The 54,126-nt window shown below is 67.4% G+C and carries 60 protein-coding genes (1 of these 60 only partly in view); 29 read left to right on the top strand and 31 right to left on the bottom strand.

Annotation, left to right across the window (positions count from 1 at the left end; all coding sequences use genetic code 11):
• The first annotated feature begins 185 nt into the window (after positions 1 to 185).
• From MHZ35_RS10070 to queE, 3 genes are all read left to right on the top strand, one after another.
• A complete protein-coding gene (locus tag MHZ35_RS10070) occupies positions 186 to 731 on the top strand; it encodes a DUF4142 domain-containing protein (RefSeq protein WP_125961064.1) in 546 nt (181 codons plus the stop codon).
• 141 nt (positions 732 to 872) lie between these two features.
• Positions 873 to 1,559: a 7-cyano-7-deazaguanine synthase QueC gene (gene queC, locus MHZ35_RS10075; RefSeq protein ID WP_125961063.1), complete on the top strand. Its 687-nt coding sequence runs from the start codon at positions 873 to 875 to the stop codon at positions 1,557 to 1,559.
• A gap of 16 nt (positions 1,560 to 1,575) precedes the next feature.
• Positions 1,576 to 2,208 (top strand): 7-carboxy-7-deazaguanine synthase, encoded by a 633-nt coding sequence (queE, locus tag MHZ35_RS10080; protein WP_239435480.1) that lies wholly within the window; start codon positions 1,576 to 1,578, stop codon positions 2,206 to 2,208.
• Between the two features lie 19 nt (positions 2,209 to 2,227).
• Here queE and MHZ35_RS10085 read toward each other — a convergent pair whose 3' ends face one another.
• The 3 genes from MHZ35_RS10085 to lipB form a co-directional block, all read right to left on the bottom strand.
• Positions 2,228 to 2,905, bottom strand: a complete 678-nt coding sequence (locus MHZ35_RS10085; protein WP_239435481.1) for a hypothetical protein — start codon at positions 2,903 to 2,905, stop codon at positions 2,228 to 2,230.
• A gap of 260 nt (positions 2,906 to 3,165) precedes the next feature.
• Positions 3,166 to 3,441, bottom strand: a complete 276-nt coding sequence (locus MHZ35_RS10090; RefSeq protein ID WP_132882164.1) for a hypothetical protein — start codon at positions 3,439 to 3,441, stop codon at positions 3,166 to 3,168.
• Positions 3,442 to 3,507: 66 nt separating this feature from the next.
• Entirely contained in the window at positions 3,508 to 4,215 is a 708-nt protein-coding gene (gene lipB / locus MHZ35_RS10095) for a lipoyl(octanoyl) transferase LipB (RefSeq protein ID WP_239435552.1), read from the bottom strand.
• A 72-nt stretch (positions 4,216 to 4,287) separates the two neighbouring features.
• On the opposite strand from lipB, the gene MHZ35_RS10100 reads away from it, so the two are divergent.
• Positions 4,288 to 5,112 carry a hypothetical protein gene (locus MHZ35_RS10100; RefSeq protein ID WP_239435482.1) on the top strand — a complete coding sequence of 275 codons (825 nt, stop codon included), beginning with the start codon at positions 4,288 to 4,290 and terminating at the stop codon, positions 5,110 to 5,112.
• Complete coding sequence (locus MHZ35_RS10105) at positions 5,109 to 5,837, top strand: hypothetical protein (RefSeq protein ID WP_239435483.1); 729 nt, start codon at positions 5,109 to 5,111, stop codon at positions 5,835 to 5,837. Before MHZ35_RS10100 ends, MHZ35_RS10105 begins: the two co-directional genes overlap by 4 nt.
• Here MHZ35_RS10105 and MHZ35_RS10110 read toward each other — a convergent pair.
• From MHZ35_RS10110 to MHZ35_RS10120, 3 genes are read right to left on the bottom strand one after another with little or no spacing between them, the layout of a single operon-like run.
• Positions 5,813 to 6,403, bottom strand: a complete 591-nt coding sequence (locus MHZ35_RS10110) for a GNAT family N-acetyltransferase (protein WP_239435484.1) — start codon at positions 6,401 to 6,403, stop codon at positions 5,813 to 5,815. The genes MHZ35_RS10105 and MHZ35_RS10110 overlap by 25 nt on opposite strands.
• Positions 6,404 to 6,407: 4 nt before the next feature.
• The gene (gene hemF / locus MHZ35_RS10115; RefSeq protein ID WP_239435485.1) at positions 6,408 to 7,250 is read right to left on the bottom strand and encodes an oxygen-dependent coproporphyrinogen oxidase; all 843 of its coding nucleotides are present in this window, start codon (positions 7,248 to 7,250) and stop codon (positions 6,408 to 6,410) included.
• A gap of 41 nt (positions 7,251 to 7,291) precedes the next feature.
• The gene (locus MHZ35_RS10120; RefSeq protein WP_239435486.1) at positions 7,292 to 7,747 is read right to left on the bottom strand and encodes a tRNA (cytidine(34)-2'-O)-methyltransferase; all 456 of its coding nucleotides are present in this window, start codon (positions 7,745 to 7,747) and stop codon (positions 7,292 to 7,294) included.
• A gap of 226 nt (positions 7,748 to 7,973) precedes the next feature.
• On the opposite strand from MHZ35_RS10120, the gene petA reads away from it, so the two are divergent.
• From petA to MHZ35_RS10140, 4 genes are read left to right on the top strand one after another with little or no spacing between them, the layout of a single operon-like run.
• Positions 7,974 to 8,555: a ubiquinol-cytochrome c reductase iron-sulfur subunit gene (gene petA, locus MHZ35_RS10125; protein WP_239435487.1), complete on the top strand. Its 582-nt coding sequence runs from the start codon at positions 7,974 to 7,976 to the stop codon at positions 8,553 to 8,555.
• A 13-nt stretch (positions 8,556 to 8,568) separates the two neighbouring features.
• On the top strand, positions 8,569 to 9,873 hold the full coding sequence (locus MHZ35_RS10130) for a cytochrome b (RefSeq protein WP_239435488.1): 1,305 nt from the start codon (positions 8,569 to 8,571) through the stop codon (positions 9,871 to 9,873).
• Between the two features lie 15 nt (positions 9,874 to 9,888).
• Entirely contained in the window at positions 9,889 to 10,755 is an 867-nt protein-coding gene (locus tag MHZ35_RS10135; protein ID WP_125961051.1) for a cytochrome c1, read from the top strand.
• A complete protein-coding gene (locus MHZ35_RS10140) occupies positions 10,755 to 11,300 on the top strand; it encodes an adenine phosphoribosyltransferase (RefSeq protein WP_239435489.1) in 546 nt (181 codons plus the stop codon). Before MHZ35_RS10135 ends, MHZ35_RS10140 begins: the two co-directional genes overlap by 1 nt.
• Here MHZ35_RS10140 and MHZ35_RS10145 read toward each other — a convergent pair.
• Positions 11,297 to 12,205 (bottom strand): DMT family transporter, encoded by a 909-nt coding sequence (locus MHZ35_RS10145; RefSeq protein ID WP_239435490.1) that lies wholly within the window; start codon positions 12,203 to 12,205, stop codon positions 11,297 to 11,299. The two genes, MHZ35_RS10140 and MHZ35_RS10145, sit on opposite strands and share 4 nt — an antisense overlap.
• 526 nt (positions 12,206 to 12,731) lie before the next feature.
• Here MHZ35_RS10145 and cas5 point away from each other — a divergent pair.
• On the top strand, positions 12,732 to 13,277 hold the full coding sequence (gene cas5 / locus MHZ35_RS10150) for a CRISPR-associated protein Cas5 (protein WP_239435491.1): 546 nt from the start codon (positions 12,732 to 12,734) through the stop codon (positions 13,275 to 13,277).
• Between the two features lie 9 nt (positions 13,278 to 13,286).
• On the opposite strand, the gene MHZ35_RS10155 is transcribed toward cas5, so the two are convergent.
• Positions 13,287 to 14,306: an NAD-dependent epimerase gene (locus MHZ35_RS10155; RefSeq protein WP_239435492.1), complete on the bottom strand. Its 1,020-nt coding sequence runs from the start codon at positions 14,304 to 14,306 to the stop codon at positions 13,287 to 13,289.
• Positions 14,306 to 15,667: a UDP-glucose dehydrogenase family protein gene (locus tag MHZ35_RS10160; protein WP_239435493.1), complete on the bottom strand. Its 1,362-nt coding sequence runs from the start codon at positions 15,665 to 15,667 to the stop codon at positions 14,306 to 14,308. The genes MHZ35_RS10155 and MHZ35_RS10160 overlap by 1 nt, the downstream gene beginning before the upstream one ends.
• Before the next feature lie 697 nt (positions 15,668 to 16,364).
• Here MHZ35_RS10160 and MHZ35_RS10165 point away from each other — a divergent pair.
• From MHZ35_RS10165 to MHZ35_RS10195, 7 genes are all read left to right on the top strand, one after another.
• Entirely contained in the window at positions 16,365 to 17,459 is a 1,095-nt protein-coding gene (locus tag MHZ35_RS10165) for an EAL domain-containing protein (protein WP_239435494.1), read from the top strand.
• 61 nt (positions 17,460 to 17,520) lie between these two features.
• Positions 17,521 to 19,944, top strand: a complete 2,424-nt coding sequence (locus MHZ35_RS10170) for a sensor histidine kinase (RefSeq protein ID WP_239435495.1) — start codon at positions 17,521 to 17,523, stop codon at positions 19,942 to 19,944.
• A 66-nt stretch (positions 19,945 to 20,010) separates the two neighbouring features.
• On the top strand, positions 20,011 to 20,403 hold the full coding sequence (locus MHZ35_RS10175) for a response regulator (RefSeq protein ID WP_129340476.1): 393 nt from the start codon (positions 20,011 to 20,013) through the stop codon (positions 20,401 to 20,403).
• 350 nt (positions 20,404 to 20,753) lie between these two features.
• The gene (gene rpsU / locus MHZ35_RS10180; RefSeq protein ID WP_125961043.1) at positions 20,754 to 20,960 is read left to right on the top strand and encodes a 30S ribosomal protein S21; all 207 of its coding nucleotides are present in this window, start codon (positions 20,754 to 20,756) and stop codon (positions 20,958 to 20,960) included.
• Between the two features lie 120 nt (positions 20,961 to 21,080).
• Entirely contained in the window at positions 21,081 to 21,647 is a 567-nt protein-coding gene (locus tag MHZ35_RS10185) for an FKBP-type peptidyl-prolyl cis-trans isomerase (protein ID WP_125961042.1), read from the top strand.
• Positions 21,648 to 21,966: 319 nt separating this feature from the next.
• On the top strand, positions 21,967 to 23,376 hold the full coding sequence (locus tag MHZ35_RS10190; RefSeq protein WP_239435496.1) for an exopolysaccharide biosynthesis polyprenyl glycosylphosphotransferase: 1,410 nt from the start codon (positions 21,967 to 21,969) through the stop codon (positions 23,374 to 23,376).
• 354 nt (positions 23,377 to 23,730) lie between these two features.
• Complete coding sequence (locus tag MHZ35_RS10195; RefSeq protein WP_239435497.1) at positions 23,731 to 24,651, top strand: M48 family metalloprotease; 921 nt, start codon at positions 23,731 to 23,733, stop codon at positions 24,649 to 24,651.
• Between the two features lie 3 nt (positions 24,652 to 24,654).
• Here the strand turns inward: MHZ35_RS10195 and wecC are convergent, their stop codons facing one another.
• Together wecC and wecB are read right to left on the bottom strand one after the other, a co-directional pair.
• Positions 24,655 to 25,953, bottom strand: a complete 1,299-nt coding sequence (gene wecC, locus MHZ35_RS10200) for a UDP-N-acetyl-D-mannosamine dehydrogenase (RefSeq protein ID WP_342453517.1) — start codon at positions 25,951 to 25,953, stop codon at positions 24,655 to 24,657.
• Positions 25,937 to 27,076, bottom strand: coding sequence for a non-hydrolyzing UDP-N-acetylglucosamine 2-epimerase (wecB, locus tag MHZ35_RS10205; RefSeq protein ID WP_239435498.1), 1,140 nt, complete (start codon positions 27,074 to 27,076; stop codon positions 25,937 to 25,939). Before wecB ends, wecC begins: the two co-directional genes overlap by 17 nt.
• A 114-nt stretch (positions 27,077 to 27,190) precedes the next feature.
• On the opposite strand from wecB, the gene galU reads away from it, so the two are divergent.
• The gene (gene galU, locus MHZ35_RS10210; protein WP_125961022.1) at positions 27,191 to 28,060 is read left to right on the top strand and encodes a UTP--glucose-1-phosphate uridylyltransferase GalU; all 870 of its coding nucleotides are present in this window, start codon (positions 27,191 to 27,193) and stop codon (positions 28,058 to 28,060) included.
• Positions 28,061 to 28,087: 27 nt separating this feature from the next.
• Here galU and MHZ35_RS10215 read toward each other — a convergent pair whose 3' ends face one another.
• Genes MHZ35_RS10215 through MHZ35_RS10255 form a run of 9 tightly spaced genes read right to left on the bottom strand, consistent with a single transcriptional unit; the run spans position 28,088 to position 35,391 of the window.
• Positions 28,088 to 28,447 carry a DsrE family protein gene (locus MHZ35_RS10215; RefSeq protein WP_239435554.1) on the bottom strand — a complete coding sequence of 120 codons (360 nt, stop codon included), beginning with the start codon at positions 28,445 to 28,447 and terminating at the stop codon, positions 28,088 to 28,090.
• The gene (locus MHZ35_RS10220; protein ID WP_239435499.1) at positions 28,435 to 29,187 is read right to left on the bottom strand and encodes a HesA/MoeB/ThiF family protein; all 753 of its coding nucleotides are present in this window, start codon (positions 29,185 to 29,187) and stop codon (positions 28,435 to 28,437) included. The genes MHZ35_RS10215 and MHZ35_RS10220 overlap by 13 nt, the downstream gene beginning before the upstream one ends.
• A complete protein-coding gene (locus tag MHZ35_RS10225; RefSeq protein ID WP_239435500.1) occupies positions 29,184 to 29,603 on the bottom strand; it encodes a hypothetical protein in 420 nt (139 codons plus the stop codon). Before MHZ35_RS10225 ends, MHZ35_RS10220 begins: the two co-directional genes overlap by 4 nt.
• Positions 29,600 to 30,049: a dUTP diphosphatase gene (gene dut, locus MHZ35_RS10230; protein ID WP_239435501.1), complete on the bottom strand. Its 450-nt coding sequence runs from the start codon at positions 30,047 to 30,049 to the stop codon at positions 29,600 to 29,602. Before dut ends, MHZ35_RS10225 begins: the two co-directional genes overlap by 4 nt.
• On the bottom strand, positions 30,046 to 30,834 hold the full coding sequence (locus tag MHZ35_RS10235; RefSeq protein WP_239435502.1) for an alpha/beta hydrolase: 789 nt from the start codon (positions 30,832 to 30,834) through the stop codon (positions 30,046 to 30,048). The genes dut and MHZ35_RS10235 overlap by 4 nt, the downstream gene beginning before the upstream one ends.
• A complete protein-coding gene (gene coaBC, locus MHZ35_RS10240) occupies positions 30,821 to 31,996 on the bottom strand; it encodes a bifunctional phosphopantothenoylcysteine decarboxylase/phosphopantothenate--cysteine ligase CoaBC (RefSeq protein WP_239435503.1) in 1,176 nt (391 codons plus the stop codon). The genes MHZ35_RS10235 and coaBC overlap by 14 nt, the downstream gene beginning before the upstream one ends.
• On the bottom strand, positions 31,993 to 33,096 hold the full coding sequence (locus tag MHZ35_RS10245; RefSeq protein ID WP_239435504.1) for a hypothetical protein: 1,104 nt from the start codon (positions 33,094 to 33,096) through the stop codon (positions 31,993 to 31,995). The genes coaBC and MHZ35_RS10245 overlap by 4 nt, the downstream gene beginning before the upstream one ends.
• A complete protein-coding gene (gene ubiB / locus MHZ35_RS10250; RefSeq protein ID WP_239435505.1) occupies positions 33,096 to 34,628 on the bottom strand; it encodes a 2-polyprenylphenol 6-hydroxylase in 1,533 nt (510 codons plus the stop codon). The genes MHZ35_RS10245 and ubiB overlap by 1 nt, the downstream gene beginning before the upstream one ends.
• Before the next feature lie 31 nt (positions 34,629 to 34,659).
• Positions 34,660 to 35,391: a class I SAM-dependent methyltransferase gene (locus tag MHZ35_RS10255; RefSeq protein WP_125961015.1), complete on the bottom strand. Its 732-nt coding sequence runs from the start codon at positions 35,389 to 35,391 to the stop codon at positions 34,660 to 34,662.
• 58 nt (positions 35,392 to 35,449) lie between these two features.
• Between MHZ35_RS10255 and mutM the strand changes: the two genes are divergently transcribed.
• From mutM to dnaA, 3 genes are all read left to right on the top strand, one after another.
• A complete protein-coding gene (mutM, locus tag MHZ35_RS10260) occupies positions 35,450 to 36,262 on the top strand; it encodes a bifunctional DNA-formamidopyrimidine glycosylase/DNA-(apurinic or apyrimidinic site) lyase (protein WP_239435506.1) in 813 nt (270 codons plus the stop codon).
• A 97-nt stretch (positions 36,263 to 36,359) separates the two neighbouring features.
• Positions 36,360 to 36,623 (top strand): 30S ribosomal protein S20, encoded by a 264-nt coding sequence (rpsT, locus tag MHZ35_RS10265; RefSeq protein ID WP_125961013.1) that lies wholly within the window; start codon positions 36,360 to 36,362, stop codon positions 36,621 to 36,623.
• A gap of 475 nt (positions 36,624 to 37,098) precedes the next feature.
• The gene (dnaA, locus tag MHZ35_RS10270) at positions 37,099 to 38,505 is read left to right on the top strand and encodes a chromosomal replication initiator protein DnaA (protein WP_239435507.1); all 1,407 of its coding nucleotides are present in this window, start codon (positions 37,099 to 37,101) and stop codon (positions 38,503 to 38,505) included.
• 35 nt (positions 38,506 to 38,540) lie between these two features.
• Here dnaA and MHZ35_RS10275 read toward each other — a convergent pair whose 3' ends face one another.
• Positions 38,541 to 38,918 (bottom strand): winged helix-turn-helix transcriptional regulator, encoded by a 378-nt coding sequence (locus MHZ35_RS10275; protein ID WP_125961011.1) that lies wholly within the window; start codon positions 38,916 to 38,918, stop codon positions 38,541 to 38,543.
• Between the two features lie 99 nt (positions 38,919 to 39,017).
• On the opposite strand from MHZ35_RS10275, the gene MHZ35_RS10280 reads away from it, so the two are divergent.
• Positions 39,018 to 40,079: an SDR family oxidoreductase gene (locus tag MHZ35_RS10280; RefSeq protein ID WP_239435508.1), complete on the top strand. Its 1,062-nt coding sequence runs from the start codon at positions 39,018 to 39,020 to the stop codon at positions 40,077 to 40,079.
• Between the two features lie 31 nt (positions 40,080 to 40,110).
• Here the strand turns inward: MHZ35_RS10280 and trpS are convergent, their stop codons facing one another.
• The 3 genes from trpS to secB are packed head-to-tail and all read right to left on the bottom strand — an operon-like array spanning position 40,111 to position 43,274.
• On the bottom strand, positions 40,111 to 41,115 hold the full coding sequence (trpS, locus tag MHZ35_RS10285; protein WP_239435509.1) for a tryptophan--tRNA ligase: 1,005 nt from the start codon (positions 41,113 to 41,115) through the stop codon (positions 40,111 to 40,113).
• Positions 41,116 to 41,154: 39 nt separating this feature from the next.
• Positions 41,155 to 42,717, bottom strand: coding sequence for a murein biosynthesis integral membrane protein MurJ (murJ, locus tag MHZ35_RS10290; RefSeq protein WP_239435510.1), 1,563 nt, complete (start codon positions 42,715 to 42,717; stop codon positions 41,155 to 41,157).
• A 41-nt stretch (positions 42,718 to 42,758) separates the two neighbouring features.
• Complete coding sequence (gene secB / locus MHZ35_RS10295) at positions 42,759 to 43,274, bottom strand: protein-export chaperone SecB (RefSeq protein ID WP_239435511.1); 516 nt, start codon at positions 43,272 to 43,274, stop codon at positions 42,759 to 42,761.
• Positions 43,275 to 43,446: 172 nt separating this feature from the next.
• Here secB and MHZ35_RS10300 point away from each other — a divergent pair, with 172 nt between their 5' ends.
• From MHZ35_RS10300 to MHZ35_RS10315, 4 genes are all read left to right on the top strand, one after another.
• Positions 43,447 to 44,091 (top strand): Tim44/TimA family putative adaptor protein, encoded by a 645-nt coding sequence (locus MHZ35_RS10300; protein ID WP_239435512.1) that lies wholly within the window; start codon positions 43,447 to 43,449, stop codon positions 44,089 to 44,091.
• Between the two features lie 5 nt (positions 44,092 to 44,096).
• Entirely contained in the window at positions 44,097 to 45,368 is a 1,272-nt protein-coding gene (mltA, locus tag MHZ35_RS10305; RefSeq protein WP_239435513.1) for a murein transglycosylase A, read from the top strand.
• On the top strand, positions 45,349 to 45,912 hold the full coding sequence (locus MHZ35_RS10310) for a Smr/MutS family protein (RefSeq protein WP_239435514.1): 564 nt from the start codon (positions 45,349 to 45,351) through the stop codon (positions 45,910 to 45,912). Before mltA ends, MHZ35_RS10310 begins: the two co-directional genes overlap by 20 nt.
• A gap of 61 nt (positions 45,913 to 45,973) precedes the next feature.
• The gene (locus tag MHZ35_RS10315; RefSeq protein ID WP_239435515.1) at positions 45,974 to 47,659 is read left to right on the top strand and encodes a putative bifunctional diguanylate cyclase/phosphodiesterase; all 1,686 of its coding nucleotides are present in this window, start codon (positions 45,974 to 45,976) and stop codon (positions 47,657 to 47,659) included.
• Here MHZ35_RS10315 and dapE read toward each other — a convergent pair.
• Positions 47,656 to 48,810: a succinyl-diaminopimelate desuccinylase gene (dapE, locus tag MHZ35_RS10320; protein ID WP_239435516.1), complete on the bottom strand. Its 1,155-nt coding sequence runs from the start codon at positions 48,808 to 48,810 to the stop codon at positions 47,656 to 47,658. The genes MHZ35_RS10315 and dapE overlap by 4 nt on opposite strands.
• Between dapE and MHZ35_RS10325 the strand changes: the two genes are divergently transcribed.
• Entirely contained in the window at positions 48,810 to 49,253 is a 444-nt protein-coding gene (locus MHZ35_RS10325; RefSeq protein WP_239435517.1) for a cupin domain-containing protein, read from the top strand. The two genes, dapE and MHZ35_RS10325, sit on opposite strands and share 1 nt — an antisense overlap.
• Here the strand turns inward: MHZ35_RS10325 and MHZ35_RS10330 are convergent.
• Complete coding sequence (locus tag MHZ35_RS10330) at positions 49,250 to 49,921, bottom strand: glutathione S-transferase family protein (RefSeq protein WP_239435518.1); 672 nt, start codon at positions 49,919 to 49,921, stop codon at positions 49,250 to 49,252. The genes MHZ35_RS10325 and MHZ35_RS10330 overlap by 4 nt on opposite strands.
• 64 nt (positions 49,922 to 49,985) lie before the next feature.
• Between MHZ35_RS10330 and MHZ35_RS10335 the strand changes: the two genes are divergently transcribed.
• Complete coding sequence (locus tag MHZ35_RS10335) at positions 49,986 to 50,612, top strand: exopolysaccharide biosynthesis protein (RefSeq protein ID WP_239435519.1); 627 nt, start codon at positions 49,986 to 49,988, stop codon at positions 50,610 to 50,612.
• A gap of 13 nt (positions 50,613 to 50,625) precedes the next feature.
• On the opposite strand, the gene yihA is transcribed toward MHZ35_RS10335, so the two are convergent.
• From yihA to rpmH, 5 genes are read right to left on the bottom strand one after another with little or no spacing between them, the layout of a single operon-like run.
• Positions 50,626 to 51,285: a ribosome biogenesis GTP-binding protein YihA/YsxC gene (gene yihA / locus MHZ35_RS10340; protein ID WP_239435520.1), complete on the bottom strand. Its 660-nt coding sequence runs from the start codon at positions 51,283 to 51,285 to the stop codon at positions 50,626 to 50,628.
• Complete coding sequence (gene yidC / locus MHZ35_RS10345; RefSeq protein WP_239435521.1) at positions 51,282 to 52,982, bottom strand: membrane protein insertase YidC; 1,701 nt, start codon at positions 52,980 to 52,982, stop codon at positions 51,282 to 51,284. Before yidC ends, yihA begins: the two co-directional genes overlap by 4 nt.
• A 25-nt stretch (positions 52,983 to 53,007) precedes the next feature.
• A complete protein-coding gene (gene yidD, locus MHZ35_RS10350) occupies positions 53,008 to 53,220 on the bottom strand; it encodes a membrane protein insertion efficiency factor YidD (RefSeq protein ID WP_125960998.1) in 213 nt (70 codons plus the stop codon).
• Between the two features lie 43 nt (positions 53,221 to 53,263).
• Positions 53,264 to 53,590 (bottom strand): ribonuclease P protein component, encoded by a 327-nt coding sequence (gene rnpA / locus MHZ35_RS10355; protein ID WP_274615845.1) that lies wholly within the window; start codon positions 53,588 to 53,590, stop codon positions 53,264 to 53,266.
• Positions 53,587 to 53,721 (bottom strand): 50S ribosomal protein L34, encoded by a 135-nt coding sequence (gene rpmH, locus MHZ35_RS10360; RefSeq protein ID WP_125961091.1) that lies wholly within the window; start codon positions 53,719 to 53,721, stop codon positions 53,587 to 53,589. The genes rnpA and rpmH overlap by 4 nt, the downstream gene beginning before the upstream one ends.
• Before the next feature lie 244 nt (positions 53,722 to 53,965).
• Between rpmH and MHZ35_RS10365 the strand changes: the two genes are divergently transcribed.
• Positions 53,966 to 54,126: the beginning of a YifB family Mg chelatase-like AAA ATPase gene (locus tag MHZ35_RS10365; protein ID WP_239435523.1), read on the top strand. The gene runs 1,345 nt beyond the window's last position; the window shows 161 of its 1,506 coding nt (coding positions 1–161); it begins with the start codon at positions 53,966 to 53,968; its stop codon lies off the right edge, out of view.

Here is a 54,126-nt window from a genome sequence, read left to right on the forward strand (position 1 = left end):
CGCGAACGCGATCTGCTCTTCCGTGTACCTCGACTTCTTCATGTCCCAGCTCCTTGCACACAGGCTTTAAAGGGCCGGAAAACTCTCACTCAGCTTGGATGAAAAAACAGGGAGAACGTCAGTGTCGATCCGCTGGAACACTGTACCGCACCATCCGTTTCGCGCTCACCAATTGGGAGACGAACATGCGGAAGCTGCTGATCACGATGAGTGCACTTGCGCTGGGGGCGATGCCCGCAGCCGGCATCGCGCAGACGATGACCCCGGAACAGGTCGGGGCCGCGCCGATGAGCGGGACTCCGTCCGAGAACTACGCCGCCTGGGCGGCCGACAGCGACAAGTACGAGATCCAGTCCAGCCGGATCGCGCTGACGAAGTCCAAGAGCGACGCGACCAAGGCGTTCGCGCGCGAGATGATCGCGGATCATACCACCACCACCAAGGCGCTGATGGCAGCGCTCCCGAAGACGGAGCCCAAGGTCAAGCGCCCGCCGAGCGCGCTTTCGGAGCCGAATGCGGCCAAGATCGCGGCCCTGAAGGCTGCGGATGCCGACAGCTTCGACGCGCTCTACATGCAGCAGCAGGCCGAGGCGCACCGCGCGGCCTGGTCGCTGCACAAGGGCTATTCGACCGACGGGCAGGACCCGGCGCTGAAGCAGGTGGCGGACTCGGCCGTGCCGATCATCGAGAAGCACCTGGCGCACCTGCAGAGCGCACCGGGCGGCATGTAAGCCGCGCCAGAAGGTGACATGGAGGAGGGCTCGCCGGACCGGCGGGCCCTCTTTTTTTCGACCGGTCTACCCGGCGGAACAATGGGTTGCCGCGTCGCACGGTTGCGGCGCGACGCATCTGGGCCTAGCGGATGCGGCATCATGACCGATCAGCCTTTTGCCGTCGCCCTTGTCTCGGGCGGCCTCGACTCCATGGTTTCCGCCGCGCTCGCTCGCGAGGCGGGATATCGTCTCCTTGCCCTGTCGGTGGATTATAACCAGCGCCACCAGATCGAGCTTGCCGCCGCCGGCCGCGTCGCCGCGGCGCTCGGTGCCGACCGGCACGTGACCCTGTCGCTCGACCTTTCCGCGTTCGGCGGATCGGCGCTGACCGCCGACATCGCCGTCCCGAAGGACGGTGTAGCGCCTGGTATTCCCATCACCTATGTGCCGGCCCGCAACACCATCTTCCTGAGCCTGTCGCTCGGCTGGGCCGAGGCAGCGGGCGCGCGCGACCTGTTCATCGGTGTGAACGCGCTCGACTATTCGGGCTATCCGGACTGCCGTCCCGAGTTCATCGCCGGCTTCGAGCATCTGGCGGCCCTTGCGACCAAGGCCGGCGTGGAGGGCGAGGGGTTCAAGATCCACGCGCCGCTCCAGCATATGACCAAGGCCGATATCGTCCGCGAAGGCACCCGGCTGGGCCTGGACCTGGGCATCAGCTGGTCCTGCTATGACCCGCAGGGCGACCTTCACTGCGGCCTGTGCGACAGCTGCCGGCTGCGCTCGAAGGGCTTCGAGGAAGCAGGCGTGCCGGACCCGACCCGCTACGCCACCGCTGCGGCCTGAGCGGGGCGTTGATATCGTGAGCTATGCCGTCAAGGAGATGTTCCTGACGTTGCAGGGCGAGGGCGTGCACGCCGGTCGCCGGGCGGTGTTCGTGCGCTTTGCGGGGTGCAACCTGTGGAGCGGGCGCGAGGTCGACCGTGCGAGCGCCATCTGCCGCTTCTGCGACACCGACTTCGTCGGAACCGATGGCGAGGGCGGGGGCAAGTTCGCCGATGCGGCGGCACTGGTCGCGGCGGTCGAGGGCTTCTGGGGACCCGGCGCCGAGCGCCGCTTCGTCGTGCTGACGGGCGGGGAGCCCATGCTCCAGATCGACGATGCGCTGGTGGAGGCGCTGCATGCGGCCGGCTTCACCATCGCCATCGAGAGCAACGGCACGATCGCGGCGCACCCGGGGATCGACTGGGTATGTATCAGCCCAAAGGCGGGCAGCACCGTCGTGCAACGCAGCGGCGATGAACTGAAGCTCGTGTGGCCGCAGGCGGGCCTGAGCCTGGAGGAGATCGAAGGCTGGAACTTCGCCAACTTCCTGGCCCAGCCGCTCGACGATCCCCAGGCGGATGCGAACCGGCAAGCGGCGGTCGCGCTCGTGCTCGCCCGGCCGAAATGGCGCCTGTCTCTCCAGACGCACAAGCTGCTCGGGCTGCGGTAATCCGCAGCCCGGATCGGGATCAGCCGAGCAGCGGATAGGCGCCGCAGCGCTTGTCCTGCCAGATGCCCTTCTTCCAGCACTTCGGCCGGGTGAGCGGCTCCATGTTCGTGAGCGAGCGCTGATAGAAGCCGCCGGGGAACTGCTGCTCGCTCGAAGGAACGAGGCTGTTGCGGAGCTTGCGCATGTGCTGTTCCGCAAGTGCACCGAACTGGCCCTTGGGCGTGAACACCGCCTCCTGGCCGATCTCGCCCGCTGCCTGGCAGAAGTTGAGCTGGGCCGAGACGGTCGAGAAGCTCGAGTAGACACGCGTGCCGAACTGGTCGAGCGCGTTCTGCCCTTCCTTTTTGGTCTTGGCGTTGCGCTCGAAGTACTTCGCCAGGATCTCGTAGCTGCGCTTCAGCTCGTCCGCATGGGTGTCGAGCAGGTCGTTGTAGTTGTTGAGCGTCAGCAGCGTGGGCTCGAACTGGCACTGGAGCGCGGCGACGTTGAGGCCCGCGCGCAGGTTCCAGGCCAAGGCGGCGCGCAGTTCGTCACCGGTCGCGCCGGGAAGCGCCTGGACGGTGATGCCGGGCTCGGCACCCGTCACGCGCGCACCCGACAGCTCAGGCGACTTGAAGAAGAACTGCGCGGAGGCGGGGGCGGCGTAGGTTGCCGCCGCAAGGGCCGCGCCGGCGATCAGGGTTCGCACTGACTTCATGGGATCCTCTCACGCGCCGATGCGGCGCCACGAGGAGGGGTTACGGGGTTTTGGCGTGCGTCGCCAAGACCCTTTTTGCGCGTCGCCGACGATATGCAATCCGCAGCCAGCTGCTTGGGATTCAACGGAATCTTCAGGCGGCGGTTTGCTGCGCTGCGGCAGCTGAGCAGGGCGCCTCCCAGGCGGCCCCGATCGACCAAAAAACAAAGGCCGCCCGGTCGCCCGGACGGCCTTTGCTGAACAGACGCCGAAGCGTCTGATTACATCGCGTTGGTGGTCGCGGTGGTGTCGTTGCCCAGCGCGGTGTCGTTCGCGAGCATCGTGTCGTTCGCGAGCATCGCGTCGTTGCCCATGGCGCCATCAACGGCGGTCATGTTGTCGGTCATCGTGCCGTCGAGCGAGGTGTCGGTCGAGTTCAGATCGGTCACGATGGTGTTGTCCGTGGTGGTCTCGGCCGAGTCGCCGCAAGCTGCGACCATCAGCGCCGCACCGGCGACCATCGAGCTGGTAACGATCTTGGAAATGATTGCGCGCATGTAGAGCTCCCTAAACAAGTGGTTTGGCGGCTTATCTGCCGTTTAATACCCAACCGGGGATGGACATTAGTCGGTTCGCGGGCAGCCCTCAAGCGGGTTTTCGCGCGATGCGGTGAGTGACGCCAGCAACGTCGGAAATTCCAGCAAAAGTGCCGCGTCGAAGCTTTCCTGGCGAGCATCCCGCCCGAGCTGTTCGAGACTGGTTACTGGGAATTCGGGAAGGCCGCACGGCACGATCCCGCCGAAGTGGGTGAGGTCCGGAGACAGGTTGACCGAAAAGCCGTGGAAGGTGACCCAGCGCCGCACACGAACGCCGATCGCGCCGATCTTTGCCTCCTGCCCGCCATCGCGGGTCCAGATGCCGATCCGCTCGGGGACGGAAAACGCCTTCACCTCCAGCCGGGCGAGGGCGCGGATGACCCATTGCTCCACCGCATGGACGAAGCAGCGGACGTCGCGCCCGCGCTGAGCGAGGTTCAGCATCAGGTAGCCCACCCGCTGGCCGGGGCCGTGATAGGTGTAGCGGCCGCCACGGCCTGCCGGATAGACCGGGAAGCGCGGGTCGAGCAGCTCGGCCGGATCGGCGCTGGTTCCTGCGGTGTAGAGCGGCGGATGCTCAACCAGCCACACCAGTTCGCCGGCCGTACCATCCGCGATCGCGGCTGCCCGCGCCTCCATCGTGGCGAGAGCCCGCGGATAGTCGGTGAGGCCAGGCTCGATGCGCCATTCCGGCAGTATGGGTTGGGGCGATGGGGGAGTATCGGGCGTAAGCATTGGCAAGCCCCGGTAGCACAGGTACAGCCACGCGTCATGCAACCAGTGGGGAATGGGGCGCCGATGCGGGCCATGGTCGAGATGGAGCAGGTGTGGGATCGCACCGCTGCATTCCTCCGCGCACGTCGCGCCACGCTGGTCGCGTTGGCGCTGCCGGCACTGTTCGTGCCCGCCGTGATCGGCGGTCTGGCCGAAACCGCTGCTGCGCAGGATGTCGGCGCATCGGGCGGGATCTGGATGCCGGTGCGGCTCGTAGTCGGGCTGCTGATGCTATGGGCCGAACTCGCGATCCTTGCCCTGGCCGCGGGGCTCGACAGCCCGCGCGCGGCGCTTCGGCAGGCCGGGTTGCGCCTGCCGGTGGTGATCGGCTTCACCCTGCTTTTGACCGCGCTGCTGCTGCTGCTGGCGATGCCGGCGGTGGCGATCCTCGCGGCCTACGGCTTTGACTTCGTGGCCGCGGCGGCGGGCGAGAGCGTGACGCCGAGTGTCGCGGCGGCGGCATGGATCGCGCTCTATGCGCTGGTGCTGATCCCGTTGCTGCTGTGGGTCGCCGCACGGCTGAGCCTCTTGGCCCCGGTCATCCTGCAGGAGCGGCGCGGGCTGGGCGCGATCGCGCGCACCGTTGCCCTTACGCACGGCCTCGCCGCCAAGATCATCGGCATGTTCCTGCTCTACGGGATCGTCTCGACGGTGCTCACGGCTGCGACCCAGTACGCGGGCGGCACCATTCTCGCGCTGATCTTCGGCAGCGACGACGGCCTGGGCGTGGCGTCCGTGCTGACGCTGCTGCTCACCACCCTGGTGGAAACGGCGCTCGCCGTGATGCTGTGGGTGTTCACCGGCAAGCTCTACCTTGCGGCACGCGAACGACAGGACGGAACGGCGGCACATCGATGAAGCTGAATATGGCCGCCGTGGTCGGCGGCGCGTGGACCCTTTGGCGGCGGGAACGTGCGCTGCTGTTGCCGCTGGCGGGTGTGTTTCTGGTGGTGCCGACGATGGCGGCGACCATCTGGATGGTCGTGCCGGAGGTTCCGGACCCGGCGGCGCCGGCGGACGCCGCCACGTTGCTCCAGTCCATGCAGGCCTATCTCTACGCCAACTTGCACTGGCTGCTGCTGCAGACGCTCCTCGGCCTGTTCGGCACCGGCACGATCCTGGCGCTGTTCCTCGATGCGGGCCGGCCGACGGTTGCAGGCGCGATGGGCGTCGCGCTTCGACGCTTCCCCGCGCTTCTGCTGGCCCAGATCGCATGTCAGTTCGCGGTGGTGCTCGGCCTGATGGCGTTTCTGCTGCCCGGGCTCTACGCCGTGGGGCGAATCTTCCTGATCCCCGCCGCGATTGTTGCCGAGCCGCGGCGCAATGCGCTCGATGCCATGGCGCGCGGGCTCCAGCTTACCGCCGGCAACGGCTTCGCCCTGCTCGGGCTCCAGGCGGTCTTCTACTTCGCCGCGCAGATGGTGGTGGCGCTTGGCAGCGCGTTCACGTCCGCAGGGCAGGGGAACGACGTCGCGGTGGCCCTGGGTGCGCTCGTCGCCGGCATCGCGAACGGCGGGATGACGCTCGCCTATGCCCTGTTGCGCGTCTCCGCCTATGCTCAGGCGAGCGGCAGCCGCGGATAGTGCGACGCCGCGTCGGGCGACAGGATGCCCGATGCGCGCGGATCGGCGAAGGTCTCCACGGTTCGCTTGAACGGCACGAACCCGCTCTTGCGATAGAAGCCCAGCGCGCGCGGGTGGTCGAGCGTGCAGGTGTGGACCCACAGCCGCTCGACGTCCTTGCGCCAGGCGAGGGTCAGCGCCTGGGCCATCAGCCACCCGCCAAGGCCGCGGCCGACCAGTTCCGGGACCAGCGCGAAATAGGACAGCTCGCACTCGCCTGCGCGACGGTGGTCGAGTTCCAGCATCCCGACCTCGATGCCGCGCGGATCGACCGCGGCGTACACCGAGATGCTGGGATCGTGGACAATCGCGCGCAAGCGGTCGTCGTCCATCACCAGCCGCGAGAACCACAGCCACGGCTCCCCGACCCGGCGGAACAGCGCCCGGTATTTGGCAAGGTCCGGTTCGCGCCAGTGGACGAGCCGAAGGGGCGCGTCGGGAAGCGGGCGTAGCGGCGGCCGCGCCCGCATCTCGAGCGAGGTGACGATCGTGGCGACCTCGTCGGGACGGACGGGGATCAGCCCCACGGGATCAGCTCCAGCTCGCCATCGGCGGCAGGCTCATCAGGATCGCGTCGATGTTGCCGCCGGTCTTCAGGCCAAACAGGGTGCCGCGGTCATAGACCAGGTTGAATTCGGCGTAGCGGCCCCGCCATTCGAGCTGCCGGACGCGATCGGCCTCGGTGAAATCCTGGTTCATCCGGCGGCGCACCAGTGCCGGGTAGATCGCGAGGAACGCCTCGCCCACGTCGCGGGTAAAGGCGAAGTTCGCATCGAAGTCACCTTCCAGATGGTCGTAGAAGATGCCGCCCACGCCGCGGTGCACGTTGCGGTGAGGGATGAAGAAATAGTCGTCCGCCCACTTCTTGAACCGCGGATAGTGATCGGGATCGTGCCGGTCGCACGCGGCTGCCAGCGCCTGGTGGAAGTCGGTGGTGTCCTCGTCATAGGGGATCGGCGGGTTGAGGTCCGCCCCGCCCCCGAACCAGCGCTTGGTGGTCACCAGGAAGCGCGTGTTCATGTGCACGGCGGGCACGTGTGGGTTCGCCATGTGCGCGACGAGGCTGATGCCCGTGGCGAAAAAGGCGGGGTTCTCAGCCGCGCCATGGATGGACTGGGCGAAGCCGCCCTCCAGCGTGCCGGCAACCGTGGACACGTTGACGCCCACCTTCTCGAACACGCGCCCCTTCATCAGCCCGCGCACGCCACCACCGCCATGGCCGCCCGCCGAATCGACCCGGTCCCACGGGCTGTAGTCGAAGCATGCGTCCGACCCGGCTTCGCGCTCGATCGCTTCGAATTCGGCGCAGATCCGGTCGCGCAGGTGCTCGAACCAGGTACGCGCGGCAAGCTGTTGAGAATCGAGAGGTTCCATCGCGACGGCTTAGCTTCGTCCCCCGCGCGAAGTCGAGAGCCTCAGCCGAAAGCCGGCCAGCCGCCAGTCTGGCGCAGCGCCTCGCCCACCACCATGGCGCCCGCGACGGCGACGTTCAGCGAGCGCATCTCGGGACGCATCGGAATGGCGACCGCGAGATCGGCGGCCGCGTGCACCGCCTCCGGCACGCCGGAGCCTTCGGAACCCAGCAGCAGCGTGTCGCTTGCGTCGAATCGCGCACTCGGCAGCGGCACCGCGCCGCGGGTGGTGAGCAGCACGAGGCGGCCGGGCAGCTGCGCGCGGAATGCTTCCCAATCGACGTGGCGCACCACCGACGCCTGCGCCGCATAGTCCATGCCGGCGCGTGCCAGCGCACGGTCGCTCCACGGGAATCCCATCGGCTCGATCAGGTCGATGCCCACGCCAAGGCAGGCACCCAGCCGGAGGATGGTGCCGACGTTTCCGGCGATGTCGGGCTGAAACATTGCGATCCGCACCGCACGGCTTTGCCCTGCCTCAAACTCTTGCGCAACGATGCGGTGTAAAGGCGGCGCGCAGGCAGTAGCGCGGGGGCGGTTGGCAAAGTGACGCCCCCACGTCTATCACGTTGCGGAGGCGCCGGAGATCAAGGCTACTTGACGCAGCCGAATAGATGGCAAGGCTGCCTGTAATTCTCTGAGGCGCGTTCGCGCCGAATGGTTTGGGTGCAGGGGCAAATAGCGCATGGCGACAATAGACGAGGTTCCCCCCGGCGGAGCGACCGGCTCGCATGAAGATGTGATCGAGAATCCCCGCCGACGCGATTATCTATCCATTGGCGCGGTGGCATTTGCAGGGGTGGGCGTGGGGGTGATCGCCCTTCCGCTCATCAACCAGATGAGCCCCTCGGCGGACGTGCTGGCGCTTTCGACCACGGAACTCGACCTGTCGGCGATTGAGCCCGGCCAGGCGATCAAGGCCTCGTTCCGCAAGCAGCCGCTGTTCGTGCGCAACCTCACCCCGCAGGAGATCGAGGCCGCCAACAAGGTGCCGCTGTCGGACCTGCGCGATCCCCAGTCGCTCGCCGAACGGACGAAGGAGGGCAAGGCCAACTGGCTCGTGACGCTAGGCGTGTGCACCCACCTGGGCTGCGTTCCGCTGGGCGCGGGCGAGGGCGAGAACAAGGGGCCGTTCGGCGGCTATTTCTGCCCGTGCCATGGCTCCGCCTATGACACGGCCGGGCGAATCCGGCAGGGGCCTGCACCGCTGAACCTGGCGGTCCCCGACTATTCGTTCACGTCCGACACCACGATCCTGGTCGGCTGAGGAGAGACACGCGATGAGCTTTCCCTGGGCCCAGCACTATGCGCCGAAGCACCCGCTGATGCAGTGGGTGGACAGCCGCCTGCCGCTGCCGCGCTTCGTCTACAACGCGATCGGCGGCGGCTATCCCGTCCCGCGCAACCTCAATTACTTCTGGAACTTCGGCATTCTCGCGGGTGCCGCGCTGATGATCCAGATCGTCACCGGCGTCGTGCTGGCGATGCATTATGCCGCCAACGGCGCGGTCGCGTTCGACTCGGTCGAATCGATCATGCGCGACGTGAACGCCGGCTGGTTCCTGCGCTATGCGCACGCCAACGGCGCCTCGATGTTCCTGGCGGTGGTCTACATCCACATCTTCCGCGGGCTCTATTACGGTTCGTACAAGGCGCCGCGCGAGATGGTGTGGCTGCTGGGCGTCGTCATCTTCCTCTTGATGATGGCCACCGCCTTCATGGGCTATGTGCTCCCCTGGGGGCAGATGAGCTTCTGGGGCGCGCAGGTGATCACCGGCTTCTTCTCGGCGATTCCGGGCGTGGGTGAGACCATCCGCATCTGGCTGCTGGGCGGCTATGCGCCGGACAATGCCGCGCTCAATCGTTTCTTCTCGCTCCATTATCTGCTGCCGTTCGTGATCCTGGGGGTCATCATCCTCCACATCTGGGCGCTGCATATCCCCGGCTCGGGCAACCCGACCGGCGTGGAGGTGAAGGCCGAGCAGGATACGGTGCCGTTCCATCCCTATTATACCGCCAAGGACGGCTTCGGCCTGGGCGTGTTCCTGATCATCTTTGCAGCGCTGCTGTTCTTCGCGCCCAATTACCTGGGACACGCGGACAACTACATCCCGGCAAACCCGCTCTCGACGCCTGCGCACATCGTGCCGGAATGGTATTTCTGGCCCTTCTACGCGATCCTGCGCGCGTTCACCGTGGACTTCATCATCCCGGCGAAGCTGTGGGGCGTGCTGGCGATGTTCGGCTCGATCCTGCTGCTGTTCTTCCTGCCGTGGCTCGATCGCTCGCCGGTCCGTTCGGCGAACTTCCGCCCGGTGTATCGCACGCTGTTCTGGGTGCTGGTGCTCGACGTGCTGGTGCTGGGCTTCTGCGGCGGTGCGCCGGCGGAACCGGCCTACATCATCGCGAGCCAGATCGCGGCGGCCTATTACTTCCTCCACTTCCTGGTGCTGGTGCCGATCGTCTCCGCCCTGGAGCGTCCGCGCCCGCTGCCGAACTCGATCACCGAGGCGGTGCTGGAAGGAAAGAGCGGCTCTCGCATGCGCGAAACTGCAGTGACCGGCGCGCCGGCCGCGGCCGAATAAGGGGCATCGACTTTCATGATCTCTTCCCTTTTCCGGTTGGCGTTGCGCAACCTGAACATCCTGATCGGTCTCGCGTTCGCGGGCGTGCTGATGCTCGCGCTCATCACGACCGTCTACGGCCTGGTCACCGAGCCTGCCGCACCGACCGCGGAGCATGAGTTCCACCGGGAGCACAAGCCGCTCAAGCTGGCGTCGGACGGGCCGTTCGGCCGCTTCGACCGCCAGCAGCTCCAGCGCGGCTTCCAGGTCTACAAGGAAGTCTGCGCCGCCTGCCACTCGCTCCGCCTGGTCGCGTTCCGCAACCTGGAGGACCTCGGCTACAACGAGGCCGAGGTGAAGGCGATCGCCACCCAGTGGGCGATCCAGCAGCCGAGCATCAACCCGGAAACCGGCGAGACGGCAACGCGGGCCAACATCCCGTCCGACCGCTTCCCGCTGGCCTTTGCGAACGACGTCGCCGCGCGGGCTGCGAACAACAACGCGATCCCGCCCGATCTTTCGCTGATCACCAAGGCGCGCGAGGGCGGGGCGGCGTACATCTATTCGCTGCTGACCGGCTATCAGAACCAGCCCGCGGAACTGGTGCACGAGTTCCCGGGTGCGAAGACGCCGGAAGGGTTGCACTACAACCCCTACTTCCCGAACCTCAACATCGCGATGCCGCCGCCGATCACCAGCAACGACCAGGTGACCTACCAGGACGGCACGCGCGCGACGATCGATCAGATGGCAAAGGACGTCTCGGCGTTCCTCGTCTGGACCGCGGAGCCGAACCTGGAGACGCGACACCAGGCGGGATTGGCGACGATCCTCTTCCTGCTGATCTTCACGCTGCTGACCTTCGGGGCCTATCGCAACATCTGGCGGGGCGTGAAGCATTGATGACGACTGAGAGCGCCGCCGAAGCGATCCGGCGGCGCATCCGGACGATCCCGGACTTCCCGAAGCCCGGCATCCAGTTCCGCGACATCACGACCCTGCTGCTCGATGCCGAGGGATTGCGCCTTGCCGTCGAGCAGATGGTCACCTCGGTCGAAGGGCCGATCGACCTGGTGGCGGGCATCGAGGCGCGCGGCTTCGTCTTCGCGCCCGCCGTCGCACTCGCGCTGGGCGCGGGCGTGCTGCTGGTGCGCAAGGACGGCAAGCTGCCCGGCGCGACCATCGCCGAGGACTATGCCCTCGAATATGGCACCGACCGCATCACCATCCATGCCGATGCCTGCGCGCCCGGTGCCCGGGTGCTGCTGGTGGACGACCTGATCGCAACGGGTGGCACTGCACGCGCGGCGGTGCGGCTGCTGCGCAAGGCGGGCGCCACCGTCACCCAGGCAGCCTTCGTGATCGACTTGCCGGACTTGGGCGGCGCCGACGCGCTGCGGGGGGAAGGCATCACCGTTCGCAGCCTGGTGGCGTACGAAGGAGACTAGGCGTCCTCGACCGCGCTGGCGGCGGCGACCTTCTGCCGCCCCAGCCGGTGCTCCCGCCAGACGATGAACAGGCCGCTCGCGACGATCACGGGTGCGCCGATCCAGGTTGCCGACCCGGGGAGCAGGCCGAACAAGAGCCAGCCGTAGAGCGTCGCCCAGACTAGGCCCGAATAGTCCATCGGTACGACGACGGCGACCGGCGCGTGGCGCAGTGCGGCGGTGAGGGCGATCTGGCCCATGCCGCCGACCAGCCCGATCGACACCAGGATAGCCCAAGTCGCGGCATCATGCGGCTTCAGGTTGAACGCGTAGAGCAGCGCAAGCGGCGGAAGCGACAGCAGCGAGAACCAGAACACCGTGGTTCCGCTGTTCTCCGTCCGCCCGAGTTGGCGCAGCAGGATGGCGACGATCGCCACGAACAGCGCGGCGAGAAGCCCGACGACCGCGCCGAACGGCGTGACAGGATGCCCTGCACCGGGCTGGGCGACGATCAGCACGCCCGCAAAGCCCACCAGCACCGCGCTCCACCGCTGCCAGCCGGTGGGCTCGCGCAGGATCAGCGCGCCGAGGATGGTGGCAAAGATCGGCACGGTGAACTGAAAGGTGGTCGCCTCCGCCAGCGGCAGCAGCAACACCGAGCCGAAGGTGAACACCATGCCGAGGAGCCCGACTGCCGAGCGGCCTAGATGGGCGCCGAAGCGCCGGGTCCGAAGCGTGGCGAGACCCGGTCCCATCGCCACGAAGGGGACGACCACGGGCAGTGCGCAGAACTGGCGCCAGAACATGGTTTCGAACAGCGTCGCGCCCCGCGTCTCGGCGAGCTTCACCAGCGCCGACATAGTCGAGAGGAAGAAGATCGCGAGCAGCCGCAGGCCCACGCCCTTGAGGATGGTATCGCCCGGCATGCCGCGGCTGTAGGTGGCGGAGGGACGGGGCACAACCGCGGCGGGTGAGCGGCCCGACGGTTCGCCTCTTGTGAGGCTGCGTTTAGTGTGCCGCTCCAGGAACTGGCGAGCGGGGTCGGCGGGCTCGCGGGGGCGCGAGTCCCAAGCGCTGAGGTGACCGGGCGACCCGGCGTCCGCGGCTTGTGCATTCAAGCTGAAGCTTCAGGCTCGGCATGAGCGACAGGGAAATCTCGAGCTTCGCTTTCCAAGACATTGCTTCCCCCCCAAATCTTCAAGGTTACGCATCCATCTCGGAGGAGTGATTTGCACGGCTCATCCGGTACGGAGATAGTGCAGGGTGGAGGCGCGCGTTGCACCTCAAAGAGTGTCCATACTGGAACGAGTACGCTCAAGATCCCAGCGGCATGTGAAAACTCCCGCTGATGTGGAGGTAGATCAAATCGCTGATAGTGGCGCGCCCGTGCACAAAGCGCGAACGATTGACTCACGATAGCTGTTGGGGCGCAGAGCGCAGTTCAGGTTGCTGGTGTCCGGTGCGCTCGCCTGCTTCCCGCGGCCGGAATTCAGCGATGCCCTTGTCAGCTACGACATGATCACGCCCATTGCAGCGCTGGGGCTCATCGAGAGGATTCACTGGAAGCCGGCCATCCGCTGGCGCATCCGGGCGATCCATCTGCTCGCGCCCGTTCGCGCGGTCGACCTGGTGGGACCAAGGGGCGTCATGCGGGCGCTGGAGGCACCGCGTTGGGCCTTGGACTTTGGCTTCGACCTGACCCTGCGCGCCGGACCGCGGGACAGCATCGACGCGCATGAGTCGATGTTTCTTCGCAAAGCCCGTCGTCTGGATCCCGAAAGCGGCTATCTCGGGCTGCTCGAGCTTCCGGCGACCCTGAAGCTCGCTTCCGTCGATACCTCGCTGGACAGCGCCTTCGATGGCCCGGCGCAACTGGATCTGGGTTGGCTGCCGTTCGAGCGGGTCCCGAAGGATCCCCGCCGCTTTCGTTACTTCCGGGCGCGGGCCGTCGACGGGGTAGTGACGCTTCCGCAGGAAGGCGAGGGCGTGTTCAGTTGATGCCGGGGCCTATGCCGCCACCTCTGCCCGCCACTCCCGGTACCACTCGACGAACCTCGCCACGCCGGTTTCGATCGGCGTGTCGGGCGTGTAGCCGGTGAGCGCCTGCAACAGAGTCGGATCTGCATAGGTGCGCGGCACGTCGCCGGCCTGCATGTCCATCATGTTGAGCTTGGCACTGCGGCCGGTCGCATGCTCGACGGTCCGGATGAAGTCCATCAGCGGGGTAGGCTGGCCGCCGCCGATGTTAACCACCCGGAACGGCGCCTCGTGGGAGAGCGTGTCGATCGCTGCCTCGCCGATGACGCGATTCTCTTCTGCGGGAGGGATGTCCGCGAGCCGCACCACCGCCTCGATCAGATCGTCGACATAGGTGAAGTCCCGCGCCATCTGGCCGTGGCCGTATACATCGATCGGTCGGTTGTTCAGGATCGCGTCCGTGAACTTGAACAGCGCCATGTCGGGCCGGCCCCACGGGCCATAGACCGTGAAGAAGCGGAACATGGTGCTCGGCACGCCGAACAGATGGGCATAGCTGTGCGCCATCGCCTCCATGCCCTTCTTGGTCGCGGCGTAGAGGCTCAGCGGTTCGTCCGCGCGATGGGATTCGCTGAACGGCACCGTCGGATTCGCGCCATAGATCGACGAGGTCGACGCCATCAGCAGATGCTGTGGTTGGAGCGCGCGCGCGAGTTCCAGCACATTCCAGGAGCCGGTCAGATTGCTCTCGACATAGGTGCCGGGCGCCTCGATCGAATAGCGCACGCCCGCCTGGGCAGCGAGGTGAATGATCACCTCCGGCTCCGCGATCTCGGCGGCCTGGTAGAGCGCGGACCGGTCCTCCAGCATCCCCTCGACCATGCGGAACCGGTTCGACCGGGCGAGCACGGCGTTGCGGGCCTGCTTCAGGCGCACGTCATAATACCGCGTCATCCCGTCGAAGCCGGTGACGTCGTGCCCGTCGGCCAGCAGGCGGCGCGCCAGATGGAACCCGATGAACCCGGCGGTGCCGGTGATCAGGTACCGCATCAGTCGACGGTCGCTTCCGCGGGGGCCGCCTCGCTGGTGGCCGCAGGCTTCCCATGTCCCGGGCGGCCCACACCGCAGTAGGTGAAGCCGGCCGCCTCGATCGCTTCGGGGCGGTAGATGTTGCGCAGGTCGACCAGCACCGGCTGCGCCATGATGCGGCCCAATCGCTTGAGGTCGAGTGCGCGGAAAGCGTCCCATTCGGTGACGATCACGACCGCGCAGGCACCCTCTGCGGCGGCGTAGGCCGAATCGGTGTAGACGATGTCCGGCATCAGCGTGCGGGCGGCCTCCATCCCCTCCGGATCATAGGCGCGCACGGTGGCGCCGGCATCCTCGAGCACCTGGACGATCGCAAGCGCGGGCGAATCGCGCATGTCGTCGGTGTTGGGCTTGAAGGTGAGGCCGAGCAGCGCGATCGACTTGCCGCGAACGTCTCCGCCCAGTGCGGCGATGACCTTGCGCGCCATCGCGCGCTTGCGCGTGTCGTTCACGGCGACCGTAGTCTCGATGAGCCGAATCGGTGCTTCGTAATCCTGCGCCGTCTTCACCAGCGCCAGCGTGTCCTTGGGGAAGCAGGAGCCGCCATAGCCTGGGCCTGCGTGCAGGAATTTGGAGCCGATCCGGTTGTCGAGGCCGATGCCGCGCGACACGTCCTTCACGTCCGCACCGACCTTTTCGCACAGGTCGGCGATCTCGTTGATGAAGGTGATCTTCATCGCGAGGAAGGCATTGGCGGCGTACTTGATCAGCTCGCTGGTGCGCCGGCCGGTGAACAGCACCGGCGAACGGTTGAGGAACAGGGGTCGGTAGACCTCTTCCATCGGCGCGCGCGCACGCTCGTCCTCGATACCGACGACGATGCGGTCCGGCCGCTTGAAGTCCTCGATCGCCGCGCCCTCGCGTAGGAACTCGGGGTTGGAGGCGACCGCGAACTCGGCGTCCGGGTTCACCTCGGCGATGATGCGCTCGACCTCGTCGCCCGTGCCGACGGGCACCGTCGACTTAGTGACGACGACGGTGAAGCCCTTGAGAGCCGCGCCGATCTCCCGCGCGGCGGCATAGACATAGGAGAGGTCGGCGTGGCCATCGCCGCGACGGGAAGGGGTGCCGACGCCGATGAACACCACGTCGGCCTCCGCCACTGGCGCCGCCAGTTCGGTGGTGAAGGAGAGGCGACCGGCCGCGACATTGCGCGCAACGAGCTGGTCGAGGCCCGGCTCGTAAATGGGAATGCCGCCCGCGCGCAGCTTGGCGATCTTCCCCTCGTCCTTGTCGACGCAGACCACGTCATGACCGAAATCGGCGAAGCAGGCCCCGGATACCAGCCCGACATATCCCGATCCGATCATGACAATGCGCATTGCGTGCTCTTCCTTACTGCCGGGTAGCCGCCGATCTGGCGGAGCCGAGGCGTATCACGGTCCTGGCACATATGGGCGAACGCAGCGGCAGGGAAGGGAGGAATACCTCGGATGTAGCGCTACGATGCGCGTGTCAGGGTTCTGCTGTCTCGCGCTCGATCGCAAAATGAAAAAAGGCCGCCCGGAGAACCGAGCGGCCTTTTTTGATCAGCGGCCGCAAGCGGCGCTTGCGGTCAGAACGGTTGAATGTCGCTGCCGTAGCTCTTGCGGAAGAATGCGAAGATTTCGAACAACATAACGGTCTCCTCGGCTTGTGCGAGGCCTAGTTAACAAGCCTTTAACCCTAATGCAAGCTTAACCTTTAGGTGGGCGAGTCATTAACCGGACCTTCAGGCCTCCGTGCGATCGGTGAAGAGCCATGATGCCGTCGTTCACACTGACTAAGCGTAAGCAGGGGATTGGCTTGTCCTTGGAAGAAGGCGCGGCATGTGGGCCCGAAAACGGTGGCCATGAGCCGCTACGGCGAGTCGATCAGAGGGAGGGGAAGCTCATCCACCCGCCACGGGTCTTACTTCTGGTGGAGGTTGCAAACTTCAGTGCGTTGCGCCGTCACCTCGGCGTCGGTCGGGCCGAGACGGTTGCAGATGCGGTGGCCGAGCGGTGCAGGGTCACGCTTCCGACCGCCCGATGCCGTTCTATGTCCGACAGGGTTGTTGCGGTTGAATTCGATACGGATGGGGTAGGCGGCGCCGAGACTGCAGCGGTTAGGTTGCAGGAGAGCTTCGCCCAACCGTTCAACTTCGAAGGAAGCCGACATTTAATTCACCCCTGCATTGGCGGAGCAGCCGGACGCGCTCGCGACCGCGAGGACGTCCGCCTCGTCGAGGGCGCGGAAAAGGCGCTTGTCGATGCTCGGGAGCAGGGGGGCATCGTGTTGCGGGATGTCGCGCAGCACGAACCAGAAATCGATCCGCTTGAGTTGATCCATGATCTGCCGCGGGCAATCGAGGCAGGGGAGATTTTTCTCCAGTACCAGCCAAAGGTCCATGTCCGTCGTCAGCAGGTCGCAAGCGCCGAGGCTTTGGTGCGCTGGCAGCATCCCAGTCGCGGGCTGGTGCTCCCCGGCGCGTTCATTCAAGCCGCCGAACAAAGCCGAGTGATCGCTGAGTTGACCCTCTGGACCCTGGATCGTGTTCTCAAGGATCAGCGCGACTTGGCGCAGTCCGGCTACGACATTCCCATCTTCGTGAATATCTCGGGCGTGCTGCTCACCGACAGCGCCTTCGTCGAGCAAGCTTGCAGCGTTCTAGGGAAAAGCGGAGCAAAGATCGGCTTCGAAATCACCGAGACGGCGGTGATCCGAGATCCGCAAAGTGCGATCCGTCACCTGCAGCGCTTCGCGGAGATTGGGGTTGCAATTGCGATCGACGACTATGGTGCGGGCCTCTCTTCCTTGGCGTATCTGAAGCAACTGCCAGCCAGAGAGCTCAAGATCGACAAGCTGTTCGTCACCCAACTGACGAGCAGCAACCGTGATCCCCTGATCGTTCGCTCCACCATCGATCTCGCACACGCGCTCGACATGGAGGTCACTGCGGAGGGTGTGGAAACCCCGGCCGCGATGGCGTTGTTGAGTGTGATGGGGTGCGACATGATTCAAGGTTACCTGATCAGCCGTCCGGTCGAGATCGGGACATTCCGTCGCTTCCTTGAAGAGGCGGCCCATCTAAAGGCGCTCGATAGTCAACGCTTTTCTTTCCTGCGCTCAGATCGCCTCTGGAAGAGCGCTTGACGTGGCGCAGCCTGTGGCGGGTACCGAAACTGGTCCTGGTTTGCTCGGCGCTAAGCTTCTATTGATCAGCTTTCTCGTTGCCGCGTTCGCGGCAGGTTCGGCTGACGCTGCTGTTCGGCAGTTCGAGATATTGAACGCTGCGGCAAGTTCACGGATGGTATCAGACCCTGGCGCTGCGCTTAACATCGCGCGTGAAGCTGAACGGCGCGCGCGCACCATTCCTGGCGATCGCACGCGAGAGTTGGCGCGGTCCCTTTGGCTGCAGGCCGACGCGGCAATCCGTCTGGGGCAGGTTGAAAAAGGGCGGGCGCTGGTCGAACTCGCAATGCAAGAAGCAAGCGGCATCCGGGATCCCAAGCTTCAAGGAGATTTGCTCCTCACACGTGGTGCGGCGAATGCCGCCGATGGAAGGGTCGCTGCGGCGCTTGCCGATTTCCAGCATGCGCATGGACGCTTCGTAGAGGCGAAGGACCAGCGAAGTCAGGCTTTGGCGCTTGCGCGCTTAGCCTCCTTGTACCGCGAAGGCGGTGATTTCCCGGGCGCCCTGCGCTATTACAATCAGGCCGAAGAAGCAGCGCGGGAAGATCGCATTCTGTTACTTGCGATCTACAATGGGCGTGGCAACGTACTGACTGAAATGAATCGCTTCACGGAAGCATCGACAGCGTTTGATAAGGCTTTGAAGTACGCGCCGATCGACAACGTCGCAGCCCGAGCACGCATTTTATCTAATCTCGGTCGCGCGCAGCTGAACTCCCGTCAGCTGCTTGCGGCTCGGCGCACGATCGATGAAGGCGTGCGCTTGGCAGAATTGGCTCAAAACCCCGAGCTTACTTCTCAGGTATATAGTGTCGCGGCGCGAGTGGCGTTGGAGCAGGGCCATCTGAGCAAGGCCCGCACACTGATCGAGCAGAGCTTTGGTGGCGTTGCTCTCGCTGAGACCACACTTGCGATGCGCGACAACCACTTGGTGGCGGCTCGGATCTACCAGCGCAGCGGGGAGCCCGAGAAAGCCGTCGAGCATCTGCTTGCGCTGCGCCGGCTGGACGAGCAGGCGCTGAGCGTCGCCACCTCCGCCAAGGCGGCGCTGATGGGCGCGCGCTTCGACTTCCAAAACCAGGAGTTGCGCATCGCGCGCCTCAAGGCCGAGGAACTGCGTCGGAACGTCGAATTCGAACGCTCGCGCACGCGTTTCCAGCAGATCCTGTTCGGTGGGATCGCTGCCGCCGTGGCGATCCTGGTGGGCCTGCTGACCTTCGGCCTGATCACGATACGCCGCAGCCGCAACGAGGTGCGCGCCGCCAACGTCGGCTTGGGCGTCGCCAATGCATCGCTGGAAAAGGCGCTCGCCGCAAAGACGGAGTTCCTGGCAACCACCAGCCACGAGATCCGCACGCCGCTCAACGGCATCCTCGGCATGACCCAAGTCATGCTCGCCGATCCGGCGCTGGAACCGGCCACGCGCGAGCGGGTGGACATCGTGCACGGGGCCGGCATGCGGATGCGCGGCATGGTCGACGACATCCTCGATGTGGCCAAGATGGAGAACGGCAACTTTACGATCGACACGACCACCGTCGATCTGCCCGCCACCCTGAAGGAGGCCACGCAGCTTTGGGAGGAGCAGGCGCAGGGGAGGGCGATCGCTTTCTCCCTGGAGTGCGCCGATGTGCCGCAATGGATCGAAAGCGATCCGACGCGGCTCCGCCAGATCGTCTTCAACCTGCTTTCCAACGCGCTGAAGTTTACCCATGCCGGCAGCATCGCGGTCCGGGCGACCGTGGTGGAGGACGATGGTGCCCGGCGCCTGCAGATCGCCGTCCGCGATACCGGAATCGGTATTCCCGCGGACAAGCACGCGCAGATTTTCGAATCCTTCCGGCAGGTGGATGCCGGCACGACCCGCCAGTACGGCGGCACCGGCCTGGGGCTCACCATCTGCCGCAACCTTGCGGTCGCGCTCGGCGGGACGATCCGGGTGGAAAGCGTGGAGGGCGTGGGCTCGACCTTCACCGTCGTCCTGCCTCTGGTGGAGGCGGCGGCACCGGCGATGGCCGATGGCAGTGCCGGGGCGGCGGCCGGCATGCTGGTGGTCGATCGCAACCCCATCGTACGCGGCATGATGCGCACGCTGTTCGCGCCGCATGTCCTTGAACTGCGCTTCGCCGCTAGCGTCGAAGAGGCGCTCGACGAACTCGCAAAGGGCGGCATCGCGCGAGTGCTGATCGACGAGGCCGCGTTGGAAGCCGACACGGACGACCCGAAGGCTCGAGTCGAGCCGATCGCAAGCGCTGCCCGCGCCGCCGGCGCGACGACCACGATCCTCTGGCCCAACCTGGACGAGCGCACGCGCGCGGCGTTGGAGGCAGCGGGGATGGACCAGGTAATCGGCAAGCCGATCTCGGGCGCGCGGCTCGTGCAGCTGCTCTTCGCGACGAAACGCAGGAATCCGGGCGATTCGCCCCTTGTTTCACGCGCGGCATAGCGCAATAGCCTTGGACACCATGCCCCCGCTGTTGACCCTCGCCACGCCCTTCAGGATCCGGGGGCGATGAACATTCTGTTTGTCGAAGACGATGCCATGAATCGCCGGGTCGTGCGCGACATGCTGGACGTCGCCGGGGCCACCATGGCGGAAGCCGATCGGGCCGAAGAAGGTCTGCGCCGGATCGATGAGGAAGACTTCGACGTGGTGCTGGTGGATCTGCGCATGCCCGGCATGGACGGGCTCGAGGCGATCGGCCGCATCCGGGCGCGCGAGGATGCCAAGCGGGACCTGCCGCTGATCGTCGTGACCGCCGACACCGCGCTCGATCTGCGCGAGCGCTGCATCGCCGCGGGGGCCGACGAGGTGCTGTTCAAGCCCGTCGCCATGGAGGCGCTGTTCGACGCGATTGGCCGCATTCTGGCGAGCAAGTCCGACGAGGACGCCATTCTCTTCTGACCTCGGGCCGCGGTGGCAGGGTTTCCGGCTGCGGAAGGCAAGGTGCCATACGACCCGTCGCCCTCAGTGCGCGGGCCTCCGCGGTCGAGCAGCCTGCCGACCCCTTGGCCACGGACTCCTATGGCTGCAGGGCGCACCAGCAGGTTGGCGATGGCGTGTTTTTCCAGCGATGGGATCATGATCCCGCACGGCAACGGGCTTCTTGCCACTCCGCTGTGCAGCGACGGTCGAAACAAGGGAAAAAGGTTGAACGCAGCGCCCCGCGCTGGTAGGGGCAGCGCATACCGCCGCGGCCTGCGCTCCGGCGACCTTTTGCTATTGCACGAAACGAATCGGAGTTAGACGGCCTCATGCAAATCATCGTCCGCGACAACAACGTCGACCAGGCTCTGCGCGCGCTCAAGAAGAAGCTGCAGCGCGAAGGCGTGTATCGCGAGATGAAGCTTCGTCGTCACTACGAGAAGCCGAGCGAGAAGCGCGCTCGCGAGCGTGCGGCTGCCGTGCGTCGCGCCCGCAAGCTCGAGCGCAAGCGCGCGGAGCGTGACAACGCCCGGTAAGATTTCGCATCCGGCGCCCGCACTCGGGTGCCGGATGTTGCTGCCTTTAAGGGTTTCCATCCTTCTTCATCGCCGTCGCGGCGCCGGTACGCGCCCCTGACATAAGCGGGATCGCTGTTCATGTCCGTCACTGCCGTCCCGCTCCAGCCCGTGAAGCGTCGCTACCTCGTCTGGCTCTGGATTGGCATTGCGCTGATCGTTGCGGCTGCGGCGGCGCTTGCGTGGGCTGGAACTCCGCACAGCAAGGTGACCGAGTCGGGTCTCCGCTACGAAATCATCGAACCGGGTACGGGCCCCGCGCCCACGGACGATGACGTCGCGCTGATCAACTATGTCGGCAAGCGCCCGGACGGTAGCGTGTTCGACCAGAACCAGCAGACTCCCATGCCGGTGCGCGGCGTGGTTCCGGGTTTCGCCGAAGCGCTGAAGATGATGCCGAAGGGGTCGAAGTACCGCTTCTGGATCCCGCCGCACCTTGGCTATGGCGCGCCGCGACCGGCGGGTGCCCCGCCGCTCACGGGGGAGCCGGCAGAACTGGCAAAGATCACGCTCCAGTTCGACGTCGAACTGCTCGACTTCATCCCGGAGGCGGTGCTGCGTCAGCAGATGATGCAGCAGATGATGCAGGGCGGCGGCGCCGGTGGTGCGATGCCGGGCGGCGGCGCACCGGAAGGTCCCGGTCGCTAAGCGCTCTGCGGAGCGCACGCCGCAGTCTGCCTGCACCCTCTCAAGCTTCCAAGGCCCGGCACGCCATACGGCATGTCGGGCCTTTTGCTGTTGGTGCGTTGCACTTCCTCGTTCTTGCGGAGCTTCACCATTCCGGGTGCGGCGCGACAGTGAAGTTCCGGCACTGGCAACTATGGGCGAAGTACCCGCCCGCCGGGGACTCGATCTGAGGCGTATGCTTCTTCCGAACTGGATTAATACCGTCGGCACTCTTCTTGAGTTAACCATGTAATGCTTCCTATAACCTGCCGGTAGCCGTATCCAGGCCGGGGGGTAGGGGATGAGCGGAGAGGCCGATCCATGGGTGCTGCCATCTGGCCCGGTCCCCACCGCGGGGCGGCAGGTCATGCGTTGGCAGCCCTCGCGCGGTGTCCTGCGAACTCGCCTGCTCTTGTTCCTGAGCTTGCTCGATCTCGTGGTGATTCTCGGCAGCTTCCTGTTCGTCGGAGCGCTCTACAGTTCCGGGGGCGCGCAGCAGGGGCTGGTGATCGGGCTTGCGATGCTCTCGATCTATTTCCTCTCCGCCTTCAGCAGCGGGGCCTTTGCCGTCTCCGTGATCGACCGCAGGAGCAGTGGTATAGCGTGCGCGCTCCGTTCCATGTTATTCGCTGCAGGGGCGGTCCTGTTCACCGCCTTCTACCTGCGGGCAAGTGCGGATTTGTCGCGAGTCATCGTTGCAGGCGGGACACTCGTCAGCCTTGCTGCCTTGACGGTCGCGCGGAGCTTGTTCCTCCGCAACGCGCGCCGCATCATTGGTGGCAACCCGTACAACGTGGTGCTTCTTTCGGACGGCGGGGCGTTTCGCAGGACCGGCGCGGGCGAATACTCTACCATCCTGGCGGCTTCTAGCTTCGAGCCAGGACGGCACGATCCGATGATGTACGATCGTCTTGCCGTGGCGCTGCAGAAGGCGGACCGAGTCATAGTCGCCTGTTCCGCCGAACGGCGGCACGCGTGGGTGCATGCGCTGCAAGGGGCAAATGTCCAGGGGGAGGTGCTGACGCCCGAACTGACGGCTTTGGCTCCGCTGGGGGTGGCGCACTTCGGTGAAGATCCGACCCTGATCGTCGCGAAGGGGCCGCTCGGGGTGGAGGAAAGGCTCGTCAAGCGCCTGTTCGACATCGCAGTCGCGTGCGGCGCGCTGCTGCTGCTGGCGCCGATATTCACGGCGATCGCGCTGGCGATCCGGATCGAGTCGCCGGGGCCGATCTTGTTCGTTCAACGCCGGATTGGCCGCGGGAACCGGATGTTCCATATGCTGAAGTTTCGCAGCATGCGCCCGGAGCAGTGCGACGAAACCGGGAGCGCCTCCACCACGCGGGATGATGACCGGATCACGCGCGTCGGACGATTGCTCCGCCGCACCAGCCTCGACGAGTTGCCGCAGCTGGTGAACGTTCTTGCGGGCAACATGTCGATCGTCGGCCCTCGGCCGCACGCGCTCGGGTCGCGTGCGGAGGATCAGCTGTTTTGGGAAATCGACGATCGCTACTGGCATCGGCACGCGGCGAAACCGGGGCTGACGGGCCTGGCGCAGGTGCGTGGCTATCGCGGCGCCACCAACCACCGGAGTGATCTGGTCAACCGGCTGCAGGCCGATCTCGAGTATCTACATGGTTGGACGATCTGGCGGGACATGCTGATCGTAGCGCAAACCGTCCGAGTGCTCGTACACCGCAACGCATACTAAGGGTGTGGACGGAATTCAGCCAATAACTGGCGGTGGCGAGATGCACCGTGTCGATAGAGGGTGCTGCAGTGAAATGGAACTGAGAAAGGTGGGCTCCAGAAGCAGTCAATCCAGAACCTTCAGCCGAATTGATAAGGCAGGAAGGGATGGCTGTTAGTCTATTGAAACGATACTCCGCCAAGACACTTGTGCGGCAAAAGTGTGCTCAGCCATAGCGACTCATATCCGAGGCAGTTTTCCGCGCGTCCGTAAGACGCATTAGAAGAGGGCATGCCTCGCATCTCTCCGGCCTTGCTTGTCCTTGTGCTCGCGTTTGCGACACCGGCCGCTGCAGTCCCCGTCTTTGCACCTGCCGTGTCCGCGAGCGACGACCTGCTGGCACTGCGCACGCTGGATCGGCGGATGGAGACGGTCGGCTATCGCCTGGCGGCGCGTGCGGCGCATTTATGCCCCGACAAGGCGCCGCTGCCCGGCTTCCTGCTGCACGACATCAGCCAGTACGGCGGATCGGATCGCGCGGAGGTGCGCACCACCTTCGGAATCGGCAATGCCCCATCGGTGCTGGCGCTGGCGCCAGACAGCCCCGCCGCGCGCGCGGGGCTTCGCGAGGACGACGGGATCGTGGCGATCGACGGTCGGCCGGTGCCCGACCTGCCGAGCGGTACGAGCGGGACCTTCACGCGCCTGCTGGCAGTGACCGACCAGATCGAGAAGGCAATGGCCGGCGGGGAGGTGACGCTGACGGTCGAGCGGAACGGCGCGCGGCAGGAGATCCGGTTCAGCCCGGAAGAGGGATGCCCATCGCGCTTCCAGACCCGACCATCGGAGACGCTCGATGCCCGCGCCAACGGCGACTATGTCGAAGCGACCACCGCGATGGTCGCCTATGCGGGCGACGATGCGGAACTCGCAGCCGTGCTCGGGCACGAGATGGCGCACAACATCCTGAAGCACCGCGCCCGCCTCAACGCCGCTGGCATCCAGCGTGGGCTGCTCCAGCAGTTCGGGCGCAACGCGCGGCTGACCCGCAACACGGAGGTCGAGGCGGACCGGTTCGGGGTGTACCTGATGGCGCACGCCGGCTTCGATCCGCAGGCGGCGGTCCGTTTCTGGGAACGCTATGGCCGGGAACATGGTGCCGGCATCTTCCGCGCGGCAACGCACCCGAGCGAACGTCGTCGCATCGAGATCATCAAGGCCGAGATCGCCCGCATGCAACGTCTGGAACAGGCCGGGCAGGAGCCGCTGCCCGATCTCGGCAGCCAGGCGGACTAACGCTCAGCCTGCAACGCGCAGGCGGGGAGTCGAGGCTTGAGCCTTGGGCTGGTCCGGCCAGATGCCGCGCGCGTCGTGCACGCGCTTGTCGGCGCGCTCGTCCAGCGGCACCGAGCGGAAGATGTCGTGGTCGACCAGCACCACGAATGCGGGGCAGGTCTCCAGCGCGGTGTCGAGATCGATCAACTGCGCACCGGTGCTCTCGAACGCCTGCGGTAGGCGTGCGGCATAGGGCTCCACGATCCGGACGCGATCGCCGAAGCGCTTCGCCAGGTGCAGCGCGACCTTAAGCGCAGGACTCTCGCGGAAGTCGTCGATGTTCGCCTTGAACGCGAGGCCCAGGCACGCGATCGGCGCTCCGGGTATCTCCTCTGCAAGGGCTTCCGCCCGGGCGATCGTGTGGGCGATCTTCGCGTCGTTCACTTCGCGCGCGGTGCGGATTAGCCTGCTATTCTCCGGATCGGCATGCACCAGGAACCAGGGGTCGACCGCAATGCAATGGCCGCCGACACCCGGCCCCGGCGACAGGATGTTGACGCGCGGGTGGCGGTTGGCGAGGCGGATCACTTCCCAAACGTCGATGCCCATCGTGTCCGCCACGACCGAGAGCTCGTTGGCAAAGGCGATGTTGACGTCGCGGAATGCGTTTTCGGTGAGCTTGGTCATTTCCGCCGCACGCGCCGTGGTGGTCACGCAGGCGCCCCGCACGAAGCGGCGGTAGAAGTACAGTGCCTTGCGGGCACAGCGCGGGGTGATGCCGCCGATCACCCGATCGTTGTCGATCAGTTCAACCAGGATCCGGCCGGGCAGCACGCGCTCCGGGCAATAGGCGATCGCGACGTCCGCGGTCCCGCTGCAATGGCCAGGGATCGCGAGGTCCGTACGCCTGTCGGCGAGCAGTGCCGCCACCTTCTCGGTGGTGCCGATCGGGGAGGTGGACTCCAGGATCACGGTGTCGCCCGCCTTGAGCACGGGCGCGATGGTGGCGGCGGCTTCCAGCACATAGCCGATGTCGGGCTCATGGTTCGGGCCGAAGGGGGTCGGCACCGCGATGACGAACACGTCGGCCGGCGCGATCTCAGTCGACGCCCGCAGCAGCCCGCGAGCGACCACGCCCGAGACCAGGCCGTCCAGGTCGATCTCCTCGATGTGGACCTTGCCCGAGTTCACTGTCTCCACCACCCGCGGATCGACGTCGATGCCGAGGACGGCGGCACCGGAGCGGGCGATCACGGCGGCGGTGGGCAGGCCGATATAGCCCAGCCCCACCATGCAAACCTTCAGTTCAGAGTCCGAAATCACGTGCCACGATCTCCGCGATCCTTGCCGATGCCCGGCCGTCGCCGAACGGATTATGCGCGCGGGCCATGGCCGCATAGGCTTCGTGGTCGTCGAGGAGCGTGCAGATTCCCGAAACGATACGATCTTCGTGCGGGCCCACGAGGCGCGCGGTGCCGGCCGTGACGCCCTCCGGCCGCTCGGTGGTTTCGCGCATCACCAGCACCGGCTTGCCGAGGGCAGGGGCTTCCTCCTGCACCCCGCCCGAATCGGTGAGGACGATGTGGGCGAGTTCGAGCGCGCAGATGAAGTTGGGGTAATCCAGCGGCGCCACGCGCGCGACGTTCGGGCGATCTCCGAGCACCGCGTCCATGGCTGCGACCACGTTTGGGTTCGGGTGGACCGGAAAGAGCACCGCCACGTCCGGGCGGTCGGCGATGCGGCCGACGGCGCGCGCGATCGCGGCCATGCCGTCGCCGAAGTTCTCCCGCCGGTGGGTCGTCACCAGCACGACGCGCTTGCCGGCAAAGCGTTCTGCAATGGGCGCGATCTCGGCAGCGAGCCCGGGATCGGCCGCGATACGATCGCGGGTCGCGTGCAGGGCGTCGATCACCGTGTTGCCGGTAACGTGGATCGATGCAGGGGAGACGTTCTCCGCCCGCAAGGCGGCGGCGGCGGTCTCGGTGGGCGCGAAGTGGAGGTCGGCGATCGGGGCGACGATGCGCCGGTTCACCTCCTCCGGCCAGGGCTGGTAGATGTCGCCGGAGCGAAGGCCCGCCTCGACATGGCCGACCGGGATCTTGCGGTAATAGGCGGCCAGCGCACCCACCATCGCCGTCGCCGTGTCGCCCTGGACGATCACCCGGTCGGGACGCTCGCGGTCCATCACCTCGCCCAGCGCCAGCAGCAGGCGGGCGGTCAGGCGATCCAGCGATTGGCCGGGCTCCATCAGGTCCAAGTCGATGTCCGGGGTCACGCCGGCGATCGAAAGCACCTGATCGAGAAGGCCGCGATGCTGGGCCGTCACGCAACTGCGCACCGAAAGTCCGGGGCGCTGTGCCAGCGCGTGCAGGACGGGGAACAGCTTGATCGCTTCGGGCCGTGTACCGAATACGACCAGAATGCGTCGGTTTTGGTGCGTTGCCATGGCAGCCTTCTATCGCGGAAGTTTAGGGAGTGCTAATCGCGCGAAGGTATCGGGCAGGGGGGCCTGACCGTCTATCGGCCGTCCGGCTGCGCTGACACATCACAGGGAGCAAGCATGTCCATCAAACCACTTCGCAAGGCGGTGTTTCCGGTCGGGGGTCTGGGGACCCGCTTTCTGCCGGCGACCAAGGCCATGCCGAAGGAAATGCTGCCGGTGGTGGACCGTCCGCTGATCCAATATGCCGTGGACGAGGCGATCGAGGCGGGCATCGAGCAGATGATCTTCGTCACCGGTCGCGGCAAGCATGCGATCGAAGACCATTTCGACATCGCCTACGAGCTTGAGTCGACCATGTCGGGCCGCGGCAAGTCGCTCCAGGTACTCGACGCCACGCGCCTGAAGCCGGGCCGCGTGGCCTATGTGCGTCAGCAGGAGCCGATGGGGCTGGGCCACGCCGTCTGGTGCGCACGCGACATCGTCGGCGACGAGCCGTTCGCGGTGCTGCTCGCGGACGACTTCATGGTCGGCCAGCCGGGCTGCCTCAAGCAGATGGTCGAGGCGTACAACAAGGTCGGCGGCAACCTGATCTGTGCGCAGGAAGTGGCGGACGACCAGACTGACAAATACGGCGTCATCACGCCGGGCACGCGCGACGGCACGCTGACCGAAGTGAAGGGCCTCGTCGAGAAGCCCAAAGCGGGCACGGCGCCGTCGAACCTGGCGGTGATCGGCCGCTACGTGCTCCAGCCCGAGGTCATGCGCATCCTGGAGACGCAGGAGGCCGGTGCCGGTGGCGAGATCCAGCTGACCGACGCAATGGCGCGGATGATCGGCAATCAGCCGTTCCACGGCGTGACCTTCCAGGGCGTCCGCTACGATTGCGGCGACAAGGCGGGCTTCCTCCAGGCCAATCTTGCAACCGCGCTGGCGCGCGAGGACGTCGGCCCCGCAGTCCGCGCCTTTGCCAAGGACCTGCTCGCCTGACGGCTGCGCCCGGCGTGCAGCCGGGCGTCAGAACGCCAGCAGGCGATCCTCGCTCAGGGTCGCCAGCAGGCTGACCAGCCCGCCGGCGGCCGTGCCGGCGGGGAGCTCGGCCATGGACAGGCCGGTGAGGGCGAGACCCGACTGGCAGACCAGCAGTTCCACGCCGCTCTCGCGGGCGATCGCGATGAGATCGGCCCGGCTCGGCAACCCGGCCGCGGTGAGCCGGGCGGCATCGGGATCGGCGGACGCCTGGAGCAGCACGACCGCGTCTTCATGAAGGAACACGCGCGCCCGGCCGCCCAGCGCGGCAGTGGCCGCAGCGGTGGAGAGCGCCGCGCGAAAGCGGACGGGGTCGGAGGTCGCGACGAGGACGGTCAGCCCCCGCATGCGGGGCACCCAGGATCCTTGGGCAGCAGCAGCGTCCGGAAGCGCAGCGCCAGCGTGTCGATCAGCAGCAGCTTGCCCGCGCTATCCTCGCCGAAGGCGGTAATGGCGCGGATCGCTTCCAGTGCGGCGAGGCTGCCGACGACGCCGGTCAGGGCGCCGAGCACGCCCGTGTCGGCGCAGCTGCGGTCCGGACGTTCCGGATCCTGGCCGACGAAGCAGCGATAGCAGGGCTTGTCCGCCTCCCAGCCGCGGAACACCCCCAGCTGCCCTTCGAACTCGCCGACTGCGGCTGCCACCAGCGGAACGCGGGCTGCAAGCGCGGCATCGGCCACCGCAAGCCGCGTGGCGAAGTTGTCGGTCCCGTCGACCACGACGTCCATGCCGCCGACCAGCCCGGCTGCGTTCGCCGAATCGATCCGGAGCTGGTGCACGGTGACGGATACGTGCGGGTTGAGCCGTGCGACCGCGTGCCGCGCGACCTCAGCCTTCGACTGTCCCAAATCCTCGGTGCCGAACAGGGTCTGGCGCTGGAGGTTCGACAATTCGATGCGGTCGTCGTCGATGATGCTGAGCCGCCCGATCCCTGCCGCGGCAAGATACTGGATCACCGGCGAGCCGATGCCGCCCGCACCGACCACGCACACATGCGCGGCGGCGAGCCTGGCCTGCCCGGCGCCGCCGACTTCCTTCAGCACGATATGCCGGGCGTAGCGCTCCAGCTCCGCGTCGGTCAGGATCATTCGGGCAGGTCGAAGGTCATGCTCACACGGTACCAGGTGCCTTCCACCGCGAAGCGCGTGTTCAGATTGTCGCGCGCGAAGCCGAGCACCAGCCCGGCCGCATATTGCTCGACCGTGGGGCAGTTGATGGCGCGCGGGATGGTCGCCCGCACGCTCGCGCCGCTGCCGACCAGGACGGCGACGTCGGCATGGACGCGGCGCTTGCCGGCGATCGGGGCAGGCGGCGTGCAACGGCCTTGCGCCATTTCGCCCTGGACGAAGCGGACCATCTGCGGCGTCACTTCCGGTTGAGTACGATAGGGAAGCGGGTCCAGGGCTTCCCAATCGATCGGCGAGGTGCGAAGGCGATTCGGTTCCGCCGGTGGTGGCGTCAGTTGCGCCGTCAGCGCGGCCATCAGGGCGAGGAAGGGGGTCACCGCCCGGTCGACCCGAAGCCGCCACTGCCGCGCGCGGTCTCGTCCAGGCTCGTCACCTCATCGAGCGTCGCGCGCAGCACCGGCGCCGGCACGAGCTGTGCGATGCGCTCGCCGCGAGCGATGGCGAACGGCTCCTGTCCCAAATTGACCAGGATCACCTTCACTTCCCCGCGATAGTCGCTGTCGATGGTGCCGGGCGTGTTGAGGCAGGTGATGCCGTGCTTGATCGCAAGGCCGGAGCGGGGACGAACCTGCACTTCGTAGCCGGCGGGGATGGCGAGGGCGAAGCCGGTCGAGACTGCGTGCCTGGCGCCTGGCGCAAGCGTGCAGTCTTCGGCGGCGACGATGTCCATGCCGGCGGCGCCCGCCGTCGCATAGGCCGGCAGCGGCAGCCCCCGGCCATGTTCCAGCCGAAGGACGGCGATGCGGATCGGTTCGCCGCTCATTGGCTGGCCTGAAGGGAGGAGAGCATCCGGGTCGTGGCCGAGAGCACCTCCGGGTCGTTCAGGATCTCGTTGCCCTTGCCCGGCAGCACGCGGAAATCGGTCGCAATGCCGCGCAGCGCGAGCGCCTCGGCATAGCCGCGCGAGAATTTCGGAGGCGTGATCGGGTCCTCGGAGCCGACCAGCAGCGCGGCCTTGGTCTGCGGGCGCACACCGCCCACCGTCATCAGCGGATCGAGGCTGTCGGGTGCAGGCTTGAACGATGTGCCGGGCATCCGCTTCTCCATATGCTTGCGCCATTCGGGCAACATGCACGGACAGGCGGCGAGCACCATACCATCGATCAGTTTCGGCCGGAGCCCGGCAAGGTCCGCCACCAATGCCGCACCGCCGCCGTCTCCGACGACGACGGTGGGAACGTCCGGATACCGTTTGCGCCCGGCCTCGATCCGGTCGGCGAAAGCCGTGATGCGCTCCCGCGTGAAACCGCGATTCATGCCCTTGTCCGCGTCGCCCTCTGCCACGGGCTGGGTGAGCGCCATCACCCGCGCACCGGGGGCGGCCGCCGCAAGGTCGCGGGCGAAGCGGTGGGGATCGGTCGCTTCCGACGTCGCCCCGTCCCGGTGCAGCACATAGACCAGCGCCTTCACCGATCGACGGCCACTGGCGCCGAACGCCTGCTCCCGCACCGTCGCCGTTGCAATGTCGGAGGCGGGACGAACCCCGCCGCCCGCGCAGCTTGCCAGCGCGAGACCCAGGGCGAGGGGAAGCAGCCTATGCCAGCGCATGTGCGATCCGCTCCGCCAGACGCTCCGCAACCAGGTCCTTGTCCATTCGCTCCCAACTTTCCACGCCATTTTCCGTCACCAGGTGGATCGCGTTGGCGGTCCCGCCCATCACGTCTCCCGATACGTCGTTGGCGACAATCCAATCTGCGCCCTTCCGTGCGCGCTTCCCGGCGGCATGGTCGATCACGTCGTGCGTTTCCGCCGCAAACCCGACCAGCAGCCGCGGTCGCCGCGGGCTATGCCCAAGCGTCGCGAGGATGTCCGGGTTGGGGACGAGTTCCAGCCGATCGCCCATGTCCGCCTTGGCGCGCTTCAGGAGCGCGGCCTCGACCCGCCAGTCCGCGACGGCTGCCACCATCACCGCGGCGTCGGCCGGAAGCGCCGCCTCGACCGCGTTCGCCATCTCGCGCGCGCTTTCCACATCCACGCGCGACACGCCCGGCGGGGTCTGAAGCGCCGTCGGCCCGGACACCAGCGTCACGCGCGCGCCGAGCTTCGCCAGCGCGCCGGCAATCGCATAGCCCTGCCGGCCGGAGGAGCGGTTGGCGATGTAGCGCACCGGGTCGATCGCTTCGTGGGTCGGCCCCGCCGTCACCAGCACGTGCCGGCCGGCGAGGGGCCGGGCCGCGGATGCCAGGGCGCGCTCGATCGCAGCAAGGATCGCTGCGGGCTCCGGCAGGCGGCCCGGGCCATATTCCCCACAGGCCATCGTGCCTTCGTCGGGCTCGAGCACCGTGATGCCGTCGCGACGCAGCTGCGCGACGTTGCGGACGGTGGCGGCGTGCTGCCACATGCGCACGTTCATGGCGGGCGCAGCGAGCACCGGCTTGTCGGTCGCGAGCAGCAGCGTGGTCGCCAGATCGTCGGCCATGCCGGCTGCCATCTTCGCAAGCAGGTCTGCCGTCGCGGGCGCGACCACGACTAGGTCCGCCTCGCGGCTGAGCTGGATGTGGCCCATCTCGGCCTCTTCCTTCAGGTCCCACAGGCTGGTGTGGACCGGCGCCTCGGACAGCGCGGCGAGCGTCATGGGGGTGACGAAGTGCGCACCTCCGTCGGTCAGTACGCAGCGCACGGAAATGCCGGCCTTGCGGCACAGGCGGATCAGTTCGCACGCCTTGTAGGCGGCAATGCCGCCCCCGACGATCAGCAGGATGCGCTTCATCGCGTGATCCTCTGCACCCGAACCCGCCGCCTGTCGAGCAGCACGCGGGCGAGGTCGCGCAGCCCGTCCGGCGCAAAGGCCAGGCCGACGAGCAGCAGCGGGGCGACGAGGAATGCCCAGTAGAAGCCGTCCGCGCCCGGGAGGATGGCTGTCGCGGCAGCATAGACCGCCAGCGTCACGGTCACGCGCAAGGCGACCGGATCGTCCCACATCGCCCAGCCGAACAGCGCGAGCGCAACCAGCAGCGCGGCGATCGCGGCCGGCAGCAGGTGGAGCACCGTCGTGGTGATGGCGGCGCGCACGAAGAAGCCGAAGCCGTGCTTCCCCGCCGCGTCTGAGGCGGTCGGATCCAGCGGACCGACGACCTGCGCGACGGCCTGGGCATGGAACACCAGGACGATGGCCAGCAGGCCGACTCCCGCCGCCCAGCCCAAGGCCTCGCGGCGCCGTCCTTCGGCAAAGGCGAGCAGCCCCATGGCGATGGCGTAGAAGGCGGCGGTTTCGCGGATCAGCATCGCCGCGGTGGCGACGGCAACCGCCTCTACCCAGCGGTCCTGCTGTCGGATCGCCAGCGACAAAGCCACCAGCATGCCTGCCCAGGTCTCGGGAAAGAGCACGACGTCCGGCGCCAGCAGGCCCACCATCCCACCGGCCAGGAGCAGCATGCCCCCGAACACCGGCAACGGCCGGGCCAAGGCCTCGCGCAACCGCTTCTGCCAGGCAAACGCGGTGCCGACCGCCAGCAGCAGGAGCAGCAGGGCCGACACCAGTCCCGGGAGTACGGCGAGCACTACCGGCAGCGTGGGCAGGGGAAAGGAGAGGAACGGCTTGAGCGGATAGCCGCCGCTGCGCAGCATTCGTGCGGTTGCCGGGTAATAGGCCTCGCCACCGCGCAGCGCGCCGACGATGCCATCGTGCACGCTGATGTCGCTCTGCTCGATCGCGGCACGCGGCGCTGGTACGCTCCCGCCGCGCACGCCCATCAGGGCACCGGCCGCGACCAGCAGCAGGAACAGGACCAGCGCCACTGCCTGGTTGGCCGAGAGGCCGCTGGCCCGGCTTGGGCGGACCAGCCACAGCGGGCGGGCGGGCCGCGCCATCAGCTGGCCAGCAGCGTCGCCGCTACCGCCAGCGCGGCGCTCACCACGGCCACGCCGATGTATCGCCACCCGCCGCCGACGCGAATGACCTCGATCTCGCGCAACGGCGGGGCAGGGGGCGCACCCCCCGGCGTCGGATAGCGCGCTTCCAGGTTGCGGATCAGCTGCGGCAGCCGCGCAAAGGTGCGCAGGTCGGTGACGATGCGGTCTGCGACCGCCGCCTCGGGCCCCAGCTCATCGCGGATCCAGCCGCGCACGAACGGCGCCGCCGTTTCCCACAGGTTGATGTCGGGATCGAGCGCGGTAGCCACGCCCTCCACCATCACCATCGTCTTTTGCAGCAGCAGCAGGTGCGGCTGGGTCTGCATGTCGAAGTCGCGGGTGATGTTGAAGAGGCTCTCCAGCATCATGCCGACCGACATGTCCTTGACCGCGAGCCCGCGCATCGGCTCACCCACCGCGCGGAGCGCCGTCGCGAACTCCGCGACATTGTGGTGCGCGGGCACATAGCCTGCCTCGAAGTGGATCTCGGCGACCCGGCGATAATTGCCGGTGATCAGGCCGTAGAGGATCTCGGCCAGCCACACCCGTGCACGCCGATCGATGCGGCCCATGATGCCGAAGTCGATCGCGCAGATCCGCCCGTCCGGCAGCGCGAACAGGTTCCCCTGGTGCATGTCGGCGTGGAAGAAACCCTCCGCGATCGCCTGGCGTAGGAACGCCTGCACCAGCTTGCGCGCCATCGCCGGAAGGTCGTGGCCGGCCTCGACCAGGGCGGCGCGGTTCGACAGCTTGATGCCGTCGATCCACTCGATCGTCAGCACCCGGCTGGTGGTGCGCTGCCAGTCGACCGCGGGGACGGTGAAGTCCGGCTCCGCCTGCATCGCTTCGGCAAGTTCGGAGGCCGACGCCGCTTCGCGCCGCAGGTCGAGCTCGCGCGCGGTCCAGCGCTTCATGGTCTCGATGACCAGGCGCGGACGCAGCCGCTTCAGCTCGCCGCCATAGGCCTCGAGCTGGGCGGCGGCCCATTCATAGGTGTCGATCGCCTGGTTGAACTCGTGCTCGACGCCAGGGCGCAGCACCTTGACGGCAACCGTGCGGCCATCGGTCGTGACGGCGCGGTGCACCTGCGCGATCGAGGCCGCGCCGACCGGCACTTCCTCGATCTCGGCGAACACGCTCTCGATCGGTCGGCCGAGACCCGCCTCGATCGCCGGGCGGATCACCGACCAGGGGAGCGGCGGCAGCGCGTCCTGCAGCGCGAGCAGGTCGTGCGCCGGGCCCTCGCCGACCAGGTCGGGACGGGTGGCGAGCGTCTGGCCGAGCTTGATGGCAGCGGGGCCAAGCGCCTGCAGCGCCTGCGCGTAGCGCGGCACGGCCGGCACGAACGCGCCGAAGCGGGCGATGCGCGCGAGCCGGCGCACGCCGGCCGGCGTGGCAGGATCACGCTCCAGTCCACGCAACGCGCCGTGGCGCGCGAGCGTGCGACCCCACTTGATCAGGCGCCATAGATGGGTCGTGGTAGAGGTCATGCCCGATCCTCGGTGCGGCGGGGACGGGGGCTCAGATCTTCCACCCGCTGTGGATCGCGACCAGACCGCCGAGCAGCGGCTCCACCTTGGTCCGCACGAAACCGGCGTCGCCGATCATGCGCTCGAACGTCGGCATGTCCGGGAAGCGGCGGATCGACTCGATCAGGTAGCGATAGCTGTCCTCGTCGTCGGCAAGGAGCTTGCCGAGCTTGGGTACCAGCTTGTGCGAATAGGCGTCGTAGACCTCGGCGAAACCCGGCCACTGGGTGGTCGAGAACTCCAGGCAGAAGAAGCGGCCGCCACGCCGCAGCACGCGATGCGCCTCGCGCAACGCCTTGGGAATGTCGGTCACGTTCCGAATGCCGAAGGCGATGGTGTAGGCGTCGAAGAAGCGATCGGGGAACTGGAGCACTTCTGCGTTCGCTTCGGTCCACACCAGCCCGTCGATCCCGCGCTGCTGCGCGCGACCCATGCCGACCTCCAGCATCGCCGGATTGATGTCGGCGACCGTGATCGACGCGCCGCGGGCGGCCATGCGGAAGGCAATGTCGCCGGTGCCGCCGGCCATGTCGAGGATCTGCTCGCCCGGCTGCGGCTTCACCCGCCGCACGAAGCGATCCTTCCAGAGCCGATGCATGCCCCCCGACATGGCATCGTTCATGAGGTCGTAGCGGGAGGCTACGCTGGCGAAGACGTCCCCGACACGGCGGGTCTTTTCCTCGGGGGCGACTTCTTCATAGCCGAACGATACGGTGTTGGTCATGCAAGCGCCTTAGCCAAGCCTTGTGGCCCGGGCAAACCCTGCCTAGCTCCCACCCATCATGCCCGAGCTTCCCGAAGTCGAAACCACCGTGCGTGGGCTGCGCCCGGTGCTGGAGGGGCAGCGCATCGCGCGCGTCGTGCCCCGGCGCGCCGACCTGCGCCGCGCGATCCCCGAGGATCTGGGCCAGCGGCTCACCGGCGCGCAGGTGACAGCACTTGGCCGCCGCGCCAAATACGGCCTGATCGACACCGAGCGCGGGGACACGCTCGTCTTCCACCTCGGCATGTCGGGGCGGTGGCGAGTCGATCCCAGCGAGCTGCTGCCGCACGATCATCTGATCCTGGAGACGGAGGCGGGGCGATCGCTGACGCTGAACGACCCGCGGCGATTCGGCTCGCTCGACCTGCTGCGGACCGAATCGCTCGATGAATGGGCGCCGTTCCGCACGTTGGGGCCGGAGCCGCTGGGGCCCGAGTTCACCGGCGGCTATTTGGCGCAGGCGTTGGTCGGCCGGGCCGCACCGATCAAGGCGTTGCTACTGGACCAGCGGATCGTTGCCGGGCTCGGCAACATCTATGTGTGCGAGGCGCTGAACCTGGCGCGAATCGCTCCGTCACGGGCGGGCGGGCAGATCGCCCGCGCCCGGCTCGACCGGCTGGTGGAGGCGATCCGCACCGTCCTGCTGGCTGCGATTGAGGCGGGCGGGTCCACCCTGCGCGATTATGCGCGCCCCGATGGCGAATTGGGCTATTTCTCCAAGCAGTGGCGGGTCTATGGGCGTGAGGGTGCAGCCTGTCCTTGTGGAGGGACGGTGCAGCGCCGCACCGAAGGCGGGCGTTCCACCTTCTGGTGCCCCAAGTGCCAGCGCTGAAAAGCTTGACCTTTTCGACGGTGCGCGGTAGGGGCGCCGCTTTCCCGGGCCGTGGAGTTTCTGCGCCCGTTCATGCAGCACAGGATCAGGACGGCACATGGCGAACACGCCACAGGCGAAGAAGCGTATCCGGCGCAACGAGCGTCGCGCGGAAATCAACGGCGCGCGGGTCAGCCGCATCCGTACCTTCATCAAGAAGGTCGAATCGGCGCTGGCATCGGGCGATCGTGAGGCGGCTTCGGCTGCTCTGACTGCAGCGCAGCCGGAACTGGCGCGGGGCGTCGCCAAGGGCGTGCTCCACAAGAACACTGCGTCGCGCAAGTTCGCACGCCTGACCAAGGCGGTGTCGTCGCTCGCCTGAGCACACGCACGACCAGGTTGAAAAAGGGGCTTCGCCGGGTGCCGGCGGAGCCCCTTTTTCGTGCCTGAAATCCGCCGCCGCGGGACGAATCAAGTACGGCGGTCCAAGTCACGGACAAGTCACGGATTTGTCACGATTCGAATGGGGTCGTAACAAACCGGATCGGCTAAGCCCCTGTTATTGCGGGCAAAAAACGGAAACCCGCGGAATTCCGAGGGGTTCGGGGTGTCAATGCTCTATATTATTTTTTTGGGCGTGACCGGCTCTTGATCTTCCTTCCGCCGCCTTCCTAAACAAGCCCCACGCCCCGGCTCCGGGGCACGGTATCGCGGAGTTTCGCGTGCGGTTCCGGTCTTCACGGCCAGGTTACCGTTGGAGCTTATCGCTAGTTGGAATCACAGGCTGAAAGCGCTGCTTTCGGTCGGGGGAGAGGTGTGTTCGCGTGACGGGAACGGGGGAAGGAACAGCAGCAGCCGTGGAAGCCGCGTGGGGGCGCGTGCGCCACAACCTGCGCCTGTCCGCGGGGCAGCGGCTGTTTGACCGCTGGCTGAAGCCGATGGTGCTGCTCCCGGACAGCGACGCCGACATGGTGCGCCTGGGGCTGCCGTCGGCGTTCATGACGAACTGGGTGAAGAGCCACTACGCGGATCGGCTGTTGTTCGAGTTCCGCGCGTGCCTGCCCGAGATCCGCACTGTCTCGGTCGAGACCGTCAGCACGCTGGAGCCCGCGCGCGTCCTGACCGGCGAGTCGATCGCGCCGGCGACGCCGGTGGCCGGCGCCACGCTGCTCGCCGATTCGCCCCCGACCGTCCCGGCTGCCGAGCCCGTTCCCGCACAGCCCATCGGCGCGCCGGAGCGCTCGCAGTTCGATCCGCGCTTCACCTTCGACCGGTTCGTGTCGCATGATTCGAATCGCGTCGCCCGCAACGCAGCCCAGCTGCTGGCGGAGCCCGGCGTGCCGCGGTTCAGCCCGCTTTACCTCCACAGCGGCACCGGCCAGGGCAAGACGCACCTGATGCACGCGATCGGCCACGCGTTCCTCGCGGCCAATCCGCAGGCGACGGCGATCTACATGCCGGCCGAGCGCTTCATGTTCGAGTTCGTGAGCGCGGTCCGTGCCCGCGACACCCACAGCTTCAAGGCGCGGCTGCGTGCCGTCGACCTGCTGATGATCGACGACCTCCAGTTCGTGGCCGGCAAGGACGCGACCCAGGAGGAGTGCTTCCATACCGTCAACGCGTTCATGGACGCGGGCAAGCGGCTGGTGATCGCGTGCGACCGCAGCCCGCACCTGCTCGACGGCGTCGAGAGCCGGCTGGTCTCGCGCCTGGGTGCTGGCCTCGTCGCCGACATCAAGCCGCCGGCACTCGAACTGCGCCACGCGATCCTCTCGCGCCGCCTGGCCGAGAACGCCGCGGTGCCGGTGCCGGCCGACGTCCTCGACCTGCTCGCCAGCCGGATCCACGGCAGCGTGCGCGAGCTGGAAGGCGCCTTCAACCGCGTCGTCGCCTATGCGCAGCTGATCGGCCAGCCCGTCACCATGGACTTCGCGGTCCAGACCCTGGGCGAGATGCTCCAGGGCCCGAAGAAGCGAATCACCATCGACGACATCCAGCGCGCGGTCTCCAGTCACTTCGAGCTCAAGCAGCTCGATCTGGTCTCCGCCCGCCGCGCCGTCGCGATCGCGCGCCCGCGCCAGATCGCCATGTATCTCGCCAAGCGGCTCACCACCCGTTCGCTGCCCGAGATCGGTCGCAAGTTCGGCAACCGCGACCATTCGACCGTCATCCATGCCGTGAAGCGCATCGAGTCGCTGCGCGGCCTCGACGGCGAGATCGACGGCGCGGTCCGCCAGCTGATGCGGCAGCTCGAAGGCGCCTGAAGCGCCGGGGCGGCCGCACGGGCTGCCCCTTGCAACTAACGTCGCGACGTCGGACGCGGTCGCAGTTGGTCCAGCGCATCGGCGTTGTCGCGGCCCCAGGCGTACAGCAGTTCGACCGGCTCGACGAATCGACGCCCGAGCGGCGTCAGCGCATATTCGACCGCTGGCGGAATCGTCCCGTGGACGTGGCGGGTGATCAGCCCGCTCTCCGCCATCTCGCGCAGGGTCTGGGTCAGCATCTTCTTCGAAATGCCGGGGAGGCTGCGCAGCAGCACGCCCGTGCGCGCGACCCCTGCGTGGCGGACGTGCAGGGTGTGCAGCACCATGCTCGTCCACTTGGTGGCAAACAGCTCCAGCGTGCGACGCGGTGCGCAATCCTCGCGCCATTCCTCCTCGGCCGAACCGATCCGCATGTGGGTACCTCCTGGTGCCTATGTCCCTGAATGGTGCCGTCTAGAAGCTTGTGTCCTGCCTGCCTAGCTGAGGTGCCAATCGGAAAAGGAAGCAGGATCATGACAAAGACGGCATTGGTGGTGGGCGCGAGCGGCATCGTCGGCAGCGCGACCGCGGATCTGCTGCTGGCGGAGGGCTGGAGCGTGCACGGCCTCGCGCGGCGGCCGCAGGCGCAGCCCGGCGTGGCGGCGGTCGCTGCCGACTTGAACGACCGGGACGCCACCGCCGCCGCGCTCGCGGGCGTGCATCCCGATGCCGTGTTCATCACCACCTGGGCGCGTCAGGACAGCGAGGCGGAGAACATCCGGGTGAACGGGGCCATGGTGCGCAACCTGCTCGACGCCCTGCCGCCGGCGCAGGGGCCGCGACACGTCGCGCTCGTCACGGGGCTCAAGCATTATCTCGGGCCGTTCGAGGCCTATGGGAAGGGCGCGCTCCCGCAAACGCCGTTCCGGGAGGAGCAGGGGCGGCTCGACGTGCCCAACTTCTATTATGCGCAGGAGGACGCGGTGTTCGCCGCCGCCGAGCGCGACGGCTTCTCGTGGAGCGTCCACCGTCCGCACACCGTGATCGGGAAAGCAGTCGGCAACGCCATGAACATGGGAACGACGTTGGCGGTCTATGCGACGCTGTGCCGCGAAACCGGCCGGCCGTTCCGCTTCCCCGGATCGGCAGCGCAGTGGGAGGGGCTGACCGACATGACCGACGCCCGACTGCTCGCCAGCCACCTGCTGTGGGCGGCGACGACGCCTGCGGCACGCAACGAGGCGTTCAACGTCGTGAACGGCGACGTCTTCCGCTGGAAGTGGATGTGGAGCCGAATCGCACAATGGTTCGGGATCGAGCCCGCACCGTTCGACGGAACGGTTCTGCCGCTGGAGGCGCAGATGGCCGACGACGCAGACCTCTGGCGCACGATTGCCGCGCGAGAGGGACTCGTTGAGCCGGATCTCGCCCGCCTCGCGTCGCCCTGGCACACGGATGCGGACCTTGGTCGGCCGATCGAGGTGGTCACGGACATGAGCAAGAGCCGCAGGCTCGGCTTCACCGGCTACCAGCCGAGCGACGATGCCTTCTTCGATCTGTTCGAGCGGCTGCGCGCCGACCGGCTGATCCCCTGAGGGACGCCGGCCGACGTGGAGCAGGGTCGGCTCAGACCTGCAGGCCCAAAGCCTCCTGAGCCGACCGCAGCGTCGGAGCGGCAAGCGCCGTCGCCTTGCTCGCGCCCTTGGCGAGGGCGGCCGAGACCGTATCGCGGTCGTCCAGCAGACGGGTCAGCCGGTTCCGGATCGGGCCGAGCACGGCGACGGCCAGATCCGCCAGGGCGGGCTTGAACGTCCCGAATCCCTGGCCGGCGTATTGCTCCACCACCGACTGCGGCGTCGCGTCCGCGAGTGCCGCATAGATGGTGACGAGGTTCTTCGCCTCGGCCCGGCCTTCGAGGCCGTCGAAGCTGTCGGGCAGGGGATCCGGATCGGTACGCGCCTTGCGGAACTTGGCGGCGATCGTCTCGTCGTCGTCGATCAGGTTGATGCGGCTCATGTCCGAGGGATCGGACTTGGACATCTTGGCCGTGCCGTCGCGCAAGCTCATGATGCGCGGCGCGGCGGCCGAGATCAGCGGATCGGGCAGGGGGAAGAGCTCGACGCCCGTGTCGGTGTTGAACTTGGTCGCGATGTCGCGCGCCAGCTCCAGATGCTGCTTCTGATCCTCGCCCACCGGCACGTGCGTCGCCTTGTAGGCGAGAATGTCCGCGGCCTGGAGCACCGGGTAGGTGAAGAGGCCCGCGCTCGCGCCCTCGCGGTTCTTGCCGGCCTTGTCCTTCCACTGGGTCATGCGGTTGAGCCAGCCCATGCGGGCGGTGCCCATCAGCAGCCAGCAAAGCTCGCTGTGCGCAGGCACGCGCGCCTGGTTGAACAGGATCGAGCGCTCGGGATCGATGCCGGCCGCGAGCAGCGTGGCGGCCATGCCGATGGTGTTTTCGGCAAGTTCCTTGGGATCCTGCGTGACGGTCAGCGCATGGAGATCGGCCAGGAAGAACAGGCAGTCGTGGCCCGGCTGCATCGCATCCTGCATCGCGACCCACTGCTTGATGGCGCCCAGATAGTTGCCGAGGTGCAGATTGCCGGTGGTCTGGATGCCGGAGACGACACGCATCTTGTGGTCCTTGCGCTTGGGCGGTGCAGCGGCCGCCGATCAGTTGGTGCTGCGGCGCCGAATCAGCGCCTTCACGTCCGCCACCCGGAACGCGCCGGTGACGAAGCAGGCCAGTCCATAGATCGCGCAGCCGGTTCCGACCAGCACCACGAGGGCTGCGTAGCGCATGGCCATCGGCCCGATCAGATACGGATCGAGCAGGCTCTCCAGGCCGAACACGGCCGCCCCCATCAACAGCGCCGCGAGGGCGAGCCTCGGAAGCCGGCGGCGCAGTTGCGCGTCGACGGCGAAATGCCCGCGCTTGCGAAGCGTGCGGTACAGCATGGCTACGTTGACGGTGGAGGCGAGGGCGGTGGCGAGCGGCGGCCCGACATGGCCCAGCAGCGGGATCAGGACGATGTTGGCGACGATGTTCACGCCCACCGACCACATCGCGTAGCGCACTGGCGTACGCGTATCCTGGCGCGCGTAGAAGCCGGGCGTCAGCACCTTGACGAGCACATAGGAGGGCAGGCCGACCGAAAAGCCGGCGAGCGCCCAGGCGCAGGCGCGCGTGTCGGCCGCGTCGAACGCGCCGTACTGGAAGAGCCCGCGCACGATCGGCTCGGCGGCGACGATCAGCGCCACCATTGCCGGCAGCGTCAGGAACAGCGCGAGCTCCGTGCCGCGGTTCTGCGTCTCCATCGCCTCCGCCTCGCGCCCGGCGCCCAGCAGGCGCGAGATGGTGGGGAGGAGAATGGTGCCGAGCCCGATCCCGATCAGCCCCAGCGGCAGCTGGTTCAGCCGGTCGGCATAATAGATGTAGGAGATCGAACCGGCCGCGAGCAGCCGGGCTGCAAGCGCGCTGGAGATCAGAAGGTTCACCTGCGACGCACCGGCCCCCATCGCAGCCGGGAGGATCAGCTTCATCAGCCGCTTCACTTCCGGATCGACGCGGGGCAGGCGTGGGCGCAGCGACACGCCGGCGCGGCGGCAGGCGAGCGCCAGCCAGGCGAGCTGCAAGAGGCCGCCGATCGGAACTGCGACCGCCTGCGCGCGCGCGGTCTCATATGGATCGCCGTTGAAGAAGACGAGCGCGGTGACCATCGCGATGTTGAGCAGGATCGGCGCGGCGGCGTTGACCCAGAACTTGTCGAGCGAGTTGAGGATGCCGCCGAGCAGCGAGGCCAGCGAGATCAGCATCAGATAAGGGATGGTGATCCGCGACAGCTGGACCGCAAAGGCGAACTGGTCGGGCGTGGCGTTGTTGAAGCCGAGCGACATCGCCCAGGTGATCGGCCAGGCAGCGGCCAGCATGATCGCAGTGAAGCCCAGCAGCACCGCGAACAATACCGACAGCGCGCGCTCTGCGAAGTCGAGCCCCGCCGAAAGCTCGCCGGTCTCGCCGACCTTGCGGTTGAACATGGGGATGAAAGCGGCGTTGAACGCGCCTTCCGCGAACAACGCGCGGAACATGTTGGGCAGGCGGAACGCGATGGTGAAGGCGTCGGAGGCGAAGCTCGCCCCGACATAGCGCGCCTGCAGCGAATCGCGCACCAGCGCCAGGACCCGGCTGGCGAGCGTGAGCCCTCCAACCGAGCCGAGTGTGCGAACGAGCTTCATTCTGGTCAGCCGCCTTGGTCAACCCGTTCGCAGGTCAAGGATCAGGCGTGACCGATGGTGCCGGCAGCGTTGCCCGACAGTTCGCCGGCAGCAGCGGCCGCCTGCTGCATGTAGAGTGCGCCGAAGTCGATCGGCTCCAGCATCAGCGGCGGGAAGCCGCCGTCACGGACCGCATCGGCGAGCACGCGGCGCGCGAACGGGAAGATGATGCGCGGCGCTTCGGCCAGCAGGAACGGCTGGAGGTGCTCGTCGGGGATGTTGCGCAGGCCGAACAGGCCGGCATAGCTCAGCTCGATGAGGTACAGCGCCTGGCCCTCGACGTCGGCGCGCGCCTCGATCTTGAGCACCACTTCATGCACGTCCTCGCCGACCGTGGTGGCGCCGATGTTGAACTGCACGTCCAGCTTGGGCTGGCCCTGCACCTGGTAGATGCCCGGCGCGTTCGGGTTCTCGAACGACAGATCCTTCACATACTGCGAAAGGACGCCGACCTGCGGCTGGGTGTCGGCACCGTTGGCGAAGCTTTCGTCGAGGCCGGCGTCGTTCTGGTCGTCCATGGGAATTTCCTTGCTGAAGGATAGCTTTGCGGCCTGCCGCGTTTTTCGGCTCGGCGCCTAGCAGGCGATCGGCGCCAGTTCAACGGCGGCGCCCGTGCGATGGACCGCCCGCAGCCATTTGAAACTGGCACTGCTTGCCCCTATGTTGATCGCGTCAGATTTGGGAGGCGAAGTGCTGGTCGTTGTTCTTCTGGGAATGGTCGCGGGGTTCCTCGCACTGCGTCTCTACGCGGTGCTGGGCAAGCGCACCGGCCATGAACAGCCGCTCGCCCGCCCCGCCGAGGAGCGCGTCGGCGTGCCGCCGGTTCCCCGCACGATCGACGTGCAGCCGGAGCCGCGCGACGTCACCCAGCGTCATGTCGAGCCGGCGGCCGAGAACGGCCTGCGCGCCATCGTCGCCAGCGACCCGACCTTCGACGTCGCTGAGTTCCTGGAAGGTGCCAAGTCCGCCTACCGCATGATCCTCGAAGCCTTTTGGAAGGGCGATCGCGATACTCTCGCCTGGCTCACCGAAGCCGAGGTCCAGACGGCGTTCGCGGCGGCGATCGAGGCGCGGGACGAAGCGGGCCACACGCTGGACAACCGGCTGGTGTCGATCGAGCGCGCGGTGATCAGCGACGCGAGTGTCGCCGGCGGCCTGGCACGCGTCACGGTGCGCTTCGATGCCGACATCGCCGCCGTCACGCGCGATGCGGAGGGCCAGGTGGTCGCCGGCTCGCTGACGGACGCGGTCGAGACGCACGACGTCTGGACCTTCGCACGGATGCTCAAGAGCGGCGATCCGAACTGGAAGCTTTCCGACACCGACGAGGCGTGACCTCGATGCGGATGTGGGGGGCGGCGGCACTGGCGGTGCTGCTGGCAGGTTGTTCGAACACCATCGTGCCGCGCGGCATGGAGACCGCGCCAGCGCCCGCGCGGCCTTCCGCCACGCGGCCGCCGTCGACCGCGATGCCCGTGCGGCAGCCGGTGGCGGCGACGCCGATGGCACCGGCTGCGGTCGCCCCGGTCGCGGGCGCGATGACTGCGGCTGCGAGCGGTGTCCTTGCCGGACCGGTCAGTTTGCCGATCACGCCGGAGAGTGCCGAGCGGGCGCTCGCGGCCTTTCGTATCAGTTGTCCTTCGCTCGTCCGCCGCACCGATGCGAGCGGCCTGACGCAGCCCGGTGACTGGGTCGCCGCCTGCAATGCCGCCGCGACGGTGCCCGCAGGCGGCGCGATGCAGTTCTTCGCCACCCAGTTCGAGCCCGCACAGGTGGGCGAGGGCCGCGCCTTCGCGACCGGCTATTTCGAGCCCGAGATCGCCGGATCCCGCCGGCGCGAGCGCGGCTATGACGTGCCCGTCTATGCGAAGCCGAGCGATCTGGTCGAAGTCGACCTCGGCCTCTTCTCGGACGCGTACAAGGGCAAGCGCATCCGCGGCCGGGTCGAGGGCAGCAGCTTCGTTCCCTATTACGACCGCACCCAGATCGAGGAAGGCGCGCTCGAAGGCCGCGGCCTGGAGATCGGCTGGGCGGCGGACCCGATCGAGTTCTTCTTCCTCCAGGTCCAGGGCTCGGGTCGCCTGCGACTGCCGGACGGGTCGGTCATGCGGATCGGCTATGCCGGGCAGAACGGGCGCGACTATACCGGCATCGGCAAGCTGATGAAGGACCGTGGCCTGCTCGGGCCCGGCCAATCCTCGATGCAGGGCATCGTCGCCTGGCTGCGTGCGCATCCTGCCGAGGGCCGCGCGATCATGCGCGAGAACAAAAGCTTCGTGTTCTTCCGCGAGCTGACGGGCGCCGGGCCGCTAGGCGCCCTGGGCGTCCCGGTCACGGGGCAGGCGAGCGTTGCGGCGGATCCGAAGTTCGTGCCGCTCGGCGCTCCGGTGTTCCTGTCGATGGACCGCACCGATGCGACCGGCCTCTGGGTTGCGCAGGACACCGGCGGCGCGATCAAGGGCGCCAACCGCTTCGACACCTTCTGGGGCGCCGGGGACGAGGCGCGAGCGATCGCGGGCGGCATGTCCGCGCGCGGCACCGCCTTCGTGCTGCTCCCCCCGGGTGCGGTGGCGCGATTGAACGCAGGGCGCGGTGGCCGGCCGACGCCTTAGCGAGGGCGAGGCGGCGCTCTGGGCGCGGGTCACCGCGGGCCTGAGACCGCTGCACGCCACGCCGGCCAAGCCCAAGCCCAAGCCGCTTCCGCCGCCACCGATCCCCGAGCCGAAGCCGAAGCCGCCACGTGGCCGGGTCCCGCCGCTGCGCCAGCCGGCGGCGGTGCAGGCTCCGGCCCCCGCGGTATCCAATCTCCTCGACGGCAGCTGGGATCGCCGGCTCTCGCGCGGCCTCGTCTCGCCCGACAGCAGTTTCGACCTGCACGGCCACAGCCTGGCCTCGGCACATGCGATGCTAGACCGGGCGCTGGAACGGTCGATCGCCCGCGGCGATCGCGTGCTGCTGCTGGTGACGGGACGTGCGCCACGCCCCGATGCGGAGCGCCCCTTCGCCAGGGGCGCGATCCGTGCGGCCGTGCCCGACTGGCTCGCCGCGTCCCGGCATGCGGATCGCATCGCGGCGGTGCGGGGTGCGCATCCCCGCCATGGCGGCGCAGGCGCCCTCTACGTAATTTTACGTCGGTCGGTTACGCATGGGCGCTGAAATTTAACTCTTTCGCCCACACTGTGTCGTTTCATGAACGCGCAGAAGGGAGACGTTTGAGTTGCTGCACGCCAAGTCGCTCAAGCGCCGTGCGATCGTGTTCGCCGCCTGCGCAGGCGCCGTCAGCTTCTTTCTCGCTCTCCTGGCGACCACTCACGGCCGGCTGGACGCGCTGACCGCGTCGAGCGCGCTGATCCCGGCGGTGGTGTGTGCGACCATGTGCTGGGCATCGGCGGAACGCCACGTCTCCACCACCGCGGGCGCTGTGGACGAGGCGATCCTGCGGCTGAGCAAGGCGACGCGCGGCGATCTCCAGAGCCCGATCCCGCGGGAGGTCTGGAGCTTCGTGCCGAGCCTCGCCCGCGCCATGCAAGCGCTGTTCGAGCAGTTGCGCACGACGCTGGCCGCCGTGGAGCGCGCTGCGCAGATCGACACGGTGACCGAGTTGCCCAACCGGTCCCATTTCCAGCAACTCGTCGAGGAACGGCTGGAACGGCTGGCGCGGATGCAGCCGAGCCCGCCGGCCGCGCTGCTGTTCCTGGACCTCGATCGGTTTAAGGCGGTCAACGACACCTATGGCCATGCGACCGGCGACTTGCTGCTGGCGCAGGTCGGGCAGCGTCTTCGCCAGGCAGCGGAGCATCTTTCAGGCGGGCTGCTGGAGGAGCAGCCCATCGTCGGGCGCCTGGGAGGCGACGAGTTCAACATCCTGCTTTGTGGCCAGGCTGCTAGGGAACCGAAACGTGCCGCGCTGGGCATTCTCAACGTGCTCGCCGGAGCGCATCGGTTTCACGGCGGGGAGTTCCAGGCCGGTGCCTCGATCGGCATCGCGCAATGGCCGGTGCACGGCACCAGCTTCGTGGACCTGACCCGCGCCGCCGACATCGCGATGTATGCCGCAAAGGCTGGCGGGCGGGGGCAGGTCCACGCCTTCGACGCAAAGCTTGCCGCCGGGCTGGCCGCGCGCAAGGCGCTGGAACAGGAGTTGCGCGCCGGTATCGACCGAGGTGAGTTCGGCTTGGTGTTCCAGCCCCAGGTGTTGGCCGCGACCGGCTCCGCCTGCGGTGCCGAGGCGCTGGTGCGGTGGCACCATCCGGACGGCATGCGCCTGCCGGGCAGCTTCCTGCCGTGCGCAGAGGAGACGGGGCTGATCATCGAACTGGGCGACCGGATCGTCCAGGACGTGGCGGCCACCATCGGGCGCTGGCACGCGAAGGGGATCCGCCACCGGCTGAGCGTCAACATCAGCGCGCGCGAGCTCGACCATGCCAGCTTCGTGCGCAAGCTGCGCGATGCGGTCGCAAGTGCCGGCGCGCCCGCCTCGATGCTCGAGCTGGAACTCAAGGAGTCGCTGCTGATGGGGTGCAGCGAGGACGCGCTGGACGCGGTGACGCTGCTGCGCGGCGATGGGGCCAGCATCGCCCTCGATGATTTCGGCACGGGCTTTTCGAGCATCGCGCGGTTGCGCGAGCTTCCGATCGATCGGGTCAAGCTCGACCGGGCGCTCACCATCCATGTGGCGCAGAGCGAGGAGGCGAGGGCGATCGCCCAGGCGCTGGTGGGGCTGGTCCACGGGCTCGGCTGCACGGCGGTTGCCGAAGGGATCGAGAGCGCGGACCAGGCGAAGATCCTGCGCATGATCGGTTGCGACGTGCTGCAGGGCTATGCGATCGCCGCGCCCATGGAGGAGGCGGCGTTCCTCGACTGGCTTGGTTCGCCCGCGGCGGGGCGGCGACTCGCCAGCTAGGCGTCGAGCGCGCGCCGTGCCAAGGTCGCGTAGATCGCCTGCAGGCTGCGCAAATCTTCCACCGCCACAGCCTCGTCGAGCTTGTGCATGGTCGCGTTCAGCAGCCCGAACTCGACCGTCGGGCAAAGCCTGGAGAGAAAGCGCGCGTCCGAGGTTCCGCCCGTGGTCGAAAGCTCCGGCGTGAGGCCGGTGTGCTCGCGTATCGCATCGGAGACGAGGGTCGAGAAGGCACCCGGCGGGGTCAGGAACGCCTCGCCCGAGACCTTGCCGATCACCTGCGAATCGGGCGCGTGTCGCGCCACGATCGCGCGAACCCGCTCGATCAGCGCGTCGCCACGATGCAGGTCGTTGAAGCGGATGGACAGCCGTGCAGCCGCCCGGCCCGGGATGACGTTGGTGGCCGGGTTGCCGACGTTGAGGTCGGTTACCTCGATATTCGACGACTGGAACCAATCGGTTCCCGCGTCGAGCACCAGCGCCTCGATCTCCGCGAGCGCGCCGACGAGGCGGGAAATCGGATTGTCGGCAAGGTGCGGGTAGGCGACGTGCCCCTGCCGGCCGTGCACGTCGATCCAGATGTTGACCGACCCGCGCCGACCGATCTTGATCATGTCGCCCAGCCGAGCGGTGGATGTGGGCTCGCCGACCAGGCAGAGATCCGGTGCCAGGCCGCGCGCGGCCATGCGATCGATGATCGCGCGGGTGCCGAAGATCGCAGGCCCTTCCTCGTCGCCGGTGATCAGCAGCGACAGCGTACCCGCGTCGGCGGGCACCTGCGCGCAGGCGGCGGCAAAGGCGGCGACCCCGCCCTTCATGTCGACGGCACCGCGGCCATAGACCAGCCCGCCGCGCTCCTCCCCGGAGAAGGGACTCGCGGTCCAGCCGTCGCCCGCAGGAACCACGTCGACATGGCCTGCGAAGGCAAGGTGTCGGCCCCCCTGGCCCCGCACCGCGATGAGGTTTTCGACCGGTCCGTCCGGAGCCTCGCCACAGACGAAGCGGTCGACGTCGAAGCCAAGCGGGAGCAGCGCGGCTTCCAGCACATCGAACACCGGACCGCGGGCAGGGGTCACGCTCTCGGCGGCGATCAGGGCCTTGGTAAGTTCGACGACGTCTGTCACGCTGGTTCCCTCAAATGACGGAGGGGGCATTGCCCAAGCTCGACTTGGATACAATCCCGCAGACCAACACGACCGGCTATCCGGCGCCGTTTCGGGAGGCGGTCCAGGGGCGGTGGTATCGGCGCCTTGCGCCTGCGAGCGGACTTGCGGATTTCGGCGTCAGCCACGTCGTCCTGCGCCCCGGCGCCTGGTCGTCGCAACGACACTGGCACGAAGGGGAGGACGAATTCGTCGCCATCCTGTCGGGGGAAGCGGTGCTGGTCGACGACACCGGCGAGACGGTGATGCGGGCCGGCGATTGCGCCGCCTTCCCCAAGAACGACGGCAATGGACATGTGCTTCAGAATCGCAGCGATGCGGACTGCGTCTTCGTGGCCGTCGGCCGGCCGGCGCAGAGCCGGTGCCATTATCCCGACATCGACATGATGCTGACGCCGGGAGAGGGATATCGCGTCGGCGGAAAGCCGGCCTAGCCGGCGTCGGCCGTCTGTTCGAACCGTTCGATCACCCATTCCTCTTCCTGGGCACTCGCGATCCAGTCCTGCATCCAGCGGTGAGAGAGCACCGCCTGCATATAGGCCGCGGCGAACGGCGGCATCGGGATCGAATAGGTGACGAAGCGGGTCACCACCGGCGCGAACATCGCATCCACCGCGCCGAACTCGCCGAACAGGAACTCACCGGTACCGCCGAACCGTGCGCGCGCCTGTGCCCACAGCTCGAGGATGCGAGTGACGTCGTGGACCACGTCGTTGTCGAGACGGGCCGGGGGATAGACCTGGCGGATGTTCATGCTGTGCTTGCGACGCAGCGCCTGGAAGCCGGAGTGCATCTCTGCGGCCATCGAGCGCGCCATGGCGCGGGCGGCCGCGTCCGCCGGCCAGAACCGGTCACCGCCCGACTTCTCGTTCAGATATTCGACGATCGCCAGGCTGTCCCAGACCACCACGTCGCCGTCCCACAGGATCGGCACCTTGCCCGAGGAGGGGGCGAACTCGTCGCCCTCGCGTCGGCGATCCCAACCCTCGTCATAGAGGGGGACGACCACCTCCTCGAAGGGGAGCCCCGAGAGCTTGGCCGCGAGCCAGCCGCGCAGGGACCAGGAGGAATAGGCCTTGTTGCCGAGGATGAGCTTGAGCATGCCGCGGTCTAGCCTGCCGCTCCGCGCAACGGAACCGCCTTGCGACAATTCCGTTGGCGCAACGATGACGGAGAAGAACCAGGACCCGCAGAGCGTCGGCGATGTGCTCGACCGGCTCAAGGAGCTCGGCGAAGAGGCCGGGCAGGACAAGGCGAAGCTCGGCGACGCCGTCGAAGCGATGGGCCACCGCGCCTACGGCCCCTTCTTCATCATCTTCCCGTTGATCGATATTTCGCCGGTGGGCGGCATCCCGGGCCTGCCCACCGCGATGGCGGTGGTCATGGTGCTGCTCGCGCTTCAGCTGCTGTTCGGGCGCAAGGACCTGTGGCTTCCCGGATTCCTGGCGAACCGCGGCCTGAAAGGCGAGAAGCTGGTCAAGGTCGCCGACAAGATGCGGCCCGTCGCCAAGTGGCTCGATCGCTGGTTCCACGGCCGCCTGCCGGCGCTCACCAAGGGACCGATGATCAAGATCGCCGCGGTCGCGATCATCGCGCTGTGTACCACGGTGCCGCCGCTCGAGCTGCTGCCGTTCGCCAGCACGCTGCCCATGGTGGCGATCCTGTCGTTCGGGCTGGCCCTACTGGTACGCGACGGGCTGCTGATGGTGATCGCCTGCATCCTGTCGGTTGCGGCGATCGGCGGCGGGCTCGGCTGGTTCTTCGGCCGCGGCGGCCAGGGCGGGGGCGGCTGAACCAGCCCGCGCGTCAGTCGATCGATTCGATGACGGCCGCGCGCAGTTCGGGGATGCCCATGCCCTTTTCGCTGGAGGTGGCGAGCACCTCCGGATGCGCGGCGGGGCGCTTGCGTGCTTCGGCAACCGTGGCGGCATGCACGGCGGCGAGCTCGCTCGCCTTGATCTTGTCCGCCTTGGTCAGGACGACGCGGTAGCTGACCGCCGCCTTGTCCAGCATCTCCAGCACTTCGCGATCGACGTCCTTGATGCCGTGGCGCGAGTCGATCAGCACCAGCGTCCGCTTGAGCACCACGCGCCCGCGCAGATAGTCGTTCACCAGGTAGCGCCACTTGCGGACGACATCCTTGGGCGCCTTGGCAAAGCCATAGCCGGGCATGTCGACCAGCCGGAACCGCAGCGGATCGCCCACGTCGAAGAAGTTCAGCTCCTGCGTGCGGCCCGGCGTCACCGAGGTGCGCGCCAGGCTGTTACGACCGGTGAGCGCGTTCAGCAGCGACGACTTGCCGACGTTCGAACGCCCGGCAAAGGCGATCTCCGGCACCACCGGATCGGGCAGGTGCTGCAGCGCCGGGGCCGAGCGCAGGAAGGTGATCGGCCCGGCGAACAGCTTGCGCGCCGCTTCGATCGCGTCCTCGTCGAACGCCTCGATGGGGGCGGGGACGTCCGTCACTTGGCGGGCGCCGTCTTCAGGCCCGGGTGGCGCGAATAGAGCAACTGCTGCTGCGCGATGGTCAGCAGGTTGGACGTGATCCAGTAGACCTGCAGGCCGACCGCGAACGGCGCCATGATGAACATCATCACCCAGGGCATCAGGCCGAACACCTGCTTCTGCGCATCGTCCATCGGCTGCGGGTTCAGCTTGAACTGGAAGTACATCGACACGCCCAAGAGGATCGGGATCACGCCGATCGCGATGAAGCTCGGCGGCGTGAACGGCAGCAGGCCGAACAGGTTGACCGGCGTCAGCGGATCGGGTGCCGAGAGGTCCTTGATCCAGCCGACGAACGGCTGGTGGCGCATCTCGATGGTGAGCATCAGCACCTTGTAGAGCGCGTAGAACACCGGGATCTGCAGCAGCGTCGGCAAGCAGCCCGCGACCGGGTTCACCTTCTCCTGCTTGTACAGCGCCATCATCTCCTGTTGGAGGCGCGGCTTGTCGTCCTTGTAGCGCTCCTGCAGCGTCTTCAGCTTGGGCTGGAGCGCGCGCATCGCCGCCATGGAGGCGAACTGGCGCTGCGCGATCGGGAACATCAGCAGGCGAATGGTGAGCGTCAGCAGGATGATCGCCACGCCGAAGTTGCCGATCATGCGGAACAGCCAGTCGAGATAGGCGAAGATCGGCTTCTCGACGATGCCGAACCAGCCCCAGTCGATCGCGTTGCCGAACTGGACCACGCCCGCATCCTCATAGCGGTCGAGCAGGTCAACTTCCTTGGCGCCCGCGAAGAAGCGCGAGGTCGCGGTGGCCTGCTGCCCCGGCTGCACCGTGGAAAGGGTGGCCGGGCGGTAGTCCGCCTGGTGGACGTTGTCGCCGGTGTTGCGGAACTGGATGACGTTGCTCTTGCCCTGATCCGGCACCAGCGCAGTCAGCCAGTAATGGTCGGTGAAGCCGGCCCAGCCGCCCTGGGTGTCGAACTTCTGCGGCGCCTCGTCGACGTCGGTGTAGTTGACGTCGAAGTTCACGCCGCCCTTGATCTCGTAGATCGGGCCCGAGTGGATGCTCCACGTGTCCTTGTCGCGCGGCGGGGCACGGCGGCTGAGCAGGCCGTAGGTTGCTGCCTGCACCGGCTGCGTACCTGCGTTGCCGATCGTCTGGCGGACGGTGAACATATAGCCATCGTCGACCGCGATCTGGATCGCATAGCGCTGGCCACCCACCTGGGTCGTGAGCGTAACCGGCGTGGCCCGGGTCAGGCGCGTGCCGCTGGCCTGCCAGACGGTGTCTGCGCCGGGCGCCTGCACGCCGTTTCCGGACCAGCCGAAGCTCGCGAAATAGGCGTCGCCCGTCCCCGACGGCGACAGGATGCGGATGGGGGCGCTGTCCTTGGCGATCGTCTCCTTGTGGCGGGTGAGCACCAGGTCGTCGATGCGCGCGCCCTTGAGGTTGATCGAACCCTTCAGCCGCGGCGTTTCGATGGCGATGCGCGGCGTCTCGCGCAGCACGAGCGCGCGGTCGCGCACGGCCGTGGGCGTATCGGCGGCAGGATCGGCGCCCGGGTTCGGCACCACCTCGCTCTTGCCCTCGACGATCTTGGTCGCCGGCGGATTCGCGGCCGGGAAGAAATAGCTGGCGATCGGCTGCCAACCGAACAGGATCACCGCGGCCAGCACCGCGAAGAGGACGAAGTTCTTCTGGTCGTTCTTCACCGACTAATCCCTGTGTGCTCGGTCGTCATGGTACCGGATCGTAGCCGTGGCCGCCCCACGGATGGCAACGCGCGATCCGACGCGCCGCAAGCCAGCTGCCCTTCAGCGCGCCATAGCGGCCAAGCGCCTCGATTGCATAGGCCGAACAGCTGGGGCTGTAGCGGCAGCTGGAGGGCAGGATCACCGAAGGACCCAGCTGCCAGCCGCGCGCGACGAGGATCAGCAGCCGTGCGATCACCGCATGGCACCGAAAGAAACGGGGGGAGGAAGGCACCCGGCGGTCACCGGGTCACCTTGCGCAGCGCCTTGACCAGTTCGGTCTTGAGCGACTCATAGGGCCGGTCGATCGCGGAGGTGCGTCCGATCAGCACATGGTCGGCACCAGCGATGCCAGCCGTCGGCAGGACCTCGCGCGCAAGCGCGCGGAAACGCCGCTTCACCCGGTTGCGGGCGACGGCGTTGCCGACTTTCTTGGATACGGTGATGCCGATCCGCATCGTCGGATCGGCATCCTCGCGCGCGCGCACCAGCAGCACGAAGCCCGGCATCGGCGCACGCTTGCCTCCGTTCGCAGCGAGATACTCGCTGCGACGGGTAAGGCGCGTCAGGCCGACAGCTTCTTGCGGCCGCGGTTGCGACGGGCGCGAATCACCTTGCGGCCACCCGGCGTCGCCATGCGAGTCCGGAAGCCGTGGCGACGCGAACGCACCAGGTTGCTCGGCTGAAAGGTCCGCTTCATCACTCATTCCCCGGGATATCGAACGTCTACAATAACGGAAAAAGCCGCCCTGAACGGCGGCCGTGTGCCCGCAGCCCATAGGCAAGCTGCCCCTCCAAGTCAACGCGGCTGTGCCGGGACAGGATCGGGAACCGACCATCACCGGTCCGATGTGGGGCATGTGTGTTGTCAGGGCAAGACACGCTCGGCTGTTTTCCTTCCCCGGAAACCGGCTATGCAGTGGCGGGGGACAGGGGGGGGCAGCATGGTCGCGATCGTATCGACGGCGGCGTATCTCGGGCTGGAGGCGCGCGCGGTCGAGGCGCAGGTGCAACTGGCGCCCGGCGTGCCGGCATTCGTCGTCGTCGGGCTGCCGGACAAGGCGGTGGGCGAAAGCCGCGAGCGCGTTCGCGCCGCCATCGCCGC

The organism is Sphingomonas sp. ACRSK (genome assembly GCF_022346685.1).
In the GTDB taxonomy this organism is placed as follows: Bacteria; Pseudomonadota; Alphaproteobacteria; order Sphingomonadales; family Sphingomonadaceae; genus Sphingomonas; species Sphingomonas molluscorum.

What these genes read in the sequence shown, in the direction of transcription:
- rpsT (WP_125961013.1), top strand. Translation starts at nt 36,360, where the DNA reads ATGGCGAACACGCCACAGGCGAAGAAGCGTATCCGGCGCAACGAGCGT.
- lipB (WP_239435552.1), bottom strand. Translation starts at nt 4,215, where the DNA reads ATGCTTACGCCCGATACTCCCCCATCGCCCCAACCCATACTGCCGGAA.
- MHZ35_RS10085 (WP_239435481.1), bottom strand. Translation starts at nt 2,905, where the DNA reads ATGAAGTCAGTGCGAACCCTGATCGCCGGCGCGGCCCTTGCGGCGGCA.
- MHZ35_RS10135 (WP_125961051.1), top strand. Translation starts at nt 9,889, where the DNA reads ATGATCTCTTCCCTTTTCCGGTTGGCGTTGCGCAACCTGAACATCCTG.
- murJ (WP_239435510.1), bottom strand. Translation starts at nt 42,717, where the DNA reads ATGAAGCTCGTTCGCACACTCGGCTCGGTTGGAGGGCTCACGCTCGCC.
- MHZ35_RS10185 (WP_125961042.1), top strand. Translation starts at nt 21,081, where the DNA reads ATGTCCGTCACTGCCGTCCCGCTCCAGCCCGTGAAGCGTCGCTACCTC.
- MHZ35_RS10215 (WP_239435554.1), bottom strand. Translation starts at nt 28,447, where the DNA reads ATGCGGGGGCTGACCGTCCTCGTCGCGACCTCCGACCCCGTCCGCTTT.
- MHZ35_RS10155 (WP_239435492.1), bottom strand. Translation starts at nt 14,306, where the DNA reads ATGCGGTACCTGATCACCGGCACCGCCGGGTTCATCGGGTTCCATCTG.
- MHZ35_RS10090 (WP_132882164.1), bottom strand. Translation starts at nt 3,441, where the DNA reads ATGCGCGCAATCATTTCCAAGATCGTTACCAGCTCGATGGTCGCCGGT.
- mltA (WP_239435513.1), top strand. Translation starts at nt 44,097, where the DNA reads ATGCGGATGTGGGGGGCGGCGGCACTGGCGGTGCTGCTGGCAGGTTGT.
- MHZ35_RS10100 (WP_239435482.1), top strand. Translation starts at nt 4,288, where the DNA reads ATGGTCGAGATGGAGCAGGTGTGGGATCGCACCGCTGCATTCCTCCGC.
- coaBC (WP_239435503.1), bottom strand. Translation starts at nt 31,996, where the DNA reads ATGAAGCGCATCCTGCTGATCGTCGGGGGCGGCATTGCCGCCTACAAG.
- MHZ35_RS10140 (WP_239435489.1), top strand. Translation starts at nt 10,755, where the DNA reads ATGACGACTGAGAGCGCCGCCGAAGCGATCCGGCGGCGCATCCGGACG.
- mutM (WP_239435506.1), top strand. Translation starts at nt 35,450, where the DNA reads ATGCCCGAGCTTCCCGAAGTCGAAACCACCGTGCGTGGGCTGCGCCCG.
- secB (WP_239435511.1), bottom strand. Translation starts at nt 43,274, where the DNA reads ATGGACGACCAGAACGACGCCGGCCTCGACGAAAGCTTCGCCAACGGT.
- MHZ35_RS10165 (WP_239435494.1), top strand. Translation starts at nt 16,365, where the DNA reads ATGTCCGACAGGGTTGTTGCGGTTGAATTCGATACGGATGGGGTAGGC.
- MHZ35_RS10160 (WP_239435493.1), bottom strand. Translation starts at nt 15,667, where the DNA reads ATGCGCATTGTCATGATCGGATCGGGATATGTCGGGCTGGTATCCGGG.
- MHZ35_RS10280 (WP_239435508.1), top strand. Translation starts at nt 39,018, where the DNA reads ATGACAAAGACGGCATTGGTGGTGGGCGCGAGCGGCATCGTCGGCAGC.
- MHZ35_RS10190 (WP_239435496.1), top strand. Translation starts at nt 21,967, where the DNA reads ATGAGCGGAGAGGCCGATCCATGGGTGCTGCCATCTGGCCCGGTCCCC.
- galU (WP_125961022.1), top strand. Translation starts at nt 27,191, where the DNA reads ATGTCCATCAAACCACTTCGCAAGGCGGTGTTTCCGGTCGGGGGTCTG.
- MHZ35_RS10145 (WP_239435490.1), bottom strand. Translation starts at nt 12,205, where the DNA reads ATGCCGGGCGATACCATCCTCAAGGGCGTGGGCCTGCGGCTGCTCGCG.
- MHZ35_RS10130 (WP_239435488.1), top strand. Translation starts at nt 8,569, where the DNA reads ATGAGCTTTCCCTGGGCCCAGCACTATGCGCCGAAGCACCCGCTGATG.
- queC (WP_125961063.1), top strand. Translation starts at nt 873, where the DNA reads ATGACCGATCAGCCTTTTGCCGTCGCCCTTGTCTCGGGCGGCCTCGAC.
- MHZ35_RS10245 (WP_239435504.1), bottom strand. Translation starts at nt 33,096, where the DNA reads ATGGCGCGGCCCGCCCGCCCGCTGTGGCTGGTCCGCCCAAGCCGGGCC.
- MHZ35_RS10330 (WP_239435518.1), bottom strand. Translation starts at nt 49,921, where the DNA reads ATGCTCAAGCTCATCCTCGGCAACAAGGCCTATTCCTCCTGGTCCCTG.
- MHZ35_RS10255 (WP_125961015.1), bottom strand. Translation starts at nt 35,391, where the DNA reads ATGACCAACACCGTATCGTTCGGCTATGAAGAAGTCGCCCCCGAGGAA.
- ubiB (WP_239435505.1), bottom strand. Translation starts at nt 34,628, where the DNA reads ATGACCTCTACCACGACCCATCTATGGCGCCTGATCAAGTGGGGTCGC.
- petA (WP_239435487.1), top strand. Translation starts at nt 7,974, where the DNA reads ATGGCGACAATAGACGAGGTTCCCCCCGGCGGAGCGACCGGCTCGCAT.
- rpmH (WP_125961091.1), bottom strand. Translation starts at nt 53,721, where the DNA reads ATGAAGCGGACCTTTCAGCCGAGCAACCTGGTGCGTTCGCGTCGCCAC.
- hemF (WP_239435485.1), bottom strand. Translation starts at nt 7,250, where the DNA reads ATGGAACCTCTCGATTCTCAACAGCTTGCCGCGCGTACCTGGTTCGAG.
- MHZ35_RS10220 (WP_239435499.1), bottom strand. Translation starts at nt 29,187, where the DNA reads ATGATCCTGACCGACGCGGAGCTGGAGCGCTACGCCCGGCATATCGTG.
- wecB (WP_239435498.1), bottom strand. Translation starts at nt 27,076, where the DNA reads ATGGCAACGCACCAAAACCGACGCATTCTGGTCGTATTCGGTACACGG.
- MHZ35_RS10275 (WP_125961011.1), bottom strand. Translation starts at nt 38,918, where the DNA reads ATGCGGATCGGTTCGGCCGAGGAGGAATGGCGCGAGGATTGCGCACCG.
- MHZ35_RS10235 (WP_239435502.1), bottom strand. Translation starts at nt 30,834, where the DNA reads ATGCGCTGGCATAGGCTGCTTCCCCTCGCCCTGGGTCTCGCGCTGGCA.
- MHZ35_RS10070 (WP_125961064.1), top strand. Translation starts at nt 186, where the DNA reads ATGCGGAAGCTGCTGATCACGATGAGTGCACTTGCGCTGGGGGCGATG.
- MHZ35_RS10335 (WP_239435519.1), top strand. Translation starts at nt 49,986, where the DNA reads ATGACGGAGAAGAACCAGGACCCGCAGAGCGTCGGCGATGTGCTCGAC.
- dut (WP_239435501.1), bottom strand. Translation starts at nt 30,049, where the DNA reads ATGAGCGGCGAACCGATCCGCATCGCCGTCCTTCGGCTGGAACATGGC.
- rpsU (WP_125961043.1), top strand. Translation starts at nt 20,754, where the DNA reads ATGCAAATCATCGTCCGCGACAACAACGTCGACCAGGCTCTGCGCGCG.
- MHZ35_RS10175 (WP_129340476.1), top strand. Translation starts at nt 20,011, where the DNA reads ATGAACATTCTGTTTGTCGAAGACGATGCCATGAATCGCCGGGTCGTG.
- trpS (WP_239435509.1), bottom strand. Translation starts at nt 41,115, where the DNA reads ATGCGTGTCGTCTCCGGCATCCAGACCACCGGCAATCTGCACCTCGGC.
- MHZ35_RS10105 (WP_239435483.1), top strand. Translation starts at nt 5,109, where the DNA reads ATGAAGCTGAATATGGCCGCCGTGGTCGGCGGCGCGTGGACCCTTTGG.
- dapE (WP_239435516.1), bottom strand. Translation starts at nt 48,810, where the DNA reads ATGCCCCCTCCGTCATTTGAGGGAACCAGCGTGACAGACGTCGTCGAA.